Origin of the sequence: Streptomyces sp. NPDC051183 (genome assembly GCF_040682455.1) — a bacterium.
Lineage (GTDB): Bacteria > Actinomycetota > Actinomycetes > Streptomycetales > Streptomycetaceae > Streptomyces.
In genome coordinates this window covers 173015-229325 of the sequence record NZ_JBFBBA010000006.1, presented here as the reverse complement: position 1 = coordinate 229325, position 56311 = coordinate 173015, and the positions used below count along the sequence as shown (strand labels likewise).

Sequence of the window (56311 nt, the reverse complement as noted above, 5' to 3'; positions counted from 1 at the left end):
TCAGGCCGAGGGCCGCGCGGGTCCACCGCCGGGCCCGGTACTCGCAGGCGTTGCGCACCTCGGCGGCCGGGCGCGGCTGGAGCGGCACGGCCGGGCGCAGTGACCCCAGCCGTTCGCGCAGCAGCGCGGACTGCTTCTCGGGAGCGACGGCGGCCAGTTCGGGGATCCGGTCGGCGAGCTCGGCGTGGGCGTGGACCAGGCGGCTGCCGGCCGTGGGGGTGCTGGCCTCGGTCTCGGCGGCGGTGTCGGGCAGGTCGAGCCCGACGCCGTCGTAGAGCAGGACCGTGCGGCGGTGGGCGGGCGGCAGCGCGAGCATGGCGTCCAGCAGGATCCGGTCGGTGAGGGCGGCCGGGGGCTTGTCCGGGTCCCGGTGCGTGCGGCGCACGACGTGCCAGGGGGAGAGGGCGTGCTCGTACGCCGCCGCGCGCACCCAGCCCACCGGGTCGGGGTCGGTGGCGACCTCGGGCCAGCGCTGCCAGGCCTGGTGGAACGCCCGCTCGACGGACTCCAGGGCGAGGGCGTGGCGGCCGGTGAGGAGGTAGACCTGGCGGGCGAGGGCGCCGGCGGTACGGGCGTGGAGGCGGTCGAAGGCGGTCTCGGCCGCTGCCTCCGGCCCGGGTCCCGGGTCCGGGGGCCCGGTGTCCGCGGTGGCCTCGGGCGGCCCGCCGGCGACGGCCCCGGGTCCGCCGCCGACCGCCTCGGGCACCCCGCCGTCACCACCGGCGCCCGGGCCAGCCTGGGGCACTCGGCCGTCACCACCGGCGCTGCCGCCTGCGCCAGCCTGGGGGACTCGGCCGTCACCACCGGCGCTGCCGCCTGCGCCAGCCTGGGGGACTCGGCCGTCACCACCGGCGCTGCTGCCCGGGCCAGCCCCGGGGACTTCGTCGTCACCGCCAGTGCTGCCGCCCGGGCCCGGCTCGGGGGCCCCGCCGGTGCTCCAGCCCGGGCGGAGAGTGGCCGGGCCGCTGCCGCCGCCGGTCCTGACGGTGGCCTTGACCTCGTGCCGGGGCATCCCGGCCGGGGGTTTCGCGGCGCGCTTGACCGCGGCCTTGGGCCAGGTCTGCGAGCCCGCGGCCCGGCCCTGCCAGCCTCCGCCGAAGCCCCGCACCCCCCGCACCGCGGCCCCGGCCCGTGCCGCGTCATCCTCGGCGGTGGCGGCCATCTGGTCGGCCGTCAGGGCCCCGGGCGGCCCCGCGGCGGTGGCGGCCAGGGCGAACGTCCCCGGCTGGGCCGCCCCGGCGCCGGGCTGCTCGACGGCGGAGCCCGTCAGAGCCGGGGGCAGCCCGTCGGCCCCGGACTGTGCCGCGTCAGCGGCGGCGGCGGTGGTGCGGACGGCCGCCGCGGCGGTGGCCGACTCCTCGGCCGGGTGGGCCGGCTGGTCGGGCGTCAGGGGCGGCCCCGGTTCCGTGGACAGGCGGGACAGGAGCTCTGCGTACGCGTCGCGCTTGCGGCCGCGGGGGTCCGTGCGGCCCGTTTCCCAGGAGCGGACGGTCGTCGGGGTGACGCCGACCTGCTCCGCGACCTCCTCGTGGGTCAGGTCCGCCGCTTCGCGCAGGCGCCGGCGTTCCTTCGGGGTGGGGAGGACCGGCTCCGTGACGTCTTGTGTCATGCCACACTCCCCGCAACCCGGACGCCCTGAGCGAAAAAGTACATAAACGTATATTGAGCGACACCACGGGCATTCGCCTGTTACCCGCCCATAGCGCGTGTCGTTGGCACCATGGCGGGGTGACCCAAGTGACCGAACGCGGGACCCCGTTGCCGACGGCCTCGCGGGCCGCCGCCTGTGTGCTGGGCGGTGCAGTGGCCGCCGGACTCGGGCTCGGCTTCCTCGCCGTGCTCGTCATCGTGCTGTGGATCAGCTCCCCGTACCCCGACAGCGGCCCCGGCGGGGCCCTGCACCTGGCCGCCGGGCTCTGGCTGCTGGCCCACGGGACCGAGCTGATCCGGTACGAGACCCTGTCGGGGATGCCGGCACCGGTCGGCGTGACCCCGCTGCTGCTCGTCGTACTGCCCGCCCTGCTCATCCGCCGCGCGGCCCGGCTCGGGAGCGCCCCCGGCGAGCCCGGCGAGGAGGAGCTGCCCACCAGCGCCGTCTTCTCCGCCGTGCTGTGCGGGTACCTCGGGGTCGGGGCCCTCGCGACCGTGTACGCGGCCGGCGGCCCCATGCCCGCCGACCCGCTCAGCGCCGCCTGGCACCTCCCGCTGGTCGCGGCCCTCGCTGCCGCCGGCGGGGCGTGGGAGGCCCGGGGGCGCCCGCTCGGGCCGCTGCCCGCCTGGGCCCGGCGCCCCCGCTACGCACTCGCCCTGCGCGCCGGAGCCGGCGGGACCCTCGTCCTCCTGGGCGGCGGCGCCCTGCTCGTCGGATCCTCGCTCGCCTGGCACGGGGCGGAGGTCCAGGCGTCCTTCCTGTCGCTGACCGGCGTCTGGTCGGGCCGGTTCGCGGTACTGCTGCTCGCCGTCACCCTGATCCCGAACGCCATGGTCTGGGGCGCGTCCTACGCCCTCGGCCCCGGCTTCGCCCTCGGCACGGGAGCCGCCGCCACCCCGCTCGGCTTCGGCGGCTCGCCCGCGCTGCCCCGGTTCCCGCTGCTCGCGGCGCTGCCGCCGACGGGCCCGGGGACGCCGCTGACCTGGGCCGCGGCCGGGGTGCCGGTGGTGGCCGGGCTGGCGGTGGGCTGGTTCGCGGTACGCCGGGCGCGCGAGGTCTCGTACGGGGAGACGGCGCTCACCGCGGCACTGGGCTCGCTGGTCTGCGCGCTGGCGATGACCGGCCTCGCGGCGGCTTCGGCGGGGCCGATGGGCTCGCGCGAGCTGGCGAGCTTCGGGCCGGTGTGGTGGCAGACGGGCGCCGCCGCGCTGGGGTGGACCCTGGTGCTCGCGGTTCCGGTGGCGGTCACGGTGCACGCCTGGCGGAACCGGCCGGCCAGGGGCATGGCCGCCGAGGAGGACGACTGGCACGACAGCGGCGTACGGGAGATCCGCTGGGCGGCGCTGCGCCGCGCGGCGGGCACCCTGATCCCGGACTTCTCGTCGGCGAAGCCCGGTCCGGCGCCGGATCCCCAGCCTGTGGACACTCCGGCCGACCCGGCCCCGGCCCCGGCGAACGTTCCGGCGCCCAAGCCGCCCAAGCCGCCCAAGCCGCCCAAGCCGCCCAAGCCGCCCAAGCCGCCCAAGCCGCCCCGGACGGTGACCGTCCTGCCCGGCCTGAAGCTGGACCTGACCCCGATCCCGCTCCCGGCGAAGCCGCCCGTACCCGAGCCCGTACGCGAGTCCGTGCCCGGCCCCGTCCCGATGGTGACGGGCGCCCGCGTCCTGCCGCGCCGCAGACCGGAGTCCGGCTCCGGGACCGGGACCGGGACCGGCCCCGAGCCCTCCTAGCGCTGCACCTTCAGCATCTTGCCGATGACGTTGTCCGGAAGCAGGTCGTTGCACTGCAGCTCCGCCGTCTTCGTCAGGGCGTCGTCGCGGCAGACGTAGAAGTCCTTGTACGCGATCTGCAGCGCGTACGAGCTCAGTGCCAGCAGCACCGCCAGCGACGCGGTGACCAGGCCGCTCACCGCCGCCGTGCGCTGTGGCCGGGCGGCGGAGCCGAGGGCCGCGAGCCCGCCCTGGGCCGGCGCCGGGGCGGGAGCCGGCGCGCCGCCCTCCACGTCGTCGACGGAAGCCCGGGCGGCGGCCGGCGCCGGCACGTCCCGGAGCGCGCTGATCCCCCAGTACAGCGCGAGCGCACCCAGCAGCAGGCCCACCGACGGGATCCCGAAGATCCCGAAGAAGAAGCCCCACATGCCCGCCAGCAGCGCGTACCTCGCCCGCCGCTGGATCGGGTCGGTCGGATCCCAGCGCGCCGGTCCGCCCTCGCCCGGGCCCTGGCCCGGGCCCTGGCCGGGACCGGATCCCGGTTCCTCGCCCGGTCCCGGCCGGCCGCCGTCGGCGCCGCCCCGCGGCTGCCACGGCTGGTCGGGCCGGCCCTCCGGGGGAGCCGCGAAGGGGTTGTCGTCGGTCGAGGGGTCAGGCTGGCGGCGGTCCGGCATCGGGTGTGTTTCTTCCCCTGTGTCATGGACGTCGGTGGGACGTCGGCGGCCTGTTTGCGGCTTGTATGCCAGACGCTACCGCTCGGCCGTCCCCCCGTCCCTCGGGGGCCGTCCGGTGTGCCGGTATCGTTGCAGGCGGTCGGTGGCTTCGTATGGTCGCCCGTATATCGGCGACCTGAAGTTTCGTATGACCACACAAGACGAACGACGCATTCCCCGCGAGTTCCCCGCGAGAAAGGGCCTCCCATGGCCGCCTCCCGCCTGGTCGTGCTGGTCTCCGGTTCCGGCACCAACCTCCAGGCCCTGCTCGACGCCATCGACGCCCACCCCGGCGGAGCCGAGGGCTTCGGGGCCGAAGTCGTCGCCGTGGGGGCCGACCGCGAGAACATCGTCGGCCTGGAGCGCGCCGAGAAGGCGGGCATCCCCACCTTCGTGTGCCCGGTCAAGGCGTACGGCAGCCGCGAGGAGTGGGACGCCGCCCTCACCGAGGCGACCGCCACGCACGCGCCGGACCTCGTCGTGTCGGCCGGGTTCATGAAGATCGTGGGCAAGGGGTTCATCGACCGCTTCGGCGGCCGGTTCATCAACACGCACCCCGCCCTGCTGCCCGCCTTCCCCGGCGCGCACGGCGTACGGGACGCCCTCGCGTACGGCGCGAAGGTCACCGGCTGCACGGTCCACTTCGTGGACGCCGGCGTGGACACCGGTCCGATCATCGCCCAGGGTGTCGTCGAGGTCCGAGACCAAGAGGACGAAGCCGCTCTCCATGAGCGCATCAAGGAAGTCGAGCGCGAGCTGCTCGTCGATGTCGTGGGGCGCCTGGCCCGGCACGGCTACCGCATTGAGGGACGAAAGGTAACAATCCAGTGACCGCCGTAGAGAGCAACGACCCGACCACGACCCAGCGGCCGATCCGGCGTGCGCTCGTCAGTGTCTACGACAAGACGGGACTGGAAGAGCTGGCCCGCGGCCTGCACGAGGCGGGCGTCGCGCTCGTCTCCACCGGCTCCACCGCCTCGAAGATCGCCGCGGCCGGGGTGCCCGTCACCAAGGTCGAGGAGCTGACCGGCTTCCCCGAGTGCCTCGACGGCCGGGTCAAGACCCTGCACCCGCGCGTACACGCCGGCATCCTCGCCGACCTGCGCCTGGAGGACCACCGCAACCAGCTCGCCGAGCTGGGCGTGGAGCCCTTCGACCTGGTGATCGTCAACCTCTACCCCTTCCTGGCCACCGTCCAGTCGGGCGCCACCCCGGACGAGTGCGTGGAGCAGATCGACATCGGCGGTCCGTCGATGGTCCGCGCCGCCGCCAAGAACCACCCCTCCGTGGCCGTCGTGACCAGCCCCGCCCGCTACGCCGACGTGATCGCCGCGGCCCAGGGCGGCGGCTTCGACCTCACCGCCCGCAAGCGCCTGGCGGCCGAGGCCTTCCAGCACACCGCCGCGTACGACGTCGCCGTGGCCTCCTGGTTCACGAACGCGTACGCCCCGGAGCCGGAGGCCGTACTGCCCGAGTTCCTGGCCGGCGCGTGGGAGCGCAAGTCGACCCTCCGCTACGGCGAGAACCCGCACCAGGCCGCCGCCCTCTACACCGACGGCCGGCCGGGCGGGCTCGCCAACGCCGAGCAGCTGCACGGCAAGGAGATGTCCTTCAACAACTACGTGGACACCGAGGCCGCGCGCCGCGCCGCCTTCGACCACGAAGAGCCCTGCGTCGCGATCATCAAGCACGCCAACCCGTGCGGGATCGCCATCGACACGGACGTCGCCGCGGCCCACCGCAAGGCGCACGCCTGCGACCCGCTGTCGGCCTTCGGCGGCGTCATCGCCGTCAACCGCCCGGTGACCGTCGAGCTCGCCGAGCAGGTCGCGGAGATCTTCACCGAGGTCATCGCCGCCCCCGCCTACGAGGACGGCGCGGTCGAGGTCCTGGCCAAGAAGAAGAACATCCGCGTCCTGAAGGTGGACGGCACCCCGCACCAGCCGGGTGACCTCAAGCCCATCTCCGGCGGCGTGCTGCTCCAGCAGAGCGACACGTTTGAAAAGGGAAGGGGCCAGGCCGAGGGCGACGACCCGGCCAACTGGACGCTCGCCACCGGCGAGGCGCTCTCCGCCGAGGAGCTCGCCGGGCTCGCCTTCGCGTGGAAGGCCTGCCGGGCGGTCAAGTCCAACGCGATCCTGCTCGCCAAGGACGGCGCCTCGGTCGGCGTCGGCATGGGCCAGGTCAACCGCGTGGACTCGGCGAAGCTGGCGGTCGAGCGGGCGGGTGCCGAGCGCGCGCAGGGCTCGTACGCCGCTTCGGACGCGTTCTTCCCGTTCCCCGACGGCTTGGAGATCCTGACGGCCGCGGGCATCAAGGCCGTGGTCCAGCCGGGCGGTTCGGTCCGCGACGAGCAGGTGATCGAGGCCGCCAAGGCGGCGGGCGTGACGATGTACTTCACCGGGACCCGGCACTTCTTCCACTGAGTCCGGCAGGTACCCGCAGACGGCGAAGGCCGCGTCCCGCAGCAGTGCGGGGCGCGGCCTTCGCCGTCCGGTCCGGTGGCGCGGGCGTCAGTAGCGCGGGCGGTTGAACCAGACGGTCGCGCTGCTGTTGACCATGGAAGCGAAGATGATCACGCTGATGGTCAGGCCGATGGCGGCGCTGAAGAGCACGGGCGCGACCACCGCGGAGTGCTCGAAGTCGGAGGCGTTGACGCCCAGGTTCCCGAGGCTGCCGAGGATGCCCAGCGTCCCGTAGATGATCGTCGTGACGCGCACCCCGTTGCGGCCCTTGGCGAAGCGGGCGCCGAGGATGATCGGCACGAGGGCGAAGGCGGCGGCCGCGGCGCCGATGGCGATGATGAGTCCGCCCGTGAGGTCGCCGCTCGTGTTCGACACCGTCGTGGAGAGCGCGACACCGGAGAAGATCGCGAAGGCGGCGACGAGCAGCTGGAGGCCGCCGATGATGAACAGGAAGACGCGCGCGGTCTTCATCAGGCCGGGCATCCGCATCTGCACCGGCATGCCGGGGTAGGCGCCGGGGACGACCGGGTACGGGGGGTGGCCCGGGTATCCGTGGGGAGCGGGGGCCTGCTGCGGGTAGGGGTAGCCGCCTTGCGGTGCCTGCTGCGGGTAGCCGTAACCGGGCTGGCCCTGCTGCTGCCCGTACGGGTTGTTCGGGTCGCCGAAACTCATGTGGGGTGTTCCTCCGTGGAAGTGCGGGGACGCACGGCACGCACGGAGGATCACTGCGTTCGGTATGCGGCCCGCCCCCCGGCACTGCCCGCGGCACTCTTTCGGCCATGGTCGTCGGGCCGGAGCGGACTTGTCCAGCCGCTGTGCGACCGGTCGGTGACTTGTTGTGCAAGTGCAATGAATCGCATGTTCAAGCCGGTGGGAGGACGCGACTGGAACCGGGGCCGCTCCATCCGGGAGGATGGGTCCATGACCGCCCAGATTCTCGACGGCAAGGCCACCGCAGCCGCGATCAAGTCCGAACTGACCGCCCGCGTGGCGGCGCTCAAGGCCCGGGGCATCACGCCCGGCCTCGGCACCCTGCTGGTCGGCGACGACCCGGGCAGCCGCTGGTACGTCAACGGCAAGCACAAGGACTGTGCCGAGGTCGGCATCGCCTCCATCCAGCGCGAACTGCCCGCGACGGCCTCCCAGGAGGACATCGAGGCGGTCGTGCGGGAGCTCAACGCCAACCCGGAGTGCACGGGCTACATCGTCCAACTCCCGCTTCCCAAGGGCATCGACACCAACCGCGTCCTGGAGCTGATGGCCCCGGAGAAGGACGCCGACGGCCTGCACCCGATGTCGCTGGGCCGGCTGGTCCTGAACGAGCCGGGGCCGCTGCCCTGCACCCCGTACGGGATCGTCGAACTGCTCCGCCACCACGGCGTGGAGATCAACGGCGCGCACGTCGTCGTCCTCGGCCGCGGCATCACCGTCGGCCGCTCCATCGGCCTGCTGCTCACCCGCAAGTCCGAGAACGCGACCGTGACGCTGTGCCACACCGGCACGCGCGACCTCTCCGGGCTGCTGCGCCAGGCCGACATCGTCGTCGCGGCGGCCGGTGTCCCGCACCTGGTCAAGCCGGAGGACGTGAAGCCGGGCGCGGCCGTGCTCGACGTCGGCGTCAGCCGCGACGAGAACGGCAAGATCGTCGGGGACGTGCACCCCGCGGTCGCCGAGGTGGCGGGCTGGATCTCCCCCAACCCGGGCGGAGTCGGCCCGATGACCCGGGCCCAGCTGCTCGTCAACGTCGTCGAGGCGGCCGAACGGACCGACACCAGTGCGGGCTGAACGCGCGGCGGACCCGGCCCCCGAGCGGGGCACGGGCGGGGGCGCCCCGAAGCCGGCGGCTTCGAAGCCGCCGGTCTCGAAGTCGCCGGTCTCGAAGTCGCCGGTCTCGAAGCCGGTGGGCCCTGCGGCCCCGGCGCCCGCGGCGCCCGCCGCAGCCGCCGGGCGCGCGGCCGCCGAGTCCGGCGCGGCGAAGTCCCGGCGCTTCCCGTCCATCACCCGGGACACGGCCCGCCCCGAGGGCGGTGGCCGGGCCGCGCCCGGGGACGCCCCCGCGCCGGCTCGCCAGTGGCCGATGCTCGCCGTGCTCACGGCGACCGCGGCCGGGCTGCTGTCCACCGCGATGGGCCACCCGCGGGTCGGCTGCCTGCTGATCGGCATCGCCCTGATCGCGGCGGCGGTGCTGCGCCGGATACTGCCGTCCGTGGGCATGCTCGCGGTGCGCTCCCGCTTCACGGACATGGTCACGTACGGCCTGCTGGGCGTGGCGATCACGCTGCTCGCGCTCGTCATGGAGCCCAAGCCGCTGCTCAACATCCCGTTCCTGGAGAGCGCGGTCCGCTTCACCGTCCGCTGAGCCGCCGTGTCCACCGGGTGAACCCGGAGCCCCCGAACCGGGCGGATCTTCCGGGTGAAACGGCCCCCGAACTGCCGGAACACATGGGGAATCGGGCCGGTGGACCTTCGAACGGCCGGTCCGTGTGCCACGCACCACACGGACCGGGGGGTTGGCCCGGTCCCGGGTCGGATAGCCTGACCGCGGATGTCTCTTCACGTCAAGATTCACAGGGTCGGGGAGCGGCGTCCTCCCAGCACATGGGGCGGGGACGCCCCACCGCCAGCTGTCTAACGGAGAAGGCCATGACCCGCACTCCCGTGAATGTCACCGTCACCGGCGCCGCCGGCCAGATCGGCTACGCGCTGCTCTTCCGCATCGCGTCCGGCCACCTGCTCGGCGCGGACGTGCCGGTCAAGCTCCGTCTTCTGGAGATCCCCCAGGGCATGAAGGCCGCTGAGGGCACCGCCATGGAGCTCGACGACTGCGCCTTCCCGCTGCTGAAGGGCATCGACATCTTCGACGACCCGAACGCGGGCTTCGAGGGTGCGAACGTCGCCCTGCTCGTGGGCGCGCGCCCGCGCACCAAGGGCATGGAGCGCGGTGACCTGCTCTCCGCCAACGGCGGCATCTTCAAGCCGCAGGGCGCCGCGATCAACGCGCACGCCGCGGACGACATCAAGGTCCTGGTCGTGGGCAACCCGGCCAACACCAACGCGCTCATCGCGCAGGCCGCCGCCCCGGACGTACCGGCCGAGCGCTTCACCGCGATGACCCGCCTGGACCACAACCGCGCGATCTCGCAGCTCGCGCAGAAGACCGGCGCCGACGTCTCCGACATCAAGCGTCTGACCATCTGGGGCAACCACTCGGCCACCCAGTACCCGGACATCTTCCACGCGGAGATCGCCGGCAAGAACGCCGCCGAGGTCGTCAGCGACGAGCTGTGGCTCGCCGACACCTTCATCCCGACCGTCGCCAAGCGCGGCGCCGCGATCATCGAGGCCCGTGGCGCGTCCTCCGCCGCCTCGGCCGCCAACGCCGCCATCGACCACGTGCACACCTGGGTCAACGGCACCGCCGCGGGCGACTGGACCTCGATGGGCATCCCGTCGGACGGCTCCTACGGCGTCCCGGAGGGCATCATCTCCTCCTTCCCCGTCACCACCAAGGACGGCAAGTACGAGATCGTCCAGGGCCTGGACATCAACGAGTTCTCCCGTGCGCGCATCGACGCGTCCGTGGCGGAGCTCGTCGAGGAGCGCGACGCGGTCCGCGAGCTCGGCCTGATCTGATCCACCGCTCCACCTGATCCACCGCTTCACCGCTTCACCGCTTCACCGCTTCACCGCTTCACCGCTTCACCCAGAACGCCCCGGCGGGCCCCGCCGGGGCGTTCTGGCGCATTCGCCCCTGTCGGTCTCCCCCGCGGTGGCTTAATTTGTGCCGGTGACACGACCGCCCCTGCCCGGCAGGCCCCCCGTGGACCCTGCCTCCAGCGAGGCGGGCCGGCTGCTGTGCGCGGGCACCTACCTCGACCGCGCCTTCCGCGACCGGGTCATCGAGGAGCTGTACGTCCACTCCGAGCGGATCGTGGCGCCCTCGTACGGCTTCGACGCGTCCCGGGTCCTCGCCCACGCGCTGCGCGCCCGACGCGTCGAACTCGGCTGGGCCGCGCTCGTCCTGACGCTCTGGACGCTCGCCCAGCTGCTGCTGGAACCGGTCGTGCTGCTCCTGCTGCCCTGCCTGGGCCTGACCCTGACGGACCGGCTGATGCGCAGGACGGCCGGTCGGGGGGTGTGGCACGTGCTCGCCCGGCTGCTCCACAACGGCGCCCGGGTGCTGCTGGCCGGCACCGTGCTCTTCGTCGCGCTGCCCGGCCCGGTGGCGCGGTCGACCTGGCTGCCGCCGGTGGCACCGGCCGGGGTGGCCGGGCTCGGTGCGGTGGGCATCCTCGCCCTGATCGGGTACGCCGCCGAGATGCGCCACATGCACGTGGCCAGGATCCTCGGGAGCGAACTCACCCCCCAGCGCTATGCGGCGATGGCCTTCGAGACCACCGGCCACGGCAACAACGGGACCCGCTTCCCCAGGGTTCGGGCGCGCATCCGCCGCGAGCAGCACCAGGCGATGATCCTCTACAACGTGACGAACCCGATGTGCGGGGCAGGACGGCCCTTCCGCGCCTGGAGCCTGTCCGGGCTGGAACTGCGGCCGCGCACCGACCTGCCCGCCTCCGGGCGGCCGACGCCGTTGGACAACACGCGGGTCCTCGGCTCGATCACCGAGGGACTCGAAGGGCTGAGGGTCCCCGGCCCCAAGGGCTCTCCGCAGGTCGAGGCGGCAGTGCTGGACCGGCTGCGTGAACTCGTCATCGAGGAGTGCGTCTTCCTGCCCGCTCAGGGACTGCCGCACCGCGACGCGGCGCCGTACGAACCGCAGGCCATGGCCCAGCACTGCCGGGATGCCATCGAGGAGGCCGGCGAGAGGCGGCGCCACTACCTGCGCATACGCGTGAGCGCCTGGGACGAGGGAATGGTCCTGACCGTGTTCGTACGGGTCCACACCCACGGCGGGATGCTCATGGTGGAGTTCGCCCCGCACGTGCTGCTGCCCGTCCGCACGCTCTTCCAGTCCGCCGACGCGATCGCCGCCCGCTACCGCGCGGAGAGCGTCCTGCGCCGGGTGCTGCGCTCACTCGCCCGGGCCCCGCACTCGGTCGGTGACGCCCTGATCCTGCTGGTCCAGGCACAGGGCAGTACCTGGCGCCTGGCCACGGAGACCTCCGACGGGCCGTACCAGATGATCGGCCCCGAGGCCTCCGTCCGGGAGCTAGGCTCCGAGCAGCAGGCCTCGATCTTCCACGAGATGGACATCGAACGCTTCCTGAAGGCGATCCAGGAGCGGGTGGTGGGCGGTGTCAGCAAGGCGCTGCACGAAGCGGGCTGGCAGACCGAGGAGTTCGAGCGGCAGACCATCCGGGTGGAACCGGGAGCCGTGTTCATCCAGTCCGTGAACAACAGTTCCTTCGGCATCGGAGGGACCAGCCACAACAGCACGACCAACCATCACGGAGACAGGGGGACAGGCCATGGCGCCTGAGGCAGAGGGCCGCGGCCCGTCCGTACACCTGGGCAACGTCGACCGCAGCAGCTTCAGCATCGGCGGCTCCGGAAACCACAACAGCGTGGTCAACCACGGCGGTTCCGCCCCCGTGCCCGACGCGGCGTACGAGGAACTGCGCACCGCCATCGCGGAACTGCGCGCCGACCTCGCCCGGCTCACCCCGCGCGCCGAGGTCGAGGTGCTGGAGGCGGAGCTGGCCGGTGCCGAGGACGAGCTGGCCGCCTCCGGCACCGCCGGCGTCGGCCGGCTGTCCCGGGTGCGGGACGCGCTCGCCTCGGCGGGCGGTGTCGTGGAGCTGCTGGCCTCCGGGGGCGCGGTGCTCGGGGCCGTCACGCAGTTGCTGGGCGGATGACGGTGCGGGCGGGTCAGACCTTGTGGGAGCCCGCCTTGTAGTGGCCCGGGACCATGCGGGTGGTGACGCCGAAGCGGTTCCAGACGTTGATCGTCGCGATCAGGGCGATCAGGTGGGCGAGCTCCTGCTCCCCGAAGTGCTTCGCGGCCCGCTCGTACACCTCGTCCGGCACGAAACCGTCGGTCAGTACGGTCACGGCCTCCGTCAGCTCGATCGCCGCGAGCTCCTTCTCGGTGTAGAAGTGGCGCGACTCCTCCCAGGCGCCGAGCAGGACGATCCGCTCCACGCTCTCGCCCGCCGCCAGCGCGTCCTTGGTGTGCATGTCCAGGCAGAACGCGCAGTGGTTGAGCTGCGAGGCGCGGATCTTGACCAGCTCGATCAGGGTGGGATCCAGGCCCTTCCTGGAGGCGACCTCCAGGGCGTAGACGGCCTTGTAGACCTCGGGGGCGGCCTTGGCCCACTGCATGCGGGGGGCCTGTTCGGGGGCGGTCTCGGCGTGGTGCTGGTGTGTGGTCATGGCTCCACCCTACGAACCAGGCGGACCGCCGATATGGTCCATATCCATGACGGATTCTTGGGCCACTTTCGGCGCGGACCTGCACCTGGAGCTCACCGCGGGGCGCGGCCTGCGGGCCGGGCTCGCGGAGTCGCTGCGCGAGGCCGCGCGCAGCGGCCGCCTCGCCCCGGGGACCCGGCTGCCGTCCTCGCGCTCGCTCGCCGCGGACCTCGGGATCGCCCGCAACACGGTCGCGGAGGCGTACGCCGAACTCGTCGCCGAGGGCTGGCTCACCGCCCGCCAGGGCTCCGGGACTCGGGTCGCGCAGCGGGCGCGGCCGCGGCGGGCCGCGACGGCCGCCGCCGCACGCCGCCCCGCGCGGCCGGGGTCCTCGTACAGCCTGCTGCCGGGCACCCCGGACCTGGGCGGCTTCCCGCGCGCGGCCTGGCTCTCGGCGGCCCGGCGGGCGCTGACCGACGCCCCGAACGAGGCCTTCGGGTACGGGGCCGATCCGCGCGGGCGCGTGGAGCTGAGGGAGGCGCTGGCCGGGTACCTGGCGCGGGCGCGCGGGGTGTACGCGGACCCGGAGCGGATCGTGCTCTGCGCGGGCTTCGTGCACGGGCTGACGCTGCTCGCACGGGTGCTCCGGGCACGGCGGGTCCGGGAGGTGGCGGTGGAGGGGTACGGGCTGGACATCCACTGGGACCTGCTCGCCGGGGCCGGGCTGCGGACCCGCGCGATGGGCGTGGACGGCGCGGGGGCCCGTACGGGCGAGGTGCCCGCGGAGGCCGGCGCGGTGCTGCTGACGCCGGCGCACCAGTTCCCGACGGGCGCGGCGCTCACTCCCGAGCGGCGGACGGCGGTGGTGGACTGGGCCAGGACCACCGGCGGGCTGGTGCTGGAGGACGACTACGACGGCGAGTTCCGCTACGACCGCCAGCAGGTCGGGGCGCTGCAAGGCCTGGACCCGGACCGGGTGGTGTACCTCGGCACGGCCAGCAAGTCGCTGGCGCCGGGGCTGAGGATGGGCTGGATGGTGGTCCCGCCGTCCGTGCTGGACGAGGTGCTCGCGATGAAGGGCCGGACCGACTGGACCTCCAGCGCGCTGGAACAGCTCACCCTCGCGGAGTTCATCCGCTCCGGCGCCTACGACCGGCACGTGCGCGGGATGCGGATGCGCTACCGGCGGCGGCGCGACGAGCTGGTCGCCGCCGTCTCGGACCGGGTGGAGGTCTCGGGCATCGCGGCGGGGCTGCACGCGGTGCTGGACCTGCCGCCGGGGAGCGAGCGGGAGGTCCTGCGGTCGGCGGCCTGGCAGGACCTGGCCCTGCACCCGTTGTCGTTCTTCCGCCATCCCGACGCGGCCGTCCCGCCCCGCGAGGCGCTGGTCGTCGGGTACGGGACCCCGCCGACCAGCGCCTGGTCGCCGACCCTGGCCGCGCTGGTGGCGACGCTGCCGCTGCCCTAGTCGCTGCCGGGCTCGTCGCCGGGCTCGTCGCCGGGCTCGTCGTCGGGCCGGTCGCCGGGCTCGTCCTGCGCGGGCTGCGAGGGCTCTTCCTCCTCGGGCGGAAGTATCTGGAGGATCTGGCCGGACGACGTCCTGAGGTAGCGGATCCCGGCGTCGCCGTCGACCGCGGGCGGGGAGATCTGGGCGCGGAGCTGTTCCTGGCGCGTCGCCACCGACGTGCCGAAGTCGTGCCAACGGCCCTTGAGCTCGACCTGGGTGAGGCGTTCGGTCAGTTCGGTCACGATCGCCTCGGCCTCCTCCAGCTGATGGACCTGCGACTCCATGAACCGCCGCAGTGCGGCGTAGGGATTGGCGGGATCGGCGAGCGCCAGCGCCGCCCCGTCGGCAACCATGGCCTTGCGCCGGATCGCGATCGCCGCTCGCGCCAGGTGGAGCTCCCGGACGAAGTGGTCGGTCTCCTTCGTCGTGCCGCCGAGGGCCTCCTCCAGGCGGCGGTAGTCGACCTTGCCGTCGTCGTCCACCAGCTCGTCGATGACGCCGCGGTGCTTCTCCAGGAACTGCCGGGAGCGGTGGAACTCGTCGTACGCGCCCTTCAGGGCGAGTTCGAGATGCGGATCGCGGCCGTCGAGCATCAGGCTGATCGCGCGGGACAACTGGTCGTCGGCGGATCGCTGGTCCTTGATCCGCTCGACGTAGTGGCGTTCCTCCTGGCGGCGCAGGCCGGCCTCGACCCGGCGCTGGTGCGCCCGCTGTTCGCGTTGGGCCACCATGTCCAGCGCCATGACGGTTCCGGCGACGGCCAGCACCGGCCAGCCCGCCGCGATCGCTCCGCCGGCGGCTACGGGCTTCAGCACGGCATGTGCCGTCTTGCCGTCGGTGCGGGAGAACCCTCTGAACCCGGAGGTTCCGACGGCCTTGACGAGCTCCGCGCCCTTGGGCAGCACCACCCGGAACAGCGTCGGGCCCTTCGGGTTGACGGCCTCCACGATCCCGGCCAGCGCCTGCTGAGCCGTCGCGTTCACGGGCACGGTCCGGAACTTCGCGATCTCCGGCTCGCCGACCGGGTAGTACTCGACGGCCACCGGCGCCGCTGCGGCTTCGAGCGCGTCCCAGATCGCGGCGGAGGTCGAGCCGGAGGCCCGGAGCACGTCCTCGGGCACCAGGAGCCCCGCCGCGGGGAGCTCGGGCCGGGCCTCGGCCACTGCCGTGGTGCCCGGGGCGGTGGCGGCGCCGCGGGAGGATCGGCGCATCAGCCACGCGGCGGCGAGCACCGCGATCGCGACGACGGCGATCAGCGCAACGGGTATGGACATCAAGCCGGGTCACGTCCTCGGGCAGGCTGCGGTGGTTGCATCGAGCCGCGCGAGCATAGCGAGCCACCCGGCACTTCAGGGGCGGATCAGTGCCCTCGGACCGGCTCCTGCCGCGGGCTCTGCTCCGGGAGTTCGCCGAAGCGGGCCAGGGCCAGGGCTCCGGCGACGGCCACCGCGAAGCCCGCCACGGCCAGCCAGGTCAGGCCCTCGCGGGTGCGGTCCCCGAGCCAGGCCACGCCCACCGCCGCCGGGCCGATCGTCTCGCCGAGCACCAGCCCGGCGGTCGCCGCCGTCACCGAGCCGCGCTGCAGGGCCGAGGTGAGCAGCAGGAACGCCGCGCCGCCGCCCAGCAGCAGTGCGTACAGCGCCGGGTTCGCGAGCGACGGCCCGTCGATGAGGCGGACGGCCACCTCCACCACCCCGAAGCCCGTGCCGGCCGCCAGGCCCAGCACCAGGGCCCGGGCCCGGTCCGGCAGCCCGCCCGACACCGCTCCCACCAGCAGCACGAGCCCCGCCACGCCCAGCAGGCCCAGCTTCAGCGCCAGGGAGCCCTTGCCGGAGCCCTCCTCCCCGGACGCCAGACCCAGCATGAGCAGCCCCGCGCAGACCACCGCGACCGCGCCCCACTCGTTCGCGCGCAGCCGTACGCCCAGCAGCCGCGCCGCGACCACCGCGGTGACCGCGAGACTGGCCGCCAGCGCCGCCCCCACCGTGTAGATCGGGACGTGCCGCAGCGCCACGATCTGGAGCACGAAGCCGACCCCGTCCAGCCCGAGGCCCGCGAGGTACCGCCACTGGCGCAGGGCCCGCAGCAGCAGCGCGGTGTCCACGCCCGAGCCGGTTCCGGGCTCCGCCGCGCGGGCGGCCACCGCCTGGAGGACCGAGGCCGTACCGAAGCAGACCGCCGCACCGAGTGCGCAAATCATCCCAATGAGCACGAACTGACTCTAAGTCACCGGTGTGACGAGGGCATGACGGCGGCTGGATTCCATCGGTCCGGACCACCGCTCTAGTCTGTCGGGAGCACGCCACTAGGGGAGCCGCCACAGATGGACATCAGCAACAAGAACCAGCGCCGGATGCGCTCCGGCACCGTAGCGCTCGGCGGCATGGGCCTGCTCGCAGCGGCCCTGGTGGCCTGCGGCAGCAGCAACGAGCCCGACAAGCGCTGCGCCGACCGCGCAACGCTCGACAAGCTGAACACCAAGGAGTGCAAGAGCGGCGGCCGCGGCTCGTACTACTACGGCGGCAGCGTCGTCAACAACAAGGTCACCGGCGGCAGCTTCGACAAGTCCGCCGTCACCCGCGGCGGCATCGGCGGCAGCAGCACCGGCTCCAGCGGCGGCTGACCCCCGATGAAGCGCCACACCATCGAGCCCCGCCCGGACTGGCAGCGCATCGTCGAGGAGCAGGGGCTCATCTACCCCCTCACCCGCTACCCCGACGACTCCCTGCGCCCCTACTGGGACGAGAGCGCGTACTACTCCTTCTCGCTCCCCGAGGTCGAGGCGCTGGAGAACGTCGTCGAGGAACTGCACGCCATGTGCCTGGCCGCCGCCGCGCACATCGTCGAGCACGACCGCTTCGCGGACCTCGGCATCACCGACGCGAAGCTCGCCGGACGCATCCGCGAGTCCTGGCGGCGGCGTGCGGAACAGCCCTCCCTGTACGGCCGTTTCGACCTGCGCTACGACGGCTCCGGCAGCCCGGCCAAACTCCTGGAGTACAACGCCGACACCCCGACCTCCCTGGTGGAGGCGGCGAGTCCGCAGTGGTTCTGGATGGAGGAACGGTTCCCCGGCGCCGACCAGTGGAACTCCCTCCACGAGCGCCTCGTCGACGCCTGGCGCCGGCAGTCGGAGCTGCTCCCGACCGGCCCGCTGCACTTCGCGCACTCCGAGACCGACGAGCTCGGCGAGGACCTGATGACGGTCGCCTACCTCCAGGAGACCGCCGAGCAGGCGGGCCTGGAGACCGAGTCGATCTCCGTCGAGCAGATCGGCTGGGACAGCCTGTCCGGCCGGTTCGTGGACCAGAAGCTCCGCTTCATCCGCAGCTGCTTCAAGCTCTACCCGTGGGAGTGGCTGGCCGCCGACGAGTTCGGCCCGCAGGTCCTCGGCACGTACGACCACGGCGGCGGCTCCGGCACGACCGCGTGGATCGAGCCGCTGTGGAAGATGCTGCTGTCCAACAAGGCGCTGCTGGCGATCCTGTGGGAGCTCTTCCCGGAGCACCCGAACCTGCTGCCCGCCTACCTCGACGGACCGCGCGAGCTCGCCGACACCGGCGGCCAGGGGTACGTCGCGAAGCCGCTGCTCGGCCGCGAGGGCGCCGGCGTGACCCTGCACCCGGCGGACGGGAGCGGCGAGCCGTTCGTCCCGGCCGAGGGGGAGGCGTACTGCTTCCAGGGCCTGGCCCCGCTGCCCGACTTCGACGGCAACCGGGTGGTGCTCGGCGCGTGGGTCGTCGAGGACGAGTCGGCGGGGCTCGGCATCCGGGAATCGGCGGGGCCGGTCACGGACGAGTACGCCCGCTTCCTGCCCCACGTCATCCTCTGACGGCCGAGGCCGTCTAGTCGGCGGCGAGGACCGACCGGAGCCGGTCCAGGCCCCAGTCCAGGTCCTCCTTGCTGATGACCAGCGGCGGCGCGATCCGGATCGTCGACCCGTGGGTGTCCTTCACCAGCACCCCGAGCTCCATCAGCTTCTCGGAGATCTCCCGGCCCGTCCCGCGCGCCGGGTCGATGTCGATGCCCGCCCACAGCCCGCGTCCCCGTACGGCCGTCACCGCGCCCCCGCCCACCAGCAGGTTCAGCTCCCGGTGCAGATGGTCGCCGAGCTCGGTGGCGCGCTGCTGGTACTCGCCGGTCCGGAGCATCGCGACGACCTCCAGGGCCACGGCGCAGGCCAGCGGGTTGCCGCCGAAGGTCGAGCCGTGCTCGCCCGGCCGGAACACGCCGAGCACGTCCCGGTCGGCGACGACCGCCGACACGGGCACGACCCCGCCGCCGAGGGCCTTGCCGAGGATGTACACGTCGGGGACGACGTCCTCGTGCTCGCAGGCGAAGGTCTTCCCGGTGCGGCCGAGGCCCGACTGGATCTCGTCCGCCATGAACAGGACGTTCCGCTCGCGCGTCAGTTCCCGTACGCCGCGCAGGTACCCGGCGGGCGGTACGAGGACCCCCGCCTCGCCCTGGATCGGCTCCAGCAGCACGGCCACGGTGTTCTCGGTGACGGCCGCGGCGAGCGCGGTGAGGTCCCCGTACGGGACGATCTCGAAGCCCGGGGTGTACGGGCCGAAGTGGTCGCGGGCGTCGTGGTCGGTGGAGAACGAGACGATCGTCGTCGTCCGGCCGTGGAAGTTGTCGGCCGCGACCACGATCTTGGCGTGGCCGTCCGGGACGCCCTTGACCTCGTAGCCCCACTTGCGGGCGGTCTTGACGGCCGTCTCCACGGCCTCGGCGCCCGTGTTCATGGGCAGCACCATCTCCTTGCCGCACAGCGCGGCGAGCTCGGTGCAGAAGTCGGCGAAGCGGTCGTGGTGGAAGGCGCGGGAGGTGAGGGTGACCCGCTCCAGCTGGGCGCGGGCCGCGTCGAGGAGGCGGCGGTTTCCATGGCCGAAGTTGAGGGCCGAGTAGCCGGCCAGCATGTCCAGGTACCGGCGGCCCTCCACGTCGGTCATCCACGCGCCTTCCGCGGTCGCGACGACGACGGGCAGCGGGTGGTAGTTGTGCGCGCTGTGCGCGTCGGCGGAGCGGATGGCATCAGCAGTTGTCGACACGGGGTCTCCGATCGTCCGTCAGGCCTGTGACGAGGGTGGCGTCACTTTCCATCCTCGCTCGTACAGCGGACGGAGAAACCTTTCTTGTGGCGCGCCCGCTAAGGTGGGCCGTACGCACGGCAACTGGCGCACGGAGAACCAACTCCGGGGGAGTCGTGCGCGCACGACCGCATACAGGGCCGCTCGCCTGGGCCTCGCGGGGACGAACCGACATCGACCCCGGAGGAGCCGCCATGACCGCGCGCCAGCCGTCCGCCCATCCCGCCCTTTTCGCGACCGACCCCGAACTGGCGTCGTTCGTACAGGCGGAGGAATCCCTGCAGGCCGAGACCCTGCGCCTGATCCCCAGCGAGAACTACGTGTCCGCGGCGGTGCTGGAGGCCTCCGGCACGGTGCTGCAGAACAAGTACAGCGAGGGCTACCCCGGCCGCCGGTACTACGAGGGCCAGCAGAACATCGACCGCGTCGAGGCACTGGCCGTCGAGCGCGCCAAGGGCCTGTTCGGGGTGGACCACGCGAACGTGCAGCCGTACTCCGGCTCGCCGGCCAACCTGGCGGTGTACCTGGCCTTCGCGAAGCCCGGCGACACCGTGATGGGCATGGCCCTGCCGATGGGCGGCCACCTCACCCACGGCTGGGGCGTCTCGGCGACGGGCTCCTGGTTCCGGGGCGTGCAGTACGGGGTCTCCGCCGGGACGGGGCTCATCGACTACGACGCGGTGCGCGACCTCGCGCTGGCCGAGCGGCCGAAAATCATCTTCTGCGGCGGCACCGCGCTGCCCCGGACGATCGACTTCGCGGCCTTCGCGTCCATCGCCGAGGAGGCGGGCTCGGTCCTGGTCGCGGACGTGGCGCACATCGCCGGCCTGATCGCGGGCGGCGCCCACCCCTCGCCGGTGCCGCACGTGGACGTGGTGTCCACCACCACCCACAAGACCCTGCGCGGCCCGCGCGGCGCGATGCTGATGTGCCGCGCGGAGCACGCGAAGGCCATCGACAAGGCCGTGTTCCCGGGCCTCCAGGGCGGCCCGCACAACCAGACGACCGCCGGCATCGCGGTCGCGCTGCACGAGGCGGCGCAGCCGTCGTTCGTGACGTACGCGCACGCGGTGGTGGCCAACGCCAAGGCCCTGGCCGAGGCGCTCCTGGCCCGGGGCTTCGACCTCGTGTCGGGCGGAACGGACAACCACCTGATCCTGATGGACCTGACGTCGCGGGACGTCCCCGGCAAGGTCGCCGCGAAGGCGCTGGACCGCGCGGGCATCGTGGTCAACTACAACACCGTGCCGTTCGACCCGCGCAAGCCGTTCGACCCGTCGGGCATCCGGATCGGCACGCCGTCGCTCACTTCCCGTGGGCTCGGGGTGGACCACATGCCGGTGGTGGCGGACTGGATCTCGCGCGCCGTCGACGCGGCGGCGAAGTCGGACGAGCCGGCCCTGGCCGCGATCCGCGCGGAGGTCACGGACCTGATGGCCGCCTTCCCGGCCCCGGGTCTCCCGCTGTCCTGACCCCGCGGCCCGGCTGCTGGGGGCGCTGCCCCCAGACCCCCGCGCCTCGAACGCCGGCGAGGCTGGATCTTTCAGCCCCGCCGGCGATTGAGGCGCGGGTGTGGGCAGTGCCCGCGAAGCCCCGCGCAGCGGCATCCCCCCGTGGCCTGAACGGAAAGCGGTCGCTCGGCCGGGGCAGGATCCGGACGCGCCGCTACTGTCCGGTACTCGGGCGGAGCCCCGGCGCGGGGCCGGGCGCGGGGTGCGGCCCCGGACGCGCCGGGCCCCGCGACCCGCACGGATCCGGCCAGCGCGCGGACAGAGTCCCGCCCCGCACCTGAGAGAATGAAGCCATGGCTTCTGATCGTCCTCGCGCGCTCTCCGGCATCCAGCCCACCTCCGGTTCGTTCCACCTCGGGAACTACCTCGGAGCCATCCGCCAGTACGTGGCCCTGCAGGAGACGCACGACGCCTTCTACATGGTCGTCGACCTGCACGCGATCACCATGCCGCAGGATCCGAAGGACCTCCGCGCGAACACCCGCCTCTCCGCCGCGCAGCTGCTCGCCGCCGGCCTGGACCCCGAGCGCTGCACGCTCTTCATCCAGAGCCACGTCCCCGAGCACGCGCAGCTCGGCTGGGTCATGAACTGCATCACCGGCTTCGGCGAGGCCAGCCGGATGACCCAGTTCAAGGACAAGTCCGCCAAGCAGGGCGCGAACAACGCCACCGTCGGCCTGTTCACGTACCCGATCCTCCAGGTCGCCGACATCCTGCTCTACCAGGCGAACGCCGTGCCCGTCGGCGAGGACCAGCGCCAGCACATCGAGCTGACCCGCGACCTCGCCGAGCGCTTCAACCAGCGCTTCGGCAACACCTTCACCCTCCCCGCGGCGCACATCGTCAAGGAGGTCGCGAAGATCTACGACCTCCAGGACCCGTCGATCAAGATGTCGAAGTCGGCGTCGTCCCCCAAGGGCCTGATCAACCTCCTCGACGAGCCCAAGGCCACCGAGAAGAAGATCAAGAGCGCGGTGACCGACACCGAGGCCGTGATCCGTTTCGACGCCGTGGAGAAGCCCGGCGTCAGCAACCTGCTCACGATCTACTCCACTCTCACGGGCGAGACGATCCCCGCTCTGGAGGCCCAGTACGAGGGCAAGGGCTACGGCGCGCTGAAGACCGACCTGGCCGGAGTGATGGTCGATTTCGTCACACCGTTCAAGCAGCGCACCCAGGAGTACCTGGACGACCCGGAGACCCTGGACTCCTTGCTGGCCAAGGGCGCGGAGAAGGCTCGGGCGGTCGCGGCGGAGACCCTCGCGCAGGCCTACGACAGGCTCGGACTCCTCCCCGCGAAGCACTGAGCGACAGAGTCCCCTGGCGATCTGGGGGGTGCTGGCGCCACACTGGGGCGGCAGCACTCGCACAGACCACGCCCGGCCCGCGCTCAGCACGGGCCCGGCCCGCGCACGGACGACCGGAACGACGACGGAGGAGAGACTCGTGGGGACCGTAACGCTCGGCGTTTCGATCGCGGTCCCGGAGCCGTACGGCAGCCTGCTCCAGGAGCGGCGCGCGGGCTTCGGGGACGCTGCCGCGCACGGCATCCCCACGCATGTCACCCTCGTACCGCCCACCGAGGTGGAGGCGGACCGGCTGCCGGAGATCCGCGCCCACCTGGCCGAGGTGGCGGCGGCCGGCCGCCCCTTCCCGATGCGGCTGGCCGGCACGGGAACCTTCCGTCCCCTCTCGCCGGTCGTCTTCGTCAAGGTCGTCGAGGGCGCCACGGGCTGCACCCGGCTCCAGGGCCGGGTCCGCGACCCCGAGGGGCCGCTCAGCCGCGAGCTGGCGTTCCCGTACCACCCGCACGTCACCGTCGCCCACGGGATCTCCGAGGAGGCGATGGACCTGGCGTTCAGCGCGCTCGCGGAGTACTCCGCGGACTGGATCTGCGGCGGATTCGCCCTCTACGAGCAGGGCTCGGACGGGGTCTGGCGCAAGCTGCGGGAGTACCCCTTCGGCAGCGGCCCGGCCGCAGTGCCGGCGCAGCTCGGGTCACCGACCGACACCGCCGCCGTCGTCGACTGAGGCAGGAACCTGTACCTGTACCGGAACCTGAGCCGGAAACGGATCCTTCGCAGGACCAGGTCATGGAACGGCCGAGCCGTCGGGCGAAAAGTCACAAAGGTCGACCGTAGTCCCCGACGGTGGCAATCCCGGCTATTTCCGACGGCTCATTTACGGTGACGGCATGGACTGGCTGAGGAAGCTTCCGGTGGTCGGGCCCCTGGTGGGCGCCGTGATGCGGACCCACGCGTGGCGCTCGTACCAGCGTCTGGACCGCGTGCACTGGAGCCGGCTGGCCTCCGCGATCACCTTCATCAGCTTCCTGGCGCTCTTCCCGCTGATCACCGTGGCCGCCGCCGTGGGCGCCGGGCTGCTGAGCAAGGACCAGTTGGAGCGGCTGCAGAAGAACCTCGCCGAACAGGTTCCGGGCATCTCCGACCAGCTCGACCTCGACGCCCTCGTCGCGAACGCGGGCACCGTCGGGCTGGTGGCGGCGGCCGTCCTGCTCTTCACTGGCATCGGCTGGGTCGGATCGATGCGGGACTGCCTGCGCGCCGTGTGGGAGAAGGATGACGAGGACGAGGGCAACCCCTTCGTACGCAAGGGCAAGGACGCGCTCGTCCTGATCGGCCTCGGCGGCGCGGGCCTGGGCTCGGCCGCGGCCTCGATCATCGGCTCCAGCGCCGTCGGGCGTTTCGGCGAGTGGCTGGGCATCCCGCGGGACGGTGCGGGAGGCGCTCTGCTGCGGGGCGGGGCCTTCCTCGTCGGCGTGCTGGCGGCCTTCCTGCTGCTGCTCTACGTGCTGACCCTGCTGCCCGGCGTCGAACCATCGCGCCGCCGCCTGTTCCAGGCCGCGCTCATCGGCGCGGCCGGCTTCGAGCTGCTGAAACTGCTGCTCAGCGGCTATATCCGGGGGGTCGCCGCGAAGAGCATGTACGGGGCCTTCGGCGTGCCGATCGCCCTGCTGCTGTGGATCAACCTCACGGCGAAGCTGCTGCTGTTCTGCGCGGCCTGGACGGCGAGCCGCGAGGACGCGGACGGCGACGGCGCGGAGGACCCGGAGCCGGCGCCGGGCCCGGAGCAGGACGCGGGCCCGGAGCAGGACGCGGGCACGGGCACGGGCACGGGCACGGAGCCCGCGGCGGCCGGGGGCTCCGTGGCGCCGCCCGTCAGGAAGCCCGGCGACCCCGGCGGCCGCGCGGCAGGCGCCGGTTGACGACGAACGCGCCGCCCGCGAGCACCGCGAGCGCCCCGCCCGCGATGCCGAGGGCGGTGCCGATCCCGCCGCCGACGTCACCGGACGCCGACGGGTTGTTCTCGTGCGACTGGGCGGGGGAGCCGTGGGAGGTCGTGTCCGCGCTCTTCGGCGGGACCAGCTCGCCCACCGGCTTGACCTTGCCCTGCGCGGCGAAGCCCCAGTCGAAGAGGTCCGCGGTCTCCTCGTAGACGGAGTTCGCGCCACCGGCGCCCGGGTTCATCACCGTGACCAGCAGCTTCTTGTCGCCGCGCTGGGCGGCGCCGGTGAAGGTGGAGCCCGCCATCGTCGTGTTGCCGTTCTTGACCCCGGCGATCCCCTTGTAGGGGGCGATGCCGCCCGCGCCCGTCATCAGCCGGTTGGTGTTCTGGATCTCGAAGTAGTCGCGCGCCTTCCCGGCCTCCTGCCTGCCGGGGAACTTCGCGCTGGCCGTGCCGCAGTACTCCCGGAAGTCCTGCTTCTGCAGGCCCGAGCGCGCGATGAGGGTGAGGTCGTACGCGCTCGACACCTGCTCGGGCGCGTCGTAGCCGTCCGGGGACACCACGTGCGTGTCGAGGGCCTGGAGCTCCTCGGCGTGGGCCTGCATGTCCTTGACGGTCTTGTCGACCCCGCCGTTCATGGCGGACAGCACGTGCACGGCGTCGTTGCCCGAGCGCAGGAACACCCCGAGCCACAGGTCGTGGACGGAGTACTCGTGGTCCTCCTTGACCCCGACCAGGCTGGAGCCCGAGCCGACGCCCGACAGCTCCTCCTGGGTGACCTTGTGGACCTGGTCCTTGGGGAGCCCGGGGAGCACGGTGTCCGCGAAGAGCATCTTCATGGTCGAGGCGGGCGGGAGCCGCCAGTGCGCGTTGTGTGCCGCGAGGACCTCGCCGGACTCGGCGTCGGCCACGATCCAGGAGCGCCCCGTCAGGTTCGAGGGGAGCGCGGGCGCTCCGGGCAGCAGGTTCACCTGGGTGCCGGGCTGCCCGAGCGCGGAGCCGCCGACCGTGGACATCGAGGCGGGCGGGGCGGGGGCCTTGCGCGGCTGCCCCTTCCCGTCCGCCGGCGGTGTCGGTGTCGGTGTCGGCGTCGGTGCGGCATGGGCGGGCGCCACGAGCATCGCGGGGACCAGCAGAGCGGCGGAAAGGACCGTCAGTGCGGTCTTATTGGCAGACACGCAGGTGAAAGTACATCCCGATTGACTGTCTGGCTGCACGGAGCGGCCAACCCGCCGCAACCACCGCCGGGACAGCCCACCCCGGCGTGTCCGTTCCGGGTCGCGATCCGATACTGGGGGCATGAGACTCAGCCGCGGCGCCTCCTGGTTCCTGCTCTCCTTCGGGGTGTGGAGCTGGTTCATCTGGGTGTCTTTCGTCCGGAACCTGTGGAAGAACGGCAGTGGTCTGGCATTCGACGCGGCGGGCGACCCGACGGCGTACTTCTGGGTCCACCTTCTCCTGGCGGTGTCGTCCTTTCTTCTGGGGACGGCCGTCGGAGTGATCGGGTTGCTCGGCGTCCGCGCGCTGCGGCGTGAATCACGTCGGGGGGACGCGGCATGAAGATCGTGCTGGCCGCCCTGGCCGTGGTCGCCGTACTGACCCTCCTGACACTGGTCCACCGCTGGCTCTGGATCCGCCTGGTGCGCGATACGACGGCCCCGGGCGGCCGGGCCCGCCGTGCGGGCACAGCACTGGCGGTGGCGCTGCCCCTGCTGGCCGTGGCCGCGCTCGTCGCCGGGCGCGCGGGAGCCCCCTTCTGGCTCCAACGGGTGGTGGCCTGGCCCGGTTACCTCTGGCTGGCGGTGCTGCTCTACCTGACGCTGGCGATGCTGGTGGCGGAGCCCGTACGCGCCGTGTGGCTCCGCCGGTACGCGGAGACGGCCCCGGCCGCGGCCGCGCCGGACCCGCGGGACCCCGTCACGGACCCGGTCCCGGACGCCGCCCCGGACCCCGTGCTCCAGGCGCCTGCGGAGCCGGACGGCGCGGAGGGATCCACCGCCACGATCACCGCCGCCCCGCGGGGCGCGGGCGGGCTCAGCCGCCGGACCTTCGTCGCGCGAGCGGTCGGCGGGGCCGCCGCCGTCGCGGCCGGCGGGACCGTCGGCTACGGGACGTACGGGGTGCTGCGCGGGCCCCGCGTCAAGCGGGTGCAGGTCCCGCTCGCCAAGCTGCCGCGGGCCGCGCACGGCTTCCGCATCGCCGTCGTCAGCGACGTCCACCTTGGCCCCGTGCTCGGACGCGCGCACGCCCAGCGCATCGTGGACACCGTCAACCGCACGCAGCCCGACCTCATCGCGATCGTCGGCGACCTCGTCGACGGCAGCGTGCCCGACCTCGGTCCGGCCGCCGAGCCGCTGCGCATGCTCCGGGCGCGGCACGGCTCGTACTTCGTGACCGGCAACCACGAGTACTTCTCCGGCGCGCAGGCATGGGTCGACCACGTCCGCGAGCTGGGTCTGACGCCGCTGGAGAACGCCCGCCGGGCGCTGCCGCACTTCGACCTCGCCGGGGTCAACGACGTCCAGGGGGAGAGCGAGGGCCACGGCCCCGACTTCGGGGCGGCCCTCGGCGACCGCGACCGCTCCCGTACCGCGGTGCTCCTCGCCCACCAGCCCGTCGTCATCCACGACGCCGTCCGGCACGGCGTCGACCTCCAGCTCTCCGGCCACACCCACGGCGGCCAGCTCTGGCCCGGCAACTTCGTCGCCGAGCTCGCCAACCCCACCGTCGCGGGCCTGGAGCGCTACGGGGACACCCAGCTCTACGTGTCCCGCGGAGCGGGGGCCTGGGGGCCGCCGGTCCGGGTCGGGGCGCCGTCCGACATCACAGTCGTAGAACTCGCCTCATATCAGGCCTGAAGCGCACCAACTTCCAGCGACACATCACAAATCGGCCTTCCCGAGGCCGATTTTCCGTGATTGGCTGTCCGATATTCGGATGTCGTGTCGCGCATATCGGTGCGCGACGGCGTGGGGTGGGGTGAGGTCAAGATGCTGCGGTCTGTCCGCTCGAAAGTCATCGCGGCCGGGCTGGTCCTCGGCGTGGCCGGAGCCGGGGCCTGGCAGCTGCTGCCCGAGGAGGGCCGGGGGAGCGGTACGGCCATCCGCGTCGGGACGAGCGACGTGGTCTCCTCCCTCGACCCCGCCGGGGCGTACGACGCGGGCTCCTGGGCCCTGTTCAGCAACGTCTACCAGTCGTTGCTGACGATCCGGCCCGGCTCGGACACCCCGGTCCCCGACGCCGCCTCCGCCTGCAAGTTCATCGGGCAGAAGCTGACCACGTACCAGTGCGAGCTGCGCCCGGACGTGAAGTTCTCCTCGGGCCGCCAGATCACCGCCGAGGACGTCAAGCACTCCTTCGACCGCATCAAGGCGATCAACTCCGACCAGGGGCCGGCGCCGCTGTTCAACACGCTGGAGTCGGTCAAGGCCGAGGGGCGCGTCGTCACCTTCAACCTCTCCGCGCGCGACGCCACCTTCCCCTTCAAGATCGCGACGGGTGCCGCCTCGATCGTGGACAGGGAGAAGTACCCGGCCGACGCCCTGCGCGAGGGCGTCAAGGTCGACGGCTCCGGCCCGTTCACCCTGGCCTCGTACGCGGCCGGCGCGAGCGCCGGGCTCAAGCCGAACGCCACCTACAAGGGCCAGGGCAAGCCGGCCAAGGCGTCCGTCACCGTGAAGTACTTCGAGGACTCCGCCCAGCTCGACCGGGCCTGGCAGGACCGCGCGGTCGAGGTCGCCCACCGCGAAATGCCGCCGGCCGTGCTCGCCGGCCTCAACCCGGGCCTGAAGGACACCCGCTACCAGGCGTCCGGCGGCACCGAGACCCGCAGCGTGGTCTTCAACGTCCGCCAGGGCTCGCCCGCGGCGCAGCCCGCCGTGCGCCAGGCCGTCGCGGCGGTCCTGGACCGCGCCGCGCTGGCCGGCCAGGTCTACAAGGGCACGGTCACCCCGCTGTACTCCCTCGTCCCGGCGGGCATCGCGGCGCACAGCACGCCGTTCTTCGACACGTACCCGGCGCCCAACGGCGCCACCGCCAAGAAGCTCCTCAAGGACGCCCGGATCAGCACCCCGGTGCAGCTGTCGCTCGGCGTCAACGTGCGCGGCGCGAACCTTGCCGAGGCCGACGAGATCAAGCGGCAGCTGGAGTCCACCGGGCTGTTCCAGCTGACGGTCAAGCCGGTGGAGAAGTGGGGCGACTTCCAGAAGGGGTACGCGGCGGGCGAGTTCGACGCCTACACCATCGGCTGGATCGCCGACTTCCCGGACGCGGACAACTTCGTCGCCCCGCTCGTCGGCGCCGACTCCTCGATGAACAACGGCTTCTCCGACAAGGCCGTGGACGCCCTCATCACCCGCACCCAGTCCTTTTCGGACCGATCCGAGGCGGCGGCCGACTTCCGCGAACTCCAGAAGCTGATCGCCCAGCAGATCCCGATGCTGCCCATCTGGCAGAAGAAGGACTACGTGATGTCCCGCGAGGCCGTCACGGGCGCCCAGTACCTCTCCGACGGCACGGGCGTCTGGCGCCTGTGGGAGCTCAACTGGCTGTGACCCCGCCGCCGGGACGGCCCGGGCCCCGGGCCCCGAGCCCCGGCGCCTGACCGGGGCCGGCGGCGTGGCGCGGGTCAGGTGGGGTCGGGGTCCGAGGCGCGCTTCTTGGAGACCGCCGTCTGGGCCATGCCCGGGAGGAAGTCCGCGAAGAGTTCGTGGACCTCGCGGACCAGGGGGCGCAGGACGCGGAAGCGGGCCAGGACGATGCCGCGCGTGGTGAGCTGTGCGCCGCGGTCGGCGAGGCGGCGGGTCTTCTCGCTGTTCGGGGAGCGGTCGAAGACCCAGTACAGGACCAGGCCCATCTGCGAGAGCCACATGAGCTCCGGCAGTACGTCGGCCAGTTCCTCCGGAACCTTGGTCTTCGCACCCGCCAGCACCTCGCGGTGCATGTCGATCGCCTGCTTGCGCGCGACCTCCGACTCCGGGGAGAACGGGCTGAGCGGGCTCTCGGGGTCCGCCGCGTTCTTGAAGAACTGGGAGGCGAACTCGTGGTACGGCGCGGCGATGTCCAGCCAGGCCGTCAGCACGCCCGCGAGCCGCTTCTGCAGATCGGTCTCACTGGCCAGGATGGGCCGGACCGCCGCCAGGTGGGCGGCGCCGATCCGGTCGTAGAAGCCCTGGACCAGGTGCTCCTTCGACTCGAAGTAGTAGTAGGCGTTGCCGACCGAGACCCCGGCCTCCTTGGCGATGCCGCGCATCGTCGTCTTGTCGAAACCGCGCTCCTGGAAGAGCCGGAGCGCGGTTTCCAGGATGAGCGTCCGGGTCTGCTCGCTCTTGGGAGCCTTCTGATCAGTCACGGTGTATGAGCCTATCGGGGTGCTGGGCACTGATCGTCACAGGTCTCGTCCCGCACCGCCTCCCGCCACTTCGAGGCGGCGTACATCGCCGCCCTGGCGAACGGCCGCCCGGCCGGGGTGGCGAGCCAGTTCGCCCTCGGCCGGTGCTCGGCCAGTGCCCACAGGCACACGATGAAGGCGTCGGTGCCGGTCCACACCTGCCCGGAGTCCCCGATGACGGTGATCTCCCGCAGCGTCGACGCGTGGTCGAGCTGCGGGAACCGCCGCTGCGCCTCGAAGGACGCGGCGGGCACCAGCCTGAGCGGCACCAGCCGGCGCTGCCCGAGCAGCCAGTGCCGGATGTGCACGCAGAGCGGGCAGTTCGCGTCGTACAGGACCGTGAGGTGCCGGGTGGCGGCCTGTGCGGCCGGTGCCATCGGTCAGGCCCCGGCCGGCGCGGTCCACCCCTGGGGGGCGACCGGCGGGGTCTGCTGGCGCTCCATGATCCCGCGGCGCCGCATCTTGCTGAGCACCCAGACGTTGCCGAGGTGCATGACGCCGAGGACCAGCAGGACGACGCCGAGCTTGACCGACAGTGCCTCGAAGAGGCCGCGGGCGGTATCGATCTCCTCGCTAGACCGCAGGTAGAGGGTCACGAAGCCGATGTTCACGAGGTAGAAGCCGACGACCAGGAGCTGGTTCACGGCGTCCGCGAGCTTCTCGTTCCCCTGGAGGACGTCGGCGATGAAGATGCGCCCGTTGCGGCTGAGCGTGCGGGCGACCCAGACGGTGAGTCCGATGCTGATGAGCAGGTAGATGACGTACGCGACCACGGTGAGGTCCATTGCCCTCGCCCCCCTTGAACGTGTTCAACTTGATGGCAGGACTGACTGTAGACCTGTTTTTGAACAAGTTCAAGCAATGGATTCCCCAGGGTGCGGCCGGCTGGCCTCAGACGTCCGCCGGGGCTGTCCTTCCGGCCTGGGGCCGACCGGCCGTCAGGATCTCGTCGACGTCGAGCGTGACCTTCGCGCCGAGGGTGTCGGGCAGGGTGACCAGTTCACCGGGCGCGTACACCCGGTGGCTGGCGTAGTCGCCGTCGGCCGGGTCGGTCAGCACGTGGATCCGCTGGTGCTGGCGGTTGACGATGACGTAGACCGGTACCATCGCGCTCGCGTAGGCGCCGACCTTGGACCGCAGGTCGGTGTTGTAGTTGCTCGACGTCACTTCGAGGACGAGCCGGAATACGACCGGGTCGTAGCAGCTGTTCTTGACCAGGTGCTCATCGCCGCCCGCGTCGACCACGACGAGGTCCGGGATGGCGTAGTCGTCCGGCCCGTCGGGCAGCCACAGCCCGATGCCCTGGTGCACCTCTGTCTCACCGTCGTCCAGCCCTGCCGCGACGAACGGGCGCGTGATCTTGTTGAGCACCCTGGAGTGGGGCATGTCCGCAGGCGGCGTCACGGTGAGCTGGCCTCCGATGATCTCGACGCGGTAGCCAGGGGCCTGCTCCATGAGCCTGTTGGCCGCTTCGAGCAGGGTCAGCGGCTGGTCCTCGTTCGGGTACGCGGGGTACTCGACGGGTGCTGCGGACATCTCGGGCCTCCCGTGGGCTGGGTCGAGGACATCATCGTAGGACGGCGATGCGTGCTCGTCCCGTAGGCGAATCCTTCACCGGACCGGGTGGGGGGACCGCCGGGGATCACATGCTCAGGGAGCGGGCGTAGTTGAGCTGGTTCATGACCCACATGTACGTGCTCGGGTCCGTGGCCGGGATCATCGTGGAGTGGTGGCGGCCGGCGCTGTTCACCGTGATCTGGATGTAGCCCGTGGTCTTCTTCTCCTTCATCAGGAGGAACAGCAGACCGAGCAGGCAGAACAGGAAGAAGATGACCGCGAGGACGATCGCGTGGGCCGGGATCTTCTCCTCCGTGCGCGACAGGTCCGTCGCGTTCCACATCGCGCCCCGGAGCGGCATCGGGCCCGACGGGGTCATGATCTGGTCGCCCACGACGGTGATGTCGCCCAGGGAGAAGCCGGAGCCCTGCCCCGCCGGCGGCGGCGGGGTCATGGGGGCCGGGATGCCCGCGCCGGCGATGGTCGGCTGGTAGGCGGGGGGCTGCTGCGGGTAGCCGTAACCCGGCTGGCCCGGCTGCGGGTAGCCGTAAGCGGGCTGCCCCGGACCCCACTGGTAGTCGCCCTGGCCGGGTTCGTTCGCGTACGGATTGGGCTGCTGCTCACTCATGTGGACGATCCTTCCACAGCCACAGCGCCTGCTGTAGCCCGGCGTTGGGACCGACCCGGTCCCGTTGTCAGTGGCCGGTTCTAACCTCTGGCCCATGGGAAGCGTGACGTTCGTCGACGAGACGACAAGTGGGGGCCGCACCGGCGGCTGGGGGATGGAGATCGCCGAAGAGCGGCTCGCACTGCGCGAGTTGATCCGGCGGAGGATATTCCAGGAGGTGGCGGAGGCCGCGGCGCGCGGCCACGCCGCCGTGGCGCAGCGCCTGGTGCGCCCGGCCGCCGACGGCCCCGTGGATCCGCAGGTGCAGACGGAGCTGGCGCTGCGGGCCTTCGAGCGTAACGGCTTCCTCGTCCTGGTGCGGGACCGTCAGATCACCGAACTCGACGAGGAGATCGACCTGCCGCTCGGCACCGAGGTCACCTTCCTCAAGCTCGTCGCACTGGTGGGTGGCTGACATGACGGAGCACCTCGACCGGGCGCAGCCGGCCGCCTTCGAGCAGCTGGGTCGGACCTATCACACCTACGGCGGCAGCTGGTCGGCGCGCGTGCGGGGCTGGCTGGCCGCCGGACACACCGTCCCGGCCGCCGCCGTGGCCACCCTGCGTCGCAGCGCGCTGATTTCGTACTCCAGCTCCGACCTGAGCGCCGCGGTCGGGCAGTTGAGCGGCCCCGTCCTCAACGTCGGCGAGCAGTGGGCCGAGGAGGCCATGGCCGACGGGCGCTGGTCCGCCCTCCTCGCCCATGCCGCCACCGCCACCGCGGCCCGGCCCAGCGCCAAGTGGGAGAAGACCGCCCGCGCGCTCATCGACGGTACCGGAGTGGCCCCCGACGTCCTGCGCGAGGCCGTCGTGGGCTGGCTGGCGCTCGTGGACCGGCCGCGCACCATCCCGGTGACGGACGGCTGGTACCAGAACCAGCTCGACCCCTACAACGCCAACGCCCTGCGCGGACTGGCCTGGCTGCTGCCCCTGCTGCCCGCGCACCCCGAGATACCGCGCGCCCTCGGCAGGCTTGTGGAGACCTGCCTGCGCAAGGTCGCGGGGCTGGGTCCGCGCAATCCCAAGGTGGCCAACGCCGGTGTCGTCTCCCTTGCCCGGACCGAGGGTGAGGCCGCCCTCGCCGAGCTGGCCCGGCTGTCGGCCCGGGTGACCTTCAAGGGCACCCTCAAGCTCGTCGACTCCGCACTGGAACAGCGGGCGGCCGCGCTCGGGCTGACCCGGGAGGAGATCGAGGAGCTCGCCGTGCCCGCGTACGGCCTTGACGAGGTCGGCCGCGCCGGGTTCCCGTTCGGGGAGGCCGTCGCCCTGCTGGAGGTGCGCGGGCCGAAGGCCGTGCTCAGCTGGCGCAACGCCGCCGGGAAAGCGGTCAAGAGCGTCCCGGCCGCAGTCCGCCAGGACCACGCCGAGGAGCTCAAGGAGCTCAAGGCCGCCGTGAAGGACATCGACAAGATGCTCTCCGCCCAGGCGGAGCGCCTCGACCGGCAGTTCCTCGCCCGCCGGGTGTGGGCGTACGGGCCGTGGCGCGAGCGGTACCTCGACCACCCGCTGGTCGGCACCCTCGCCCGCCGGCTGGTCTGGACGGTGGCCGGACTCCCGGCGGTCTTCGACGGCACCGGCCTGCGCACCCTCGCGGGCGACCCCCTGTGCGTCCACGAGGACGCCGAGGTACGGCTGTGGCACCCGATCGGCCGCGAGCCCGCCGAGGTCGCCGCCGTGCGCGAGCGGCTCGAAGCGCTCGGCATCACCCAGCCGTTCAAGCAGGCCCACCGCGAGGTGTACCCGCTCACCGAGGCCGAGCGGAACACCGGCACGTACTCGAACCGGTTCGCCGCACACGTCCTGCGCCAGCACCAGTTCCACGCGCTGGCCGCCGCCCGGGGCTGGCGCAACAAGCTCCGGCTCTGCGTCGACGACTCCGCGCCGCCGGCCACCCGGGAGCTCCCGCAGTGGGGCCTGCGCGCCGAGTACTGGATCGAGGGGGACGACGGCGGCGACTACCACGCCGGCACCACCGGATCCGGCAGCTACCTGCGGCTGACCACCGACCAGGTGCGCTTCTACCCGATCGACGCCCCGCAGAACTGGGCGCACTGCGGGGGCGGCGGATACTCCATGTACCTGCCCGACGGCCTGGCCCCCGTCGAGCCGCTGCCGCTCACGGAGATACCCGAGCTGGTGCTCAGCGAGGTGCTCCGCGACGTGGACCTGTTCGTCGGGGTCGCCAGCGTGGGCAACGACCCCACCTGGTCCGACGGCGGTCCCGAGGGCCGCTTCCGCGAGTACTGGACCTCGTACGGCTTCGGCGAGCTGAACCAGAGCGCCGAGACCCGGCGGGCCCTGCTGGAGCGGCTGGTGCCGAGGCTGGCCATCGCCGGCCGCTGCTCCATCGAGGGCCGGTTCCTGCACGTCAGGGGCGAGCTGCGGACGTACAAGATCCACCTGGGCTCGGGCAACATCCTGATGGAGCCGAACGACCAGTACCTGTGCATCGTGCCCAAGTCCACGACCTCGCCGGACGCGGGCTACCTGCCGTACGAGGGCGACCGGACCCTCGCGGTGATCCTCAGCAAGGCGATGCTGCTGGCCGGGGACACGGCCATCACCGACCCGACGATCACCAGCCAGATCCGGCGGGCCTGATACGCCGGAGGCCCCGCCGCCCGGTGTGTGAACACCGGGCGGCGGGGCCCCGTACGGAAATGCCGAAGGAATCAGAAGCGGCGCGTGATCAGCGCACGCTTGACTTCCTGGATCGCCTTCGTGACCTCGATGCCACGCGGGCACGCGTCGGTGCAGTTGAAGGTCGTGCGGCAGCGCCACACGCCGTCCTTGTCGTTCAGGATCTCCAGCCGCTGCTCGCCGGCCTCGTCACGCGAGTCGAAGATGAAGCGGTGCGCGTTGACGATCGCCGCCGGGCCGAAGTACTGGCCGTCGTTCCAGAACACCGGGCACGAGGACGTGCACGCGGCGCACAGGATGCACTTGGTGGTGTCGTCGAAGCGCTCGCGGTCCTCGGCGGACTGCAGGCGCTCGCGCGTCGGCTCGTTGCCCTTGGTGACCAGGAACGGCATGACGTCCCGGTACGCCTGGAAGAAGGGCTCCATGTCGACGACGAGGTCCTTCATCACCGTCAGGCCCTTGATGGCCTCGACCGTGATCGGCTTCTCCGGGTTGATGTCCTTGATCAGCGTCTTGCAGGCGAGCCTGTTCTTGCCGTTGATCCGCATCGCGTCGGAGCCGCAGATGCCGTGCGCGCACGACCGGCGGAAGGTCAGCGTGCCGTCGAGGTCCCACTTGATCTTGTGGAGACCGTCGAGCACGCGCTCCTTCGGGTCGATCTCGACCTGGAAGTCCTGCCACTGCGACTCGTCCGAGATCTCGGGGTTGAAGCGGCGGATCCGGAAGGTGACCGTGATGAACGGGGAGGCCGCGGCCGCCGCTTCCATCTCGTCCGTCTTGGACAGGGTGGGGGTAGACATCAGTACTTACGCTCCATCGGCTGGTAGCGGGTCGTGACGACCGGCTTGTAGTCGAGCCGGACCGAGTCCGAGCCATCGGCCCCGACCTCGCGGTACGCCATGGTGTGGCGCATGAAGTTGACGTCGTCGCGGTTCGGGTAGTCCTCGCGGTAGTGACCGCCGCGGGACTCCTTGCGCGCCAGCGCGGACACGGCCATGACCTCGGCCAGGTCGAGCAGGTTGCCCAGCTCGATGGCCTCCAGCAGGTCCGTGTTGAAACGCTTGCCCTTGTCCTGGATCGAGACGTTCTTGTACCGCTCGCGCAGCTCAGCGATCTTCTCGACCGCGGTCTTGATCGTCTGCTCGGTGCGGAACACCATCACGCAGGCGTCCATCGTCTCCTGGAGCTCCAGGCGCAGGTCGGCGACCCGCTCGTTGCCCGTGGAGGCGCGCAGGTGCTCGACGAGGTCGGTCACCTGCTTGGCCGGGTCCTCGGGCAGCTCGACGAAGTCGTGCGCGTGCGCGTACGCCGCCGCGGCGATGCCGGAGCGCTTGCCGAAGACGTTGATGTCCAGCAGCGAGTTGGTGCCGAGGCGGTTGGCGCCGTGCACCGACACGCACGCGACCTCGCCGGCCGCGTACAGGCCCGGGACGACGGTGGTGTTGTCCGACAGGACCTCACCCTCGACGTTGGTCGGGATGCCGCCCATGGCGTAGTGCGCGGTGGGCTGGATCGGGATCGGGTCCGTGTACGGCTCGATGCCCAGGTAGGTGCGCGCGAACTCGGTGATGTCCGGGAGCTTCGCGTCGAGCTGCTCCGGCGGGAGGTGCGTCAGGTCCAGGTACACGTGGTCACCGGCCGGGCCGCAGCCGCGGCCCTCGCGGATCTCGGTGTAGATGGAGCGCGAGACGACGTCACGGGACGCGAGGTCCTTCATGACCGGCGCGTACTTCTCCATGAAGCGCTCGCCGTCCTTGTTGCGGAGGATGCCGCCCTCACCGCGGGCGCCCTCCGTCAGCAGGATGCCCATGCGCCAGATGCCCGTCGGGTGGAACTGGAAGAACTCCATGTCCTCCAGCGGCAGGCCGCGGCGGTAGCAGGCCGCCTGGCCGTCACCCGTGAGGGTGTGCGCGTTGGAGGTCACCTTGAAGAACTTGCCCGTGCCGCCGGAGGCGTAGATGACGGACTTGGCCTGGAACACGTGGATCTCGCCGGTGGCGAGCTCGTACGCGACCACGCCGGCCGACTTCTTGACGCCGTCCTCCTCGACCAGGAGCTGGTCCAGGACGTAGAACTCGTTGAAGAACTCCACGCCCTCCTTGACGCAGTTCTGGTACAGCGTCTGGAGGATCATGTGGCCGGTGCGGTCCGCGGCGTAGCAGGACCGGCGGACCGGCGCCTCGCCGTGGTTGCGGGAGTGGCCGCCGAAGCGGCGCTGGTCGATGGTGCCGTCCGGGGTGCGGTTGAACGGCAGGCCCATCTTCTCCAGGTCGAGGACCGCGTCGATGGCCTCCTTCGCCAGGATCTCGGCGGCGTCCTGGTCGACCAGGTAGTCACCGCCCTTGACCGTGTCGAAGGTGTGCCACTCCCAGTTGTCCTCTTCCACGTTGGCCAGCGCGGCGGCCATGCCGCCCTGCGCGGCGCCCGTGTGGGAGCGGGTGGGGTAGAGCTTCGTCAGCACGGCGGTGCGGCTGCGCTTCGTCGACTCGATGGCGGCGCGCATGCCCGCGCCACCCGCGCCGACGATGACGGTGTCGTACTTGTGGATCTTCATTGGTTTCGCCTCAGCCCCGTTGCCTAGCGGATGTTCGGGTCGAAGGTGAAGATCACCAGCGTGCCCAGAAGGATGGTGAACACCGTGGCGGTGTAGAGCAGGCCCTTCAGCCACAGCCGCGTGTTGGCGCGCTCCGCGTAGTCGTTGACGACGGTGCGCAGGCCGTTGGCGCCGTGGAGCATGGCCAGCCACAGCATCAGCAGGTCCCAGACCTGCCAGAACGGGGACGCCCAGCGGCCGGCCACGAAGGCGAAGCCGATCTTGGAGACGCCGCCGTCCAGCACCAGCTGGATCAGCAGGTGGGTGATGACGAGGACGACCAGCACGATGCCCGAGAGGCGCATGAAGAGCCACGCGGCCATCTCGAAGTTGCCGCGGGTCGAGCGCGGGGTCTTGCCGGTCCGCTTGCGCGGGGCCTCGATGTACGGCGCCGGGTTGTCGACGTCGTAGAGGGAAACGCCCTCCACGTCACCGATGGCCTGGGCGGAAGAAGTGTCAGAGGACATGCGTGTCACTTCCCGAACAGTTCAAGGTAGGCGTGGTTCAGGACGGGGTACACGGCCCCGGCCATCAGCACGATCCAGATGCTCACGACAGTCCAGAGCATCTGCTTCTGGTAGCGCGGGCCCTTGGACCAGAAGTCCACGGCGATGACACGGAGACCGTTGAGCGCGTGGAAGAGGATGGCGGCCACGAGGCCGTACTCCAGCAGCGCGACGATCGGGGTCTTGTAGGTAGCCACGACATCGTCGTACGCCTCGGGGGAGACGCGGACGAGAGCGGTGTCGAGGACGTGTACGAACAGGAAGAAGAAGATGAGGACGCCGGTGACTCGATGAGCCACCCAGGACCACATTCCTTCCCGGCCGCGGTACAACGTTCCAGCCGGCACGGAAAACCCTCCGGAAGCGGGGCGGGGGCCAGCCGGCTTCGTTGTCGGTCGGGCCCGGCCGGGTACGGTCCTCCGGCCCCGGACATCGTAGCGACGCTTTGTCGGTTCCTTCGCGCGGGGGCCATCGGTGTGATCAAACAGGCACGGACGGACTATCCCACAGGGGCGAATAGCCCGAATTCGGCGGCAGACACCCCATCCGCCGAGGTCAGCCAGTGTGTCAGGTCGGCCAGTCTGGCCTGCGCGACACGGCGCAGCTCGTCCGCGGAGATCGAGCGCTCCTCGTCCACTTCGTGACCCATCCGACGCCGGATCGCGGCCAGCAGCTGGTCGGCCTGCTCCTCGGGGGTGTGCCCGTCGAGGCAGATGACGAAGGCGTGGCCGAACTTGCGCTCGTACTCCGCGTGGGCGGCGTCGAGGGCCAGGAGCGCGGCGTAGGAGGCCCCGTGCTCCAGCTCCGCCGAGGACTCGCCGTCCAGCGCCTCCGTCAGGTCCGCCTGGGAGAGGTCGTACGAGGCCTCGTCCGCGGCGGCGAGCAGCGCGGCCGCGTCGGGGTAGGGGCGGTGGGCGGCCACCCGCTGGGCCCAGCGCCGGCTGCCGCAGCAGTGCAGCAGGACGGTGCGGGCGGATTCGGGGGACAGGGCGTTGAACCGGGCCAGCCCCGATCCGTGGGAAAGGGCGGAGCTGCCGCGGGCCTGTGCCGGAAGATGGCTGGACAGCGGGGGGCTCCTCGGGGCGCGGCGCGGGTGTACCGCCACGCTATCGACGCGGGGCGGGGTGTGTCGTACGCATCCTGGGTTTTCACCCGGAAGTGAGCCGAAAGGATGACAAGGCCGCGTGGAGGAGCACTTGAGGAAGGGGAGGACGACCGAGGCCGCCACCCCCCACAGGAGAGGCCCCGGTCGCCATCCGACACGGACTCGTGCGACAAGCCCGTATCCCTGTCAGCGTCCGGAGTGCGTTTTGTGTCACACCTCGCTCCGCGCAGGATTGGTTGCTGGTTGTACAACTCGTGGACGAGAGGTGCTTGAAAGCCGTAACGTGCTGATTTGCGCCACACGTACAGGACAGTGAACGGGTTGGGGACTTTGCTGGGGGACGACGCGGAGCTGACCACCGCGGTGCTCGCGGCACAAGACGGCGACGAGAACGCGTTCCGTTATGTGTACCGCGCCGTGCACCCGCGCCTGCTCGGGTACGTCCGCACGCTCGTCGGAGACGGCGACGCGGAGGACGTCACCTCCGAAGCCTGGCTGCAGATCGCCCGCGACCTCGACTCCTTCACCGGCGACGCCGACCGCTTCCGCGGCTGGGCCGCCCGGATCGCGCGCAACCGGGCCCTCGACCACATACGCATGCGCGGCCGCCGTCCCGCGGTCGGCGGCGACGAGACCGAGCTGACCGGCCGGGCCGCCGACTGCGACACCGCCGGCGAGGCGATGGAGGCCCTGTCCACCGGCCGGACCATGGCGCTCATAGCGCAGCTCCCCCAGGACCAGGCGGAAGCCGTCGTCCTGCGCGTGGTCGTCGGACTGGACGCCAAGACCGCCGCCGAGACGCTGGGCAAGCGGCCCGGCGCGGTACGCACCGCCGCGCACCGGGGCCTGAAGAAACTGGCCGAGTTGATGGGCGCCGACGGCGGCTTCGAGCCGGGCCGGGAGGCGGACTCCGGAAACGGGTCCGCGGTCGGCCATAATGCCGGTGGCCGGCCGCGGGACGGTGCGAACGGGATGGATCTCGACGCCGTACCGGCGCAGCGCGGCCGAGGCGGGGGTCTCGTAGATCAAACCGGTGTGACGCATTCACGTTGGCGGACGCAGAAGGACATGTGATGGCCGACGAGCGCAACAGGTGGCTGGACAGAGCCGCGGCGGAACGACTGCTGCGCGGAGAACCGGCCGTACCTGGTGCCGATCACGATGCCCGCGTACGGGCCGAACGGCTGCGCGCCGCCCTCGGTGAACTGGCCGGGCCGCCGCACGCCGGCGCCGAGCTGCCCGGGGAGGCCGCCGCACTGGCCGCTTTCCGCGCGGCACGCGGCGAGGCACCCGCCGCCCGGGCCGCGGCCGCGGCCTTCGGCTCCGGTGAGCCGGTGGTGGAGCTCAGCCCGCGGTCCCTGGCCGCCGTGCACGAGGCCGCGGCTGCTTCCGGTTCGGCTTCCGGTTCGGCCTCCGAGCCCGGCACCCGGCGCGTCCGGCGGATCCGGCCCGTGCGGTTCGGGCTCGCGGCCGCCCTGGCGAGCGTCGCCTTCGGCGGTCTGGCCGCCGCCGCGGGAGCCGGGCTGCTGGACGGGACCCGGCACGACAGCGCGGGACCCGCCCCGGCGGTGTCCGTGAGCTCCGGCGACTCGCCCGCCCCCGGCGACGGCGAAGGGCCGTACCCGACCCTCACCCCGCAGTTCCGGCCCTCCGAGCCACGAGTCGGCGACGGGTCCGCCACCCCGGGCGCGCAGAGCACGCCGGGCGCGGACGGCCGTACGACGCCGGAAGCCGGTACGGCCATCGGCGGCGGCAGTGGCGGAAGCGGCGGAACGGGGACGGAGCCCTCCGCGAACGGCGCGGCCACCACGGGCAAGGACGCCGGCGGCAAGGAGCATTTCCTGGGGGGCGGCGAGACGCTCAAGGACCGGGAGACCCGCCTGCGGGCGGTGAACCTGTGCGAGTACTACCGGGCGGGCCGGCTCAACGACGACCGCCGCGAGAAGCTCGCGCGGCTGGCCGGCGGGCGTGAGCAGATCCCGCGCTACTGCGAGAAGGTGATCGACGGGGTCTCCGACGGCGGCACCAAGGGCAGTACGCCGGGCGCACCGGGCGTCGAGCCCGGCCGTACCGACGGAGGCGGCGGGATCCTCAGGGCCCCCAAGCTGACCACGGCGCCCCCGGTGAACGGGTCGGCGGCGCTGCTCACCCGCTGAGAGCGGGGCCGGGGCCGGGGGCCGGGGCCGAACGGGGACTGAACGGGTATCGGACGGTGTCCTGAAACATTCGCCGACCCGGCTGTAACACTTTTCGAACCTGTGGCGCAGTACGTAGCGAGCCGACTGGTCATCGGCCGCGCATGAGCCGGGGTTCCCCCCGTACCCCTGGGCTCTGCGCAACCGGCGCGGGCGGGGCACGTTCCCCCGGCCCTGCCCGCGCCCTTTACTTCTTCGACCACTTCACTTCTTCGACCGCTTCCGGGGCCGGCCTCGGGCCGGCCCCTTCTCGTGGCCCGATCACCAGTAGACGACGACCTTGTCGCCGACCTGGACCGCGTCGAACAGCGCCGACAGCTTGCCCTTGTCCCGGACGTTCACACAGCCGTGCGAGGCGCCGGCGTAGCCGCGGGCGGCGAAGTCCGCGGAGTAGTGGACCGCCTGGCCGCCGCTGAAGAACATCGCGTACGGCATGGGCGTGTGGTAGATCGTCGACGTCCAGTCCTTGGCCTTCCAGCCCACGTTGAAGACGCCCTCGCGGGTCGGCGTGTTCTCCGAACCGAAGCGCACGTCCATCGTGGAGATGACCTTGCCGTCGATCATCCAGGCGAGGGTGCGGCTCTCCTTGCTGATGCACATGACCCGGCCCTCCATGCAGCGCGGGTCGGGAGCGTCGGCCTCGTTGACGGCCGGCGGGCGCAGCTCGTCGGCGGTGGGCTTCTTGGTGAGGCTCTGGATCTTCTTCCAGGTGGGCTCGTCCACACCGCCGGTGGCGGTCAGCTTGTTCTTGGTCTGGAAGGACTTGACCGCGGTGGTCGTCTTCGAACCGTAGAAACCGGTCGGGGCGACCGTCATCAGCTTGAGCTGGCGCAGCCGGGCCTGGAGTTCGCGCACCTGCTCGCTGTCGTCGCCGTTGGCCATGATCTGCTTCACGGTCGGCGAGGGCGAGGGCGAGGGGGACTTCGAGGCGGAGGCCGAGGCGGACGGAGACGGCGAGGCGTCGCCGGGCTTGCCGTCCGAGGAGGCGGAGGCGGACGGGGACGGTTCCGCCACGGTCGCGGAAGGGGACGCGGAAGCGGAGCCCTTGGACTCCGAGTTCTGCGGTCCGCAGGCGGTCGCGGCGAGCGCGACGGCGGTGGCCACCCCAAGCGTGCGGATTATGACTCTCTGGCGGTGCAGGCGGAGCATTGCATTCCCCCGAATTCTGACGTCGTGTATCTAGGTGATGCCTGGCGGGCGTGGAGAGTTGCAGAAGATCGCGGGATGTTGCGCCATTGTGACCAGCGGCCGCCACGCGGACGGCCACAGCCGTCGCGGGGAAGGTTGTATCAGCCCCGGGCCGGTTCTCTCCAGGGAGGACTACGTCACATGGCCAGCACCGAGAGCGGAATCCCGATCGAACCGGTTTACGGGCCTGAGGATCTGACGGGGTGGGACCCGGAGGTCAAACTGGGTGCACCAGGGGCATACCCGTACACGCGGGGCGTCTACCCCACGATGTACACCGGACGGCCGTGGACCATGCGGCAGTACGCCGGCTTCGGCACGGCCGCCGAGTCCAACGCCCGGTACCGGCAGCTCATCGAGGGCGGCGGCACCGGGCTGTCCGTGGCCTTCGACCTGCCGACGCAGATGGGGCACGACTCCGACGCCCCCCTCGCGCACGGCGAGGTCGGCAAGGTGGGCGTCGCGATCGACTCGCTCGACGACATGCGGGTGCTGTTCGACGGGATCCCCCTGGACCGGGTCTCCACCTCGATGACCATCAACGCGCCCGCCGCGCTGCTGCTGCTGCTCTACCAACTGGTCGCGGAGGAGCAGGGGGTCGCGGCGGACCGGCTGACCGGGACGGTCCAGAACGATGTTCTGAAGGAGTACATCGCGCGCGGGACGTACATCTTCCCGCCCGGACCCTCGCTGCGGCTGACGGCCGACACCTTCCGGTACTGCCGGGCCGAGATCCCCCGTTGGAACACCATCTCCATCTCCGGCTACCACATGGCCGAAGCCGGGGCCTCGCCCGCGCAGGAGATCGCCTTCACGCTGGCCGACGGGATCGCGTACGTGCGTACCGCGCTGGCGGCCGGGATGCCGGTCGACGCCTTCGCACCCCGGCTGTCCTTCTTCTTCGTCGCCCGCACCACCCTGCTGGAGGAGGTGGCGAAGTTCCGGGCGGCCAGGAGGATCTGGGCGCGGGTGATGCGCGATGAGTTCGGGGCAAAAGACCCCAAGTCGCTGATGCTGCGCTTCCACACCCAGACGGCCGGGGTGCAGCTGACGGCGCAGCAGCCGGAGCTCAACCTGGTACGGGTCGCCGTGCAGGGCCTGGCCGCTGTGCTCGGCGGCACCCAGTCGCTGCACACCAACTCCTTCGACGAGGCCATCGCCCTGCCCACGGAGAAATCGGCCCGCCTCGCGCTGCGGACGCAGCAGGTGCTGGCGTACGAGACGGACGTCCCGCACACCGTCGACCCCTTCGCGGGTTCGTACGTGGTGGAGCGGATGACGGACGAGCTGGAGGAGGCGGCGCTCGCGCTGATGCGCCGGGTGGAGGACCTGGGCGGCGCGGTGGCGGCGATCGAGGCCGGCTTCCAGAAGGGGGAGATCGAGCGGAACGCCTACCGCATCGCGCGCGAGACCGAGAGCGGGGAGCGGGTGGTGGTGGGGGTCAACCGGTTCGCGCTGGAGCGGGAGGAGCCGTACGAGCCGCTGCGGGTCGACCCCGCGATCGAGGTGCGGCAGCGGGCGGCGCTGGCCGCGCTGCGGGCGGAGCGGGACGCGGGGGCGGTGGCCGCGGCGCTGGCGGCGGTCCGGGAGGCGGCGGCGGGTCCGGAGAACGTGCTCTACCCGATGAAGGAGGCCCTGCGGGCCCGGGCGACGGTGGGGGAGGTGTGCGGGGCGCTGCGGGAGGTGTGGGGGACGTATGTGCCGACGGACGTGTTCTGAGGCGGGGCTTTCGGGGCTCGCCGGGGCCTCCGCCCGAGGGCCGCACCGGCGGCTCCCCGGCGGCTCCTCGGCGGCTCCTCGGCGGCTCCCCGGCGGCTCCCCGGCGGCTCCCCGGCGGCAGAGACCCGGTATGGAGACCCGTGGGAGACTCGGATCCATGCTGGGAGTCACCGATCTTCCGACCTACATGGTCGGCCTCGTACTGATCATTCTGTTGCCGGGTCCGAACTCGCTCTACGTGCTGTCCGTCGCCGCGCGCGGCGGAGTGCGCAAGGGTTATACGGCCGCCGCCGGCGTCTTCACCGGGGACACCGTCCTGATGGTGTTGACCGCCGCCGGGGCGGGCGCGCTGCTGAAGGCCAGCCCGCTGCTGTTCTCCGTGGTGAAGTTCCTCGGCGCCGGATACCTCGCGTGGCTCGCCGTCGGCATGCTGCGCGGTGCCTGGGCCATGTGGCGCGAGCGCAAGGCGCGCCGGGCGGAGCTCCTCCAGGAGGGTGCCGAGCCCGCGGCGAAGGGCGAGCGGATATACCGGCGGGCGCTGGTGGTGAGCCTGTTCAACCCGAAGGCCATCCTGTTCCTGCTGTCCTTCTTCGTGCAGTTCGTGGATCCCGGCTACGCCTATCCCGCGCTGTCGTTCCTGCTGCTGGGCTCGGTGTCCCAGCTGGTGAGCGCCCTCTACCTGACCACGCTGATCTTCACCGGGGCCCGGCTCTCGGCGGCCTTCCGCAACCGCAAGCGGCTGGCGGCCGGTGCGAGCTCCGCGGCGGGTGTGCTGTTCCTCGGCTTCGCCGCCAAGCTCGCCATGGGCTGACCCGCCGGAACTGCCGGTGCCGCCCAACCCGCCGGAGCCGTCCGCCCGGGGCGGTCAGCCGATCGCCTTGCGCAGCCGACGCGCCAGCCGCCGTACCGCCGGGTGCCGCGGCAGGAAGGACAGCTGGGCCGGGATGCCGCCCGGCAGGCCGAGGGTGGTCAGCCGGCGGCGCTTGAAGTAGCGCCAGGTGTGCTGGGTCAGGTGCCGGACCAGGTACTGCTCGGCCTCCGCGCGCCGCGCCGCCAGGACCTGCGGCTGCATCGTGAAGCCGACCGCCGCGAGCAGGCCGGTCAGCTCCCCGGCGACCTGCTCGGGGCCCGGCTGCGTCCAGGAGCGTACGGCCGCCGGGTCCGCGAGGTCCGGGAGCAGGGCGTCGACCAGGGTCAGCGGGACGCGGTTGCTGTTCTGGTACGGGGTGAGGCGGGCCAGTATGGCGCCCGTGCCGGTCCGGGCGACCGGGAGCCCGTACAGCGTGGCCGCGGTCAGCAGCCCCGTGGAGAAGCAGCCGACCACCAGGGCCGGGCGCAGCCGCTCGTAGAGGGTCTCGGCCAGGACCGGGGCGGTGACCACGGTGAGCCGGGCGCCGAGCCGCTCGGCCTCCGCCTCGGCGCGGCGGGAGTAGGCGGCGGGGGCGCTCGGGTGCGGTTTGAAGACCAGCTCCCGGTGGCCGAGGGCGTGCGCGCCGCGGACCATCTCGACGTGCAGCTCCTCCTCCTCGGCGGCGGACATGAGGTCGAGGGCGGAGAGGTACTGGCCCAGCAGCAGTGCCGGGGCGGACGGCTCGCCGCCCGGGGCGGCGGCGGTCGGTGCCCGCAACTCCGGTGTGCCGGAGGCGGGTTCGGCGGCGAGCTCGGCGAGGACCTTCAGGAAGGCCGGCGCCGGGACCAGCTCCGCCGGTACGTCGAACTCGGTGAGCAGCAGCGGCTCCAGCCCCGGTACGAGGTCAAGGTGCAGCACCCGCCGTACCCGCATGCCGAGCTGGGGGTCGAGGCGGAAGCGGGTGGGGCCGTAGCTCATCAGCCCGTCGGCGTAGACGTCCACGGTCGCGCCGGGGAAGAGCCGGCACAGGCTCTGGGCGGGCGGGACCTGGAGGGACTCCACGATCAGCTCGACGCGGTCCTCGCCGATGCCCCACAGGGTGCGCAGCTGCCGTTCCCACAGCGGGACGTCGTCGGGCCGCGGGGCCCAGGTGCTGGGGTGCTGCGGGGCGATGACGGCGTTCCAGTCGAGCACCCTGTCGAAGCGCGTGCGCAGGGCGGCGAAACCGGGCATGTCCGCGAGCCCCGGGGCGATCTCGGCGGTGACGGAGTGGTTGCTGGTCAGCAGGATCCGGCGGCCGGCGGGCGGGAAGGCGCCCGCGTCGATCCCGGCGGCGAGGGTGGCCGTGCCGTAGAGGGTGGAGGCCAGGAAGATCTGGGTGACGCTCACGCGGCGGCTCCCGGCGCCGCCGTGGCCGCGGCTTCCACCGCGGCCGTGGCCTGCGAGGAGCGGCGGCGCAGTCGGCGCAGCCGGTCCGCGCGTTCGAGGTCCATCGAGTTCACGGCGTGGTCCAGCACGTCCTGCGGCATGCGCCCGAGAGCGGCCGTGCTCATGGAGCGGAGATTCTTGGCCACGGCCGGTTCGAACCTTTCGATGGAGCCGATGTGGTGCGCGATAATTGCGCAATATGTGCGGACGGCTTTGGGAAGAAGAAGATCGGCTTCGCGGTCGGCGGCCGTTTCGGACAGGACTTGATCAAATGCTCGAATGAAATCGAGCTGACGCTCGTCCCCGATCTGCGTCAGAGAGGTGGAAATGCCGCGCCGGTAGAAGATTCCGGGCAGGCCGACCGCCGCGAAGGACTCCGCCTCCCGGTGCAGCCGCCAGATCCACGGCCGGTCCTCCGCGGTCCGCAGCCCGTCGGTGAAGTGCAGCAGCCCGCGGTCCAGCAGCCGCCGGTGGTACATCCCGGCCCACGCGTACGGGTAGTCCACCGAGGTCGGGCGGGAGGCGGGCAGGATCCCGCGGCGCGGGGCGGCGACGACCGACTCCGGGCCGTAGGGCACCCGCTGCACCTGCCGCGTCCGGCCGGTGCACTGGACATGGTCGGTACGGACGAAGTCGCAGCTCAGGGCCTCGATGGCGGCCAGTGTCCGGGCCAGGTGGCCCGGCGCCAGCCAGTCGTCCCCGTCGAGGAAGGCGACGTACTCGCCGCGGGCCGCGTCCAGGCCCGTGTTCCGTGCCGAGGCCAGGCCGCCGTTCCGGTCGCGTCTGAGGTGCACCGCCCCCGGCAGGTCGCGCGCGGCCCGCTCCAGCAGTTCGGGGGTCCCGTCCGTCGAACAGTCGTCGACGAGCAGGAACTCGAAGTCGTCCCGGGCGTTGAGTTCGAGACTTTTCAGGGCATCCGGTGCGTATGTCTGCACGTTGTAGAACGGCACGACAACAGAGAGCTTGAGCACCCGGGAGACATTAGGCCGCCGCTCGTCATTCATCATGGCCCGTACGCGGATTTCATGTGAACGACGAACGGCGGGAGCGTTAACCCGCGCGCTTTCGCATTTCGTCGACGGGTTGTTAACCCGCTGTTGTGCGCTCGTTGGGCCGATCACCGAAATTGCGGAATAACTTCTGCCGGGTGCCAGACAGCAATCGCGCCGTTCCACGTGGCGCTCTTCGCGTCGCCGTACTCGCCGATTCCGATACGCGATGGAAATGGGGTGCGCTCACCGCGCGCCGCCTCGGCCCCGGACCCGGCCCCGGACCCGAACCGCACCTCACGGGATACCTGCTGCGCGGCCGGGCCACGCCCACCGCGCGCCAGCTCGGCGAGGTCGGGGTGCGGGCGGACCGGCTCACGGAGGTGACCTGCACGGAGTTCCTCGCGGAGCTGCGCCGAGAGCGCTACGACGTCGTGGTGCTCGCCCTCGTCGGCGGGGCCGTGCAGGCCGTCCTGCACGGGGCGCGTGCGCTGTGGCCCGAGCCGGCCGACCGCCCCGTCCTGGTCACCGGATACGTGGGCGTCGTATACGAGAAGCTCGCCGACGGGCTGCTGCTGCGCCACGGGGCCGACCTCGTCCTCGCCAACTCCCGCCACGACGCCGAGCGCTTCCGCGCCGTGTACGGGGGAGTGGGCGCCGACGCGTCGGCCGTCACCGAGACCGCGCTGCCGTTCCTGGAGGGCGCCCCGTACGAGCCCGCCGGGAGCCGGGCGCACACCGTGGTCTTCGCGGTGCAGCCGTCGGTGCCGCAGGGCCGCGCCGACCGCGCGTACCTGCTGCGGCGGGCCGCCGAGCACGCCCGGCTGCACCCGGAGCGCGAGGTGCTGGTCAAACTGCGCAGCCGGCCCGGGGAGCACACGACGCACCTGGAGGAGTTCCCCTACCAGCGCCTCGCGGAGCGGGTCGAGGGCGGGCTCCCGGCCAACTGCCGCCTCGTGTACGGGAACATGGGCGAGGTGCTGGACGGCGCCGACCTGCTGGTCACCGTCTCGTCCACGGCCGCGCTGGAGTCCCTCCACCGGGGCATCCCGACGGCCGTCCTGACCGACCTGGGCATCCGCGAGGTCCTCGGCAACCACCACTTCCTGGGCTCGGGCTGCCTGGCCTCCTGGGACCAGCTCGACGCGGGCCTGCTGCCGCGGGGCGATGCGGGGTGGCTGGCCGCGCAGGGCGTGGCCGGTGCCGGTGCCGGTGCCGAGGGTGCCGGGAGCGTGCCGGACCCGTACGCCGCCGCCCGGGCGCGGCTCGCGCGGCTGCTGGAGCTGCGGCCGCTCCCGCCCGTCGCCCCCTACTACACCCGGGCCACCGCGCCCGGGTACCTGCCCGGCATCCTCGCGCGCCAGCACCTGGCTCCCGACGGCACCCCGCTGCCGGGCGCGGTCCGGGAGCAGGGCGGCGAGTCCCGGCTGCGCCGCCGCCTGCGCGCGCACGTCCGCGAGGCCGCGCGCGGGGCGTACCGCCAGGGCGTCCAACGGGTGGCCCCCCTGATCCGCAGACTGGGCGAACTGTGACCCGCCCCGGCCCCGGCCCCCATCCCGGGCAGCCGCAGCCCGAGCCGCACGGCCAGGCGCAAGCGCCGCCGCGTGCGGGGGGCGAGTCGCAGGCGCAGGTGTTGCCCGAGCGGCGTGCTCGGGTGGTCCCGGCACTGGACCGGGGGACGGGTACGGGTACCGGTACGGGTACGGGTACGGACCACCGGGTGCTCGCGGTGATTCCGGCTCGCGGTGGGTCCAAGGGGGTACCGGGGAAGAACCTCGCCGAGGTGGGCGGGGTGCCGCTGGTGGCCCGCGCCGTGCGGGCGTGCCTGGACGCGCCGACCGTCACCGACGTCGTGGTCTCCACCGACTCCGAGGCGATCGCCGCCGCCGCCCGCGCCGCCGGGGCCGGAGTCGTACGCCGGCCCGCGGGGATCTCCGGGGACACCGCGACCAGTGAAGCCGCCCTGCTGCACGCGCTCGACGCCTTCGAGGAACTGCACTCCCGCACCGTCGGCACGGTCCTGCTGGTCCAGTGCACCAGCCCGTTCGTCACCGCCTCCGACGTCGAGTCGGTCGCCGCCGCCGTCGTGTCCGGCGGGGCCGACTCGGCCCTCACCGCGGCCCCCTTCCACGGATTCCTGTGGCGGGCCGCCGCCGACGGGGCCGGGCTCGGGGTCAACCACGACACGGCGTACCGGCCCCGCCGCCAGGACCGGCCCGAGGACCTGCTGGAGACCGGCGCCGCCTACGCCATGGACGCCGCCGGCTTCCGCTCCGCCCGCCACCGCTTCTTCGGGCGCACCGTGCCCGTACGCACCGACCCCGCGCGGGTCCTGGAGATCGACGACCCCCACGAACTGGCCCGCGCCCGCCTCCTCGCCCCCCTCCTCGACACCCCTGCCGCACTCCCCGTACCGAAGGACATCCCTGCCATGACCGCCACTTCCCGCCTGCGCAGCTTCCGTTCCCGCATTGCCGGACCCGGCCGGCCCGTCTACGTCGTCGGCGAGATCGGCATCAACCACAACGGCGACCTCGGCAACGCCTTCGCCCTCATCGACGCCGCGGCCGACGCCGGCTGCGACGCGGTGAAGTTCCAGAAGCGCACCCCCGAGATCTGTACCCCGCGCGACCAGTGGGACATCGAGCGCGACACCCCCTGGGGCCGGATGACGTACATCGACTACCGCCACCGCGTCGAGTTCGGCGAGGCCGAGTACCGCGCCATCGACGAGCACTGCGCCAAGCGCGGCATCGACTGGTTCGCCTCCCCGTGGGACACCGAGGCCGTCGCCTTCCTGGAGAAGTTCGACGTCCCCGCCCACAAGGTGGCCTCCGCGTCGCTCACCGACGACGAGCTGCTGCGCGCCCTGCGCGCGACCGGCCGCACCGTCGTCCTCTCCACCGGGATGTCGACCCCGAAGCAGATCCGCCACGCGGTCGAGGTGCTCGGCAGCGACAACATCCTGCTCTGCCACGCCACTTCGACGTACCCGGCCAAGGCCGAGGAGCTGAACCTGCGGGTGATCAACACCTTGCAGGAGGAGTACCCGAACGTCCCGATCGGCTACTCCGGCCACGAGACCGGCCTGCAGACAACCCTGGCCGCGGTCGCCCTCGGCGCCGCCTTCGTCGAGCGCCACATCACCCTCGACCGCGCGATGTGGGGCTCCGACCAGGCCGCCTCCGTGGAGCCCGGCGGCCTGATCCGCCTGGTCCGCGACATCCGCACCATCGAGACCGCGCTCGGCGACGGCGTCAAGCGGGTCTACGAGTCCGAGCTCGGCCCGATGAAGAAGCTCCGCCGGGTCCAGGGCGAGCTCGCGTCGGTCTGACCGGGCCGACGCCCCCCAGCGATCGAGGAGTACGCGGTGAACCCCTCAGCCTCCACCCTGGCTTTCGTCGAGAGTCCCGTCCAGCTCCTCAACGTGCTGGAGTGGGCGTACGCGCAAGGCACCGCCCCGGCGGACCGCGGCCCGCTGCTCGGCGCCGTCCCGCGGCAGCCGGAGCGGACCGCGGCCCACCCGCAGCCCGCGGCCGGGAGCACCGGCAGCACGGCCGCGGGCACGGCCGGAACCCCCGCCGCCGGAGCCGGTACCGCGCACCCGGTGCGGATCGTCGTCCTGCCGCCCACCGACCCCATGTCGCGCGGGCAGCTGCGCCGGATGGCCGGGATCGCCCGGAACGAGGGCCACGACGTGCACTGGCAGGAGGCCCGCGGCGGCGCCGGGGCCCCGCTCAAGGCGCTCGCCGCCCTCGGCGGCCAGGTGCGGCGGGCCCGGCGGATCGTGGTGGGCGACCCCTTCTCCCGCTTCACGCAGCTGCTGCTCGTCCCGGCCCGCGCCGCCGAGCTGGTCGTGGTCGACGACGGCACCGCCACCATGGAGTTCATGGCGCAGCTCGGCCGCGGTGAGCGGCTGCGCCGCTGGCACCGCTCCGGCGGCGGGGTGCTGTCCCGGGTGCGCGAGCTCGCGTACGCCCCGGTGTCGGGCCGGGCCCGGCGCCGGCTGACGCCGGGGCGGCGGCGACGGGTGGAGGTGTTCACCTCGATGCCGGTCGTCCCGCTGCCGGGGATGGAGCTGCGGCTCAACGACTTCGCGTGGACCCGGGCGCGCTTCGGCCCGCCCCGGCTGACCAAGGGGACGGACCTGGTCGGCACTTCCCTGGTGGAAACCGGTGTCGTCGACCCGGACCGCTATCTGGACGCGGTGCGCGCCCTGACCCTGGAGCACGGCGCCACCCGCTACTTCGCGCACCGCCGGGAGTCCCCGGAGAAGCTGCGCATGCTGAGCGAGGCGACCGGGCTGGAGATCGTACGGCCGGATCTGCCGCTGGAGCTGATCGCGCGGCGGGGCCCGGTCGGCCGTACGATCGTCAGCTTTCCGTCCACGGTCGTACACACCCTGCCGTACGCCCTGTCCGGCACCGGTGTGACCGTGGCGGTATGCGATATCGACCCCGAATGGCTCACCGGGGCGGCCTCCGCCCGGGCCCGCAGCTTCCTCGCCGGGGTCACCGACACGGCCCGTGATGTGCACAGACTCCCAGCCCAGGCGGCCCCTGCGGCCGGATGAGCGCGCGAGTTTACCCCCGGGTGCATCCGGTCATGCGTCCAGAGGCCGGGTTTCTTTCCCCTAACGGCATGAATTTCTAGTGATCCCCGACCAGTTGACCCATACGTGCGCCTACCCTTCAACGGGTGAACCAGTTGATGTCCCGCGAGTCCCAGACCGCCCTGCCCGGCAAGCCCGACCGGCCCGAGCTGCCCGGCAAGCTTCCGGACCACCTGCGCGCCGAACTGATCGCCTTCCGCCGGGATTTGCACATGCATCCCGAGCTCGGGAACCAGGAGTTCCGCACCACGGCCGCGGTCAAGGCCCGGCTGGAGAAAGCCGGCCTGCGACCACGCGTGCTGAAATCCGGTACGGGCCTGATCTGTGACGTGGGTACCTGGGACGGCGGCCGGCCGATGCTGGCCCTGCGCGCGGACATCGACGCCCTGCCCATTCCGGATGCCAAGAGGCACGTCTCGTACCGCTCCATCTACCCGGACCGCGCCCACGCCTGCGGCCACGACGTGCACACCGCCGTCGTCCTCGGCGCCGGCCTGGTGCTCGCCGAGCTCGACCGCCGGGGGCTGCTGCCCCGGCCCGTTCGGCTGCTCTTCCAGCCCGCCGAGGAAGTGCTCCCGGGCGGCGCCGCCGACGCCATCGAGTCCGGGGTCCTGGACGGCGTGGGCCGGATCGTCGCGGTGCACTGCGACCCCCGGGTCGACGCGGGGCGGATCGGGCTGCGGCCCGGCCCCATCACCTCGGCCTGCGACCGGCTGGAGGTCGCCCTCGCCGGGCCCGGCGGGCACACCGCCCGGCCGCACCTGACCACCGACCTGGTGACGGCGGCGGCCCGGCTCGCCGTCGACCTGCCGGCGGTGCTGGCCCGCCGGATGGACGCCCGCTCGGGCATGTCGGTCACCTGGGGCCGGATCGAGGCCGGCCACGCCTGCAACGTCGTCCCGATGCACGCGGAGCTGTCCGGAACCGTTCGCTGCCTGGACATCAACGCCTGGCACGAGGCCCCCGACCAGATCCACGCGGCGATCGACGAGATCGCGTCACTGCACCGGGCGAAGTCCGAGATCACCTACGTGCGCGGGGTGCCGCCGGTCGTCAACGACCCGGTGGTCACCGAACTGCTGCGCGAGGCGATGGGCGCGCGGCTGGGCGCCGAGTCGGTCGAGGACACCGAGCAGAGCCTCGGCGGCGAGGACTTCTCCTGGTACCTGGAGCACGTGCCCGGGGCCATGGCCCGCCTGGGGGTCCGTACACCCGGCGACACCGCGAAGAAGGACCTGCACCGGGGCGACTTCGACGTCGACGAGTCCGCGATCGAGGTCGGCGTGGAGTTCTTCACGGCCGCCGCACTGCTGGACGGGAGCGGCGAGAGCCGCCTCGACTCGCGGCGCGCCAGGAGTGGCCGGTAAAAGTCCTTACAACATCCGGGAGTCTTCCGGCGAACGCGTCCAGCCCTTGGTACACAAGGGTTGGGCGCATGAGGAGTTACCGGTCGGTCACTGTCTGGTTCGCGACGATCCGATAACGACTCATGAACAGGCCTTTAACTGACATCTACGCGCGTTACGATCGCCGCGAAACCAGCGCCGGTCGTGGCGCTTCGGTCAGGTTTTGAAGGAGCCTCCCCTTGCGCCGGATCACCAGGATCGCCACCGTGGGCATCGCGTCCGCGGCGCTGGCCCTCTCGGCCACCGCCTGTGGCGGTAAGAAGTCCTCGGACACCGGATCTTCCACGGAAGCCGGTGCCGCCATCGCGTACGACATCGGTGGCCGCGGCGACCAGTCGTTCAACGACGCCGCCTACGCGGGCCTCGAGAAGGCCCAGACGGAGCTGAAGGTCAAGGGCGCCGAGGCGGAGCCCACCGACGGCGAGGGCGAGGCCGACAAGGTCCAGCGCCTCACCGAGCTGGCCCGCAAGGGCAACAACCCGGTCATCGGCGTCGGCTTCGCCTACGCCAAGGCCATCGAGAAGGTCGCCCCGAAGTTCCCGAAGACCACCTTCGGCCTCATCGACGACAGCTCGGTCACCGCTCCGAACATCGCCAACCTCGTCTTCAACGAGGAGCAGGGCTCCTACCTGGCCGGCGTCGCCGCCGCCAAGGCGACCAAGTCCAACACGGTCGGCTTCATCGGCGGTGTCGAGACCCCGCTGATCAAGAAGTTCGAGGCCGGCTTCGTCCAGGGCGTCCAGGACACCAACTCCAGCGCCAAGGTGCTCACCCAGTACCTGACCCAGCCGCCGGACTACACCGGTTTCGCCAAGCCCGACCTCGGCAAGGCCGCTGCCCAGGGCCAGCTGGCCAAGGGTGCGGACGTCATCTACGCCGCCGCCGGTGGCGCCGGTGCCGGTGCCATCGAGGCCGCTGCCAGCAACGGCAAGTGGGCGATCGGTGTCGACTCCGACCAGTACAACCAGGCCGGTCTGTCCAAGTACAAGGACAAGATCCTGACCTCGGCCACGAAGGACGTCTCGGACGCCGTCTTCAACCTGATCAAGTCGGTCAAGGACGGCAAGCCGCAGAGCGGCGAGGTCCGCTACGGCCTGGACACCGAGGGCGTCGGCCTGGCCGACTCCAACCCGGAGTACAAGAAGCTGACCGAGGTCACCGCCGCGGTCGAGAAGGCGAAGGCCGACATCATCGCCAAGAAGATCACCGTCAAGACCGCCCCGTAGGGCCGTGTCTGACACGTAGTCGTGGTCTCCGGGGTCCGGGAAGCGGTCTCATTCGCTCCCGGGCCCCGAGCCGTGTTCTGTGATCCTTGTCGCCACCTGGCCGCAAGTTTTCACTTTCGACAGTGCTACGCGCGTAGAGGCATCGTGGACGCGATAACGTCCCTCTCCCGCCCCCGCCCGTCCCGTCCCGCCTGTCCCCCCTGCCTCCAGCTCCTTCCGCGCCAAGGAGAGTGCGTCATCAACGCGTCCAGCCCGCCCCCCGCCGTAGAACTGCACGGCATCACCAAGCGCTTCCCCGGCGTCGTCGCCAACAAGGACATCGCGATCACCGTCCGCAAGGGCACGGTCCATGCCTTGATCGGCGAGAACGGCGCCGGCAAGTCGACCCTGATGAAGATCCTCTACGGCATGCAGAAGCCGGACGAGGGCACCATCGCCATCGACGGGGAGCAGGTCTCCTTCCACAGCCCCGGCGACGCCATCTCCCGCGGCATCGGCATGGTGCACCAGCACTTCATGCTGGCCGACAACCTCACCGTCCTGGAGAACGTGGTTCTCGGCGGCGAGAAGCTGTACGGCATCGGTGCGAAGGCCCGTAAGAAGATCAAGGAGATCTCGGACGCGTACGGTCTCGGCGTACGCCCCGACGCGCTGGTCGAGGACCTCGGTGTCGCCGACCGGCAGCGCGTGGAGATCCTCAAGGTCCTCTACCGCGGCGCGAAGATCCTCATCCTCGACGAGCCGACCGCCGTGCTCGTGCCGCAGGAGGTGGACGCGCTCTTCGACAACCTGCGCGAGCTCAAGGCCGAGGGCCTGACCGTCATCTTCATCTCGCACAAGCTGGGCGAGGTGCTGAAGGTCGCCGACGACATCACCGTCATCCGGCGCGGCACCACGGTCGGCACCGCCGACCCGAAGACCGCCACGACCAAGCAGCTCGCCGAGCTGATGGTCGGCTCCGAGCTCCCCTCGCCGGAGACCCGCGAGTCCACGGTGACCACCACCCCGATGCTGGAGGTGGAGGGCCTGCGGCTGGCCGCCACCGACCCGGACGGAATCGTCCGCGAGGTGCTGGCCGGGATCAACTTCACCATCCACAAGGGTGAGGTGCTCGGCATCGCCGGCGTCGAGGGCAACGGCCAGACCGAGCTCATCGAGGCCCTGATGGGCATGAGCATCCCGGACGGCGGCACCATCACGCTGGACGGCGGGGACATCTCCACCGTGCCCACGCGCAAGCGCCGCGTGGCGGGCATCGGGTACATCCCGGAGGACCGCCACCGCCACGGCCTGCTGCTGGAATCCCCCCTGTGGGAGAACCGCATCCTGGGCCACGTCACCGAGGCGCCCAACTCCAAGCGCGGCATCCTCGACCCGAAGGCGGCCCGCAAGGACACCGAGCGGATCGTGCGCGAGTACGACGTCCGCACGCCCGGCATCGAGGTCACCGCGGCCTCGCTCTCCGGCGGCAACCAGCAGAAGCTGATCGTCGGCCGCGAGATGAGCCACAACCCGAAGTTCCTCATCGCCGCCCACCCCACCCGTGGTGTGGACGTCGGTGCGCAGGCGCAGATCTGGGACGCGATCCGCGAGGCCCGCCACGAGGGCCTGGCCGTGCTGCTGATCTCCGCGGACCTGGACGAGCTGATCGGCCTGTCCGACACCCTGCGCGTCATCTACCGCGGCCGCCTGGTCGCGGACGCCGACCCCGCGACCGTCACCCCCGAGGAGCTCGGCACCGCCATGACGGGCGCCGCCTCCGGGCACCTGGAAGCAACCGACAACCACTCCGCCGCCGGTGCCGACGCTGGTACCGACTCCACGGAGGACGAGGCCCGATGAAGAAACTCGACAAGGACCGGCTGATCCTCGGCTTCGCCGGGCCCGCGCTCGCGCTGGTCAGCGCCTTCGCGCTGACCATGCTGGTGCTCGCGGCGACGGGTGTGAACCCGGTCGAGCCGCTGCGCATCATGACGGAGAACGCCGGTTACGAGGACGTCCAGGTCCTCATCCTGAACCAGGCCGGCACGTACTA

At 72.0% G+C, this 56311-nt stretch carries 52 protein-coding genes, 1 pseudogene and 1 riboswitch (2 of these 54 cut by a window edge); of the genes and pseudogenes, 32 read left to right on the top strand and 21 right to left on the bottom strand.

Going from position 1 to position 56311, the window contains the following annotated elements; genetic code table 11:
• On the bottom strand, nucleotides 1-1609 hold the 5' portion of the coding sequence (locus AB0M99_RS07760) for a helix-turn-helix domain-containing protein (RefSeq protein WP_365917763.1). It extends 206 nt beyond the left edge of the window; only the first 1609 of its 1815 coding nucleotides appear in the window; the start codon lies at nucleotides 1607-1609; the stop codon falls past the left edge of the window.
• A 119-nt stretch (nucleotides 1610-1728) separates the two neighbouring features.
• On the opposite strand from AB0M99_RS07760, the gene AB0M99_RS07755 reads away from it, so the two are divergent.
• Nucleotides 1729-3381 (top strand): DUF6350 family protein, encoded by a 1653-nt coding sequence (locus tag AB0M99_RS07755; protein WP_365917762.1) that lies wholly within the window; start codon nucleotides 1729-1731, stop codon nucleotides 3379-3381.
• Here AB0M99_RS07755 and AB0M99_RS07750 read toward each other — a convergent pair.
• Complete coding sequence (locus AB0M99_RS07750) at nucleotides 3378-4034, bottom strand: hypothetical protein (RefSeq protein ID WP_365917761.1); 657 nt, start codon at nucleotides 4032-4034, stop codon at nucleotides 3378-3380. The genes AB0M99_RS07755 and AB0M99_RS07750 overlap by 4 nt on opposite strands.
• 246 nt (nucleotides 4035-4280) lie before the next feature.
• On the opposite strand from AB0M99_RS07750, the gene purN reads away from it, so the two are divergent.
• Together purN and purH are read left to right on the top strand one after the other, a co-directional pair.
• Nucleotides 4281-4904 (top strand): phosphoribosylglycinamide formyltransferase, encoded by a 624-nt coding sequence (gene purN, locus AB0M99_RS07745; RefSeq protein WP_365917760.1) that lies wholly within the window; start codon nucleotides 4281-4283, stop codon nucleotides 4902-4904.
• Nucleotides 4901-6499, top strand: coding sequence for a bifunctional phosphoribosylaminoimidazolecarboxamide formyltransferase/IMP cyclohydrolase (gene purH / locus AB0M99_RS07740; RefSeq protein WP_365917759.1), 1599 nt, complete (start codon nucleotides 4901-4903; stop codon nucleotides 6497-6499). The genes purN and purH overlap by 4 nt, the downstream gene beginning before the upstream one ends.
• 87 nt (nucleotides 6500-6586) lie before the next feature.
• Here purH and AB0M99_RS07735 read toward each other — a convergent pair whose 3' ends face one another.
• Nucleotides 6587-7210, bottom strand: coding sequence for a hypothetical protein (locus AB0M99_RS07735; RefSeq protein ID WP_365917758.1), 624 nt, complete (start codon nucleotides 7208-7210; stop codon nucleotides 6587-6589).
• A 249-nt stretch (nucleotides 7211-7459) separates the two neighbouring features.
• Between AB0M99_RS07735 and AB0M99_RS07730 the strand changes: the two genes are divergently transcribed.
• The 5 genes from AB0M99_RS07730 (at nucleotide 7460) to AB0M99_RS07710 (ending at nucleotide 12354) form a co-directional block, all read left to right on the top strand.
• Nucleotides 7460-8323 carry a bifunctional methylenetetrahydrofolate dehydrogenase/methenyltetrahydrofolate cyclohydrolase gene (locus AB0M99_RS07730; protein WP_365917757.1) on the top strand — a complete coding sequence of 288 codons (864 nt, stop codon included), beginning with the start codon at nucleotides 7460-7462 and terminating at the stop codon, nucleotides 8321-8323.
• Entirely contained in the window at nucleotides 8313-8897 is a 585-nt protein-coding gene (locus tag AB0M99_RS07725) for a DUF3017 domain-containing protein (RefSeq protein WP_365917756.1), read from the top strand. The genes AB0M99_RS07730 and AB0M99_RS07725 overlap by 11 nt, the downstream gene beginning before the upstream one ends.
• A gap of 284 nt (nucleotides 8898-9181) precedes the next feature.
• On the top strand, nucleotides 9182-10171 hold the full coding sequence (locus AB0M99_RS07720; RefSeq protein WP_365917755.1) for a malate dehydrogenase: 990 nt from the start codon (nucleotides 9182-9184) through the stop codon (nucleotides 10169-10171).
• A 154-nt stretch (nucleotides 10172-10325) separates the two neighbouring features.
• Nucleotides 10326-11978, top strand: coding sequence for a hypothetical protein (locus tag AB0M99_RS07715; RefSeq protein ID WP_365917754.1), 1653 nt, complete (start codon nucleotides 10326-10328; stop codon nucleotides 11976-11978).
• A complete protein-coding gene (locus AB0M99_RS07710) occupies nucleotides 11968-12354 on the top strand; it encodes a hypothetical protein (protein ID WP_365917753.1) in 387 nt (128 codons plus the stop codon). The genes AB0M99_RS07715 and AB0M99_RS07710 overlap by 11 nt, the downstream gene beginning before the upstream one ends.
• Nucleotides 12355-12367: 13 nt before the next feature.
• Here the strand turns inward: AB0M99_RS07710 and AB0M99_RS07705 are convergent, their stop codons facing one another.
• Nucleotides 12368-12871: a carboxymuconolactone decarboxylase family protein gene (locus AB0M99_RS07705; protein WP_365917752.1), complete on the bottom strand. Its 504-nt coding sequence runs from the start codon at nucleotides 12869-12871 to the stop codon at nucleotides 12368-12370.
• Nucleotides 12872-12917: 46 nt separating this feature from the next.
• On the opposite strand from AB0M99_RS07705, the gene AB0M99_RS07700 reads away from it, so the two are divergent.
• The gene (locus tag AB0M99_RS07700) at nucleotides 12918-14318 is read left to right on the top strand and encodes a PLP-dependent aminotransferase family protein (RefSeq protein WP_365917751.1); all 1401 of its coding nucleotides are present in this window, start codon (nucleotides 12918-12920) and stop codon (nucleotides 14316-14318) included.
• Here the strand turns inward: AB0M99_RS07700 and AB0M99_RS07695 are convergent.
• Nucleotides 14315-15631 carry a hypothetical protein gene (locus AB0M99_RS07695; protein ID WP_365917750.1) on the bottom strand — a complete coding sequence of 439 codons (1317 nt, stop codon included), beginning with the start codon at nucleotides 15629-15631 and terminating at the stop codon, nucleotides 14315-14317. The genes AB0M99_RS07700 and AB0M99_RS07695 overlap by 4 nt on opposite strands.
• 86 nt (nucleotides 15632-15717) lie before the next feature.
• A complete protein-coding gene (locus tag AB0M99_RS07690; RefSeq protein ID WP_365917791.1) occupies nucleotides 15718-16557 on the bottom strand; it encodes a hypothetical protein in 840 nt (279 codons plus the stop codon).
• Between the two features lie 123 nt (nucleotides 16558-16680).
• Here AB0M99_RS07690 and AB0M99_RS07685 point away from each other — a divergent pair, with 123 nt between their 5' ends.
• Together AB0M99_RS07685 and AB0M99_RS07680 are read left to right on the top strand one after the other, a co-directional pair.
• Nucleotides 16681-16980 (top strand): hypothetical protein, encoded by a 300-nt coding sequence (locus tag AB0M99_RS07685; RefSeq protein WP_365917749.1) that lies wholly within the window; start codon nucleotides 16681-16683, stop codon nucleotides 16978-16980.
• A 6-nt stretch (nucleotides 16981-16986) separates the two neighbouring features.
• Nucleotides 16987-18189, top strand: a complete 1203-nt coding sequence (locus AB0M99_RS07680; protein WP_365917748.1) for a glutathionylspermidine synthase family protein — start codon at nucleotides 16987-16989, stop codon at nucleotides 18187-18189.
• Between the two features lie 13 nt (nucleotides 18190-18202).
• Here AB0M99_RS07680 and rocD read toward each other — a convergent pair whose 3' ends face one another.
• Nucleotides 18203-19411, bottom strand: a complete 1209-nt coding sequence (gene rocD, locus AB0M99_RS07675; RefSeq protein WP_365917747.1) for an ornithine--oxo-acid transaminase — start codon at nucleotides 19409-19411, stop codon at nucleotides 18203-18205.
• A 109-nt stretch (nucleotides 19412-19520) separates the two neighbouring features.
• A riboswitch (ZMP/ZTP riboswitch) is annotated at nucleotides 19521-19611 on the top strand.
• 33 nt (nucleotides 19612-19644) lie between these two features.
• Between rocD and glyA the strand changes: the two genes are divergently transcribed.
• From glyA to AB0M99_RS07655, 4 genes are all read left to right on the top strand, one after another.
• Nucleotides 19645-20922 (top strand): serine hydroxymethyltransferase, encoded by a 1278-nt coding sequence (gene glyA / locus AB0M99_RS07670; protein ID WP_365917746.1) that lies wholly within the window; start codon nucleotides 19645-19647, stop codon nucleotides 20920-20922.
• 332 nt (nucleotides 20923-21254) lie between these two features.
• Nucleotides 21255-22268: a tryptophan--tRNA ligase gene (gene trpS / locus AB0M99_RS07665; protein WP_365917745.1), complete on the top strand. Its 1014-nt coding sequence runs from the start codon at nucleotides 21255-21257 to the stop codon at nucleotides 22266-22268.
• Between the two features lie 139 nt (nucleotides 22269-22407).
• A complete protein-coding gene (locus AB0M99_RS07660; protein WP_365917744.1) occupies nucleotides 22408-22992 on the top strand; it encodes a 2'-5' RNA ligase family protein in 585 nt (194 codons plus the stop codon).
• Between the two features lie 163 nt (nucleotides 22993-23155).
• A complete protein-coding gene (locus AB0M99_RS07655; RefSeq protein WP_365917743.1) occupies nucleotides 23156-24187 on the top strand; it encodes a YihY/virulence factor BrkB family protein in 1032 nt (343 codons plus the stop codon).
• Here the strand turns inward: AB0M99_RS07655 and AB0M99_RS07650 are convergent.
• On the bottom strand, nucleotides 24141-25385 hold the full coding sequence (locus AB0M99_RS07650; protein WP_365917742.1) for a D-alanyl-D-alanine carboxypeptidase: 1245 nt from the start codon (nucleotides 25383-25385) through the stop codon (nucleotides 24141-24143). The genes AB0M99_RS07655 and AB0M99_RS07650 overlap by 47 nt on opposite strands.
• A 121-nt stretch (nucleotides 25386-25506) precedes the next feature.
• On the opposite strand from AB0M99_RS07650, the gene AB0M99_RS07645 reads away from it, so the two are divergent.
• The 3 genes from AB0M99_RS07645 (at nucleotide 25507) to AB0M99_RS07635 (ending at nucleotide 28760) form a co-directional block, all read left to right on the top strand.
• Nucleotides 25507-25767 carry a hypothetical protein gene (locus AB0M99_RS07645; RefSeq protein ID WP_365917741.1) on the top strand — a complete coding sequence of 87 codons (261 nt, stop codon included), beginning with the start codon at nucleotides 25507-25509 and terminating at the stop codon, nucleotides 25765-25767.
• A complete protein-coding gene (locus AB0M99_RS07640; protein ID WP_365917740.1) occupies nucleotides 25764-27065 on the top strand; it encodes a metallophosphoesterase in 1302 nt (433 codons plus the stop codon). The genes AB0M99_RS07645 and AB0M99_RS07640 overlap by 4 nt, the downstream gene beginning before the upstream one ends.
• A gap of 135 nt (nucleotides 27066-27200) precedes the next feature.
• Nucleotides 27201-28760, top strand: coding sequence for an ABC transporter substrate-binding protein (locus AB0M99_RS07635; RefSeq protein ID WP_365917790.1), 1560 nt, complete (start codon nucleotides 27201-27203; stop codon nucleotides 28758-28760).
• Between the two features lie 74 nt (nucleotides 28761-28834).
• Here the strand turns inward: AB0M99_RS07635 and AB0M99_RS07630 are convergent, their stop codons facing one another.
• From AB0M99_RS07630 to AB0M99_RS07610, 5 genes are all read right to left on the bottom strand, one after another.
• Nucleotides 28835-29557 (bottom strand): TetR family transcriptional regulator, encoded by a 723-nt coding sequence (locus AB0M99_RS07630; protein WP_365917739.1) that lies wholly within the window; start codon nucleotides 29555-29557, stop codon nucleotides 28835-28837.
• An 11-nt stretch (nucleotides 29558-29568) separates the two neighbouring features.
• Nucleotides 29569-29973, bottom strand: a complete 405-nt coding sequence (locus AB0M99_RS07625) for a DCC1-like thiol-disulfide oxidoreductase family protein (protein ID WP_365917738.1) — start codon at nucleotides 29971-29973, stop codon at nucleotides 29569-29571.
• A gap of 3 nt (nucleotides 29974-29976) precedes the next feature.
• Nucleotides 29977-30381: a hypothetical protein gene (locus AB0M99_RS07620; RefSeq protein WP_365917737.1), complete on the bottom strand. Its 405-nt coding sequence runs from the start codon at nucleotides 30379-30381 to the stop codon at nucleotides 29977-29979.
• 106 nt (nucleotides 30382-30487) lie between these two features.
• Nucleotides 30488-31132, bottom strand: a complete 645-nt coding sequence (locus AB0M99_RS07615) for a Uma2 family endonuclease (RefSeq protein WP_365917736.1) — start codon at nucleotides 31130-31132, stop codon at nucleotides 30488-30490.
• A 106-nt stretch (nucleotides 31133-31238) separates the two neighbouring features.
• Nucleotides 31239-31781, bottom strand: a complete 543-nt coding sequence (locus AB0M99_RS07610; protein ID WP_365917735.1) for a hypothetical protein — start codon at nucleotides 31779-31781, stop codon at nucleotides 31239-31241.
• Between the two features lie 94 nt (nucleotides 31782-31875).
• On the opposite strand from AB0M99_RS07610, the gene AB0M99_RS07605 reads away from it, so the two are divergent.
• Both AB0M99_RS07605 and AB0M99_RS07600 read left to right on the top strand, forming a co-directional pair.
• The gene (locus AB0M99_RS07605; protein WP_365917734.1) at nucleotides 31876-32235 is read left to right on the top strand and encodes a hypothetical protein; all 360 of its coding nucleotides are present in this window, start codon (nucleotides 31876-31878) and stop codon (nucleotides 32233-32235) included.
• A 1-nt stretch (nucleotide 32236) separates the two neighbouring features.
• On the top strand, nucleotides 32237-34420 hold the full coding sequence (locus AB0M99_RS07600; protein WP_365917733.1) for a DUF4132 domain-containing protein: 2184 nt from the start codon (nucleotides 32237-32239) through the stop codon (nucleotides 34418-34420).
• 71 nt (nucleotides 34421-34491) lie between these two features.
• Here AB0M99_RS07600 and AB0M99_RS07595 read toward each other — a convergent pair whose 3' ends face one another.
• From AB0M99_RS07595 to AB0M99_RS07575, 5 genes are all read right to left on the bottom strand, one after another.
• Nucleotides 34492-35259 (bottom strand): succinate dehydrogenase iron-sulfur subunit, encoded by a 768-nt coding sequence (locus AB0M99_RS07595; RefSeq protein WP_365917732.1) that lies wholly within the window; start codon nucleotides 35257-35259, stop codon nucleotides 34492-34494.
• Nucleotides 35259-37013 (bottom strand): succinate dehydrogenase flavoprotein subunit, encoded by a 1755-nt coding sequence (sdhA, locus tag AB0M99_RS07590; protein ID WP_365917731.1) that lies wholly within the window; start codon nucleotides 37011-37013, stop codon nucleotides 35259-35261. Before sdhA ends, AB0M99_RS07595 begins: the two co-directional genes overlap by 1 nt.
• A gap of 23 nt (nucleotides 37014-37036) precedes the next feature.
• The gene (locus tag AB0M99_RS07585; protein ID WP_365917730.1) at nucleotides 37037-37519 is read right to left on the bottom strand and encodes a succinate dehydrogenase hydrophobic membrane anchor subunit; all 483 of its coding nucleotides are present in this window, start codon (nucleotides 37517-37519) and stop codon (nucleotides 37037-37039) included.
• A gap of 5 nt (nucleotides 37520-37524) precedes the next feature.
• Entirely contained in the window at nucleotides 37525-37905 is a 381-nt protein-coding gene (sdhC, locus tag AB0M99_RS07580) for a succinate dehydrogenase, cytochrome b556 subunit (RefSeq protein ID WP_365917729.1), read from the bottom strand.
• Between the two features lie 152 nt (nucleotides 37906-38057).
• A complete protein-coding gene (locus AB0M99_RS07575) occupies nucleotides 38058-38663 on the bottom strand; it encodes a 2-oxo-4-hydroxy-4-carboxy-5-ureidoimidazoline decarboxylase (protein WP_365917728.1) in 606 nt (201 codons plus the stop codon).
• A 330-nt stretch (nucleotides 38664-38993) separates the two neighbouring features.
• On the opposite strand from AB0M99_RS07575, the gene AB0M99_RS07570 reads away from it, so the two are divergent.
• Together AB0M99_RS07570 and AB0M99_RS07565 are read left to right on the top strand one after the other, a co-directional pair.
• Nucleotides 38994-39737, top strand: a complete 744-nt coding sequence (locus tag AB0M99_RS07570) for an RNA polymerase sigma factor (RefSeq protein ID WP_365917789.1) — start codon at nucleotides 38994-38996, stop codon at nucleotides 39735-39737.
• The gene (locus AB0M99_RS07565) at nucleotides 39737-40819 is read left to right on the top strand and encodes a hypothetical protein (RefSeq protein ID WP_365917727.1); all 1083 of its coding nucleotides are present in this window, start codon (nucleotides 39737-39739) and stop codon (nucleotides 40817-40819) included. The genes AB0M99_RS07570 and AB0M99_RS07565 overlap by 1 nt, the downstream gene beginning before the upstream one ends.
• Before the next feature lie 300 nt (nucleotides 40820-41119).
• On the opposite strand, the gene AB0M99_RS07560 is transcribed toward AB0M99_RS07565, so the two are convergent.
• Nucleotides 41120-41962 (bottom strand): L,D-transpeptidase family protein, encoded by an 843-nt coding sequence (locus AB0M99_RS07560; protein ID WP_365917726.1) that lies wholly within the window; start codon nucleotides 41960-41962, stop codon nucleotides 41120-41122.
• Between the two features lie 225 nt (nucleotides 41963-42187).
• Between AB0M99_RS07560 and AB0M99_RS07555 the strand changes: the two genes are divergently transcribed.
• Both AB0M99_RS07555 and leuE read left to right on the top strand, forming a co-directional pair.
• Complete coding sequence (locus AB0M99_RS07555) at nucleotides 42188-43765, top strand: methylmalonyl-CoA mutase family protein (RefSeq protein ID WP_365917725.1); 1578 nt, start codon at nucleotides 42188-42190, stop codon at nucleotides 43763-43765.
• 157 nt (nucleotides 43766-43922) lie between these two features.
• On the top strand, nucleotides 43923-44576 hold the full coding sequence (gene leuE / locus AB0M99_RS07550; RefSeq protein WP_365917724.1) for a leucine efflux protein LeuE: 654 nt from the start codon (nucleotides 43923-43925) through the stop codon (nucleotides 44574-44576).
• Between the two features lie 54 nt (nucleotides 44577-44630).
• On the opposite strand, the gene AB0M99_RS07545 is transcribed toward leuE, so the two are convergent.
• A complete protein-coding gene (locus AB0M99_RS07545) occupies nucleotides 44631-46004 on the bottom strand; it encodes a polysialyltransferase family glycosyltransferase (RefSeq protein ID WP_365917723.1) in 1374 nt (457 codons plus the stop codon).
• Nucleotides 46001-47014: a glycosyltransferase family 2 protein gene (locus tag AB0M99_RS07540; RefSeq protein ID WP_365917722.1), complete on the bottom strand. Its 1014-nt coding sequence runs from the start codon at nucleotides 47012-47014 to the stop codon at nucleotides 46001-46003. Before AB0M99_RS07540 ends, AB0M99_RS07545 begins: the two co-directional genes overlap by 4 nt.
• Nucleotides 47015-47190: 176 nt before the next feature.
• Between AB0M99_RS07540 and AB0M99_RS07535 the strand changes: the two genes are divergently transcribed.
• The 8 genes and pseudogenes from AB0M99_RS07535 to AB0M99_RS07500 form a co-directional block, all read left to right on the top strand.
• The gene (locus AB0M99_RS07535) at nucleotides 47191-48564 is read left to right on the top strand and encodes a DUF6716 putative glycosyltransferase (protein ID WP_365917721.1); all 1374 of its coding nucleotides are present in this window, start codon (nucleotides 47191-47193) and stop codon (nucleotides 48562-48564) included.
• Nucleotides 48561-49106: pseudogene (locus tag AB0M99_RS07530) on the top strand (hypothetical protein); the annotation flags it as partial. The gene AB0M99_RS07535 and the pseudogene AB0M99_RS07530, both read left to right, overlap by 4 nt.
• 357 nt (nucleotides 49107-49463) lie before the next feature.
• On the top strand, nucleotides 49464-50366 hold the full coding sequence (locus AB0M99_RS07525) for an N-acetylneuraminate synthase family protein (RefSeq protein ID WP_365917788.1): 903 nt from the start codon (nucleotides 49464-49466) through the stop codon (nucleotides 50364-50366).
• A gap of 36 nt (nucleotides 50367-50402) precedes the next feature.
• Nucleotides 50403-51605, top strand: coding sequence for a hypothetical protein (locus AB0M99_RS07520; protein ID WP_365917720.1), 1203 nt, complete (start codon nucleotides 50403-50405; stop codon nucleotides 51603-51605).
• A 137-nt stretch (nucleotides 51606-51742) separates the two neighbouring features.
• Nucleotides 51743-53011 carry an amidohydrolase gene (locus tag AB0M99_RS07515; protein WP_365917787.1) on the top strand — a complete coding sequence of 423 codons (1269 nt, stop codon included), beginning with the start codon at nucleotides 51743-51745 and terminating at the stop codon, nucleotides 53009-53011.
• Between the two features lie 218 nt (nucleotides 53012-53229).
• A complete protein-coding gene (locus tag AB0M99_RS07510) occupies nucleotides 53230-54276 on the top strand; it encodes a BMP family ABC transporter substrate-binding protein (protein ID WP_365917719.1) in 1047 nt (348 codons plus the stop codon).
• Between the two features lie 237 nt (nucleotides 54277-54513).
• The gene (locus AB0M99_RS07505) at nucleotides 54514-56118 is read left to right on the top strand and encodes an ABC transporter ATP-binding protein (RefSeq protein WP_365917786.1); all 1605 of its coding nucleotides are present in this window, start codon (nucleotides 54514-54516) and stop codon (nucleotides 56116-56118) included.
• Nucleotides 56115-56311, top strand: the 5' portion of a protein-coding gene (locus tag AB0M99_RS07500) for an ABC transporter permease (protein WP_365917718.1). 919 nt of this gene lie beyond the right edge of the window; 197 of the gene's 1116 nt are visible here — the first part of the coding sequence; it begins with the start codon at nucleotides 56115-56117; its stop codon lies beyond the right edge, outside the window. The genes AB0M99_RS07505 and AB0M99_RS07500 overlap by 4 nt, the downstream gene beginning before the upstream one ends.

Coding starts and splice junctions, on each gene's coding strand:
- AB0M99_RS07750 (WP_365917761.1), bottom strand. CDS start 4,034: ATGCCGGACCGCCGCCAGCCTGACCCCTCGACCGACGACAACCCCTTC.
- purN (WP_365917760.1), top strand. CDS start 4,281: ATGGCCGCCTCCCGCCTGGTCGTGCTGGTCTCCGGTTCCGGCACCAAC.
- AB0M99_RS07735 (WP_365917758.1), bottom strand. CDS start 7,210: ATGAGTTTCGGCGACCCGAACAACCCGTACGGGCAGCAGCAGGGCCAG.
- AB0M99_RS07730 (WP_365917757.1), top strand. CDS start 7,460: ATGACCGCCCAGATTCTCGACGGCAAGGCCACCGCAGCCGCGATCAAG.
- AB0M99_RS07720 (WP_365917755.1), top strand. CDS start 9,182: ATGACCCGCACTCCCGTGAATGTCACCGTCACCGGCGCCGCCGGCCAG.
- AB0M99_RS07710 (WP_365917753.1), top strand. CDS start 11,968: ATGGCGCCTGAGGCAGAGGGCCGCGGCCCGTCCGTACACCTGGGCAAC.
- AB0M99_RS07705 (WP_365917752.1), bottom strand. CDS start 12,871: ATGACCACACACCAGCACCACGCCGAGACCGCCCCCGAACAGGCCCCC.
- AB0M99_RS07700 (WP_365917751.1), top strand. CDS start 12,918: ATGACGGATTCTTGGGCCACTTTCGGCGCGGACCTGCACCTGGAGCTC.
- AB0M99_RS07695 (WP_365917750.1), bottom strand. CDS start 15,631: ATGTCCATACCCGTTGCGCTGATCGCCGTCGTCGCGATCGCGGTGCTC.
- AB0M99_RS07690 (WP_365917791.1), bottom strand. CDS start 16,557: ATGATTTGCGCACTCGGTGCGGCGGTCTGCTTCGGTACGGCCTCGGTC.
- AB0M99_RS07685 (WP_365917749.1), top strand. CDS start 16,681: ATGGACATCAGCAACAAGAACCAGCGCCGGATGCGCTCCGGCACCGTA.
- AB0M99_RS07680 (WP_365917748.1), top strand. CDS start 16,987: ATGAAGCGCCACACCATCGAGCCCCGCCCGGACTGGCAGCGCATCGTC.
- glyA (WP_365917746.1), top strand. CDS start 19,645: ATGACCGCGCGCCAGCCGTCCGCCCATCCCGCCCTTTTCGCGACCGAC.
- trpS (WP_365917745.1), top strand. CDS start 21,255: ATGGCTTCTGATCGTCCTCGCGCGCTCTCCGGCATCCAGCCCACCTCC.
- AB0M99_RS07655 (WP_365917743.1), top strand. CDS start 23,156: ATGGACTGGCTGAGGAAGCTTCCGGTGGTCGGGCCCCTGGTGGGCGCC.
- AB0M99_RS07645 (WP_365917741.1), top strand. CDS start 25,507: ATGAGACTCAGCCGCGGCGCCTCCTGGTTCCTGCTCTCCTTCGGGGTG.
- AB0M99_RS07640 (WP_365917740.1), top strand. CDS start 25,764: ATGAAGATCGTGCTGGCCGCCCTGGCCGTGGTCGCCGTACTGACCCTC.
- AB0M99_RS07625 (WP_365917738.1), bottom strand. CDS start 29,973: ATGGCACCGGCCGCACAGGCCGCCACCCGGCACCTCACGGTCCTGTAC.
- AB0M99_RS07620 (WP_365917737.1), bottom strand. CDS start 30,381: ATGGACCTCACCGTGGTCGCGTACGTCATCTACCTGCTCATCAGCATC.
- AB0M99_RS07615 (WP_365917736.1), bottom strand. CDS start 31,132: ATGTCCGCAGCACCCGTCGAGTACCCCGCGTACCCGAACGAGGACCAG.
- AB0M99_RS07610 (WP_365917735.1), bottom strand. CDS start 31,781: ATGAGTGAGCAGCAGCCCAATCCGTACGCGAACGAACCCGGCCAGGGC.
- AB0M99_RS07605 (WP_365917734.1), top strand. CDS start 31,876: ATGGGAAGCGTGACGTTCGTCGACGAGACGACAAGTGGGGGCCGCACC.
- AB0M99_RS07600 (WP_365917733.1), top strand. CDS start 32,237: ATGACGGAGCACCTCGACCGGGCGCAGCCGGCCGCCTTCGAGCAGCTG.
- AB0M99_RS07595 (WP_365917732.1), bottom strand. CDS start 35,259: ATGTCTACCCCCACCCTGTCCAAGACGGACGAGATGGAAGCGGCGGCC.
- sdhA (WP_365917731.1), bottom strand. CDS start 37,013: ATGAAGATCCACAAGTACGACACCGTCATCGTCGGCGCGGGTGGCGCG.
- AB0M99_RS07585 (WP_365917730.1), bottom strand. CDS start 37,519: ATGTCCTCTGACACTTCTTCCGCCCAGGCCATCGGTGACGTGGAGGGC.
- AB0M99_RS07565 (WP_365917727.1), top strand. CDS start 39,737: ATGGCCGACGAGCGCAACAGGTGGCTGGACAGAGCCGCGGCGGAACGA.
- AB0M99_RS07555 (WP_365917725.1), top strand. CDS start 42,188: ATGGCCAGCACCGAGAGCGGAATCCCGATCGAACCGGTTTACGGGCCT.
- leuE (WP_365917724.1), top strand. CDS start 43,923: ATGCTGGGAGTCACCGATCTTCCGACCTACATGGTCGGCCTCGTACTG.
- AB0M99_RS07525 (WP_365917788.1), top strand. CDS start 49,464: ATGACCGCCACTTCCCGCCTGCGCAGCTTCCGTTCCCGCATTGCCGGA.
- AB0M99_RS07515 (WP_365917787.1), top strand. CDS start 51,743: ATGTCCCGCGAGTCCCAGACCGCCCTGCCCGGCAAGCCCGACCGGCCC.